This window comes from Methylobacterium sp. E-066 (assembly GCF_022829635.1).
Taxonomy (GTDB): Bacteria; Pseudomonadota; Alphaproteobacteria; order Rhizobiales; family Beijerinckiaceae; genus Methylobacterium.
In genome coordinates this window covers 56,432-111,917 of sequence record NZ_JAKSYO010000156.1, presented here as the reverse complement: position 1 = coordinate 111,917, position 55,486 = coordinate 56,432, and the positions used below count along the sequence as shown (strand labels likewise).

The window sequence follows — 55,486 nt, the reverse complement described above, 5'->3', positions numbered from 1 at the left end:
GGCCGCGACCCTGGGGGCTGCCCTCATCGCGCGCAACGAGACCTTGGCGGTCTCGGAATCGTCTTCCGGCGGTCTTGTGGCGGCGGCGCTCCTGTCGGTCCCCGGCGCCAGCGCATATTTCCTCGGGGGCGCCGTGGTCTACACGGCGGCGGCCAGGGCCACCCTCCTCGGCATCGACGAGACCGCGATGACCGGCCTGCGCTCGGCCTCCGAGGGCTATGCGCGGCTCCTCGCCCGGACCGTCCGGGCGCGGCACGGCGCAACCTGGGGCCTCGCCGAGACCGGGGCCGCCGGCCCGAGCGGCAATCGCTACGGCGATGCGGCGGGGCATACCTGCTTGGCCGTGAGCGGGCCCGTCGAACTGTTCCTCACCCTGGAGACCGGCAGCGCGGACCGCGTCGCGAACATGCGGGCCTTCGCCGGAGGTCTGCTCGACCTGTTGGGCGAAGCCTTGGCCGACGGGCGCTGATCGACAGCGAACGTCTGGTCCTTGGAACGGGAGTTTCGACACGACGTTCCGACCAGTCGAGCCGACGGCCCTCCAGGAGATCTGCGTGCCCCAGAGACACCCGCTGCGCCTGTGGGTCGTGCGCCATGGCGAGAGTTCCGGCAACGTCGCCCGCGACGCCGCCCATGCCGCGGGTGCCGCGCGCATCGACATCCCGGAACGGGACGTCGACGTGCCGCTCAGCGCGCTCGGCCACCGGCAGGCGGAGGCGCTCGGCCGCTGGTTCGCCAGCCTGCCCGACGACGAACGTCCGGACCTCATCCTGGCCTCGCCCTATCGGCGCGCGGTCGAGACCGCCGAGGCGATCCGCGGGGCGGGCGGCCTCGCCTCCGGCACGCCGCGGCTGCTGGTCGACGAGCGCTTGCGTGAGAAGGAGTTCGGCATCCTCGACCGGCTGACCCGGGTGGGGATCGAGCAAATCCATCCCGAACAGGCCGAGCTGCGCAGCGACCTCGGCAAGTTCTACCATCGTCCGCCGGGCGGCGAGAGCTGGTGCGACGTGATCCTGCGCCTGCGCAGCGCCCTCGACACGATCGGCCTGCACCATGACGGCCGCCGGATCCTCCTCGTCGCCCATCAGGTCGTGGTGCTGTGCCTGCGCTACCTGCTGGAAGAGATGACCGAGGCCGAGATCCTGGCCATCGATACCGAGGGCGACGTGCTCAATTGCGGCGTGACGGAATATGCGTTCTCGGCCTCGGCCGCCCCCGGCGGCGGGTTCGCGCTGGTCCGCTACAACTTCGTCGCACCCCTTGAGGCCGAGGGCGCCCCCGTTACCTCCGAACCAGACGCCGACGCGGCCGCGACCTGATCCGGCGCGCAGGCGGCGCGTGGCGAGCGGGGAATCCATGAGCACCGTCACGCCGATTACTGAACACGTCCTGCGGAGCATGGCTCCGCCCGAGCCGGATGGCGACAGCAAGGATGGCCGGGGCCGCGTCCTCATCGTGGCCGGGTGTACGAGCCTGCCGGGCGCCGTCCTGCTGGCGGCCCATGCCGCGCTCCGGGCCGGCGCCGGCAAGCTGCAGCTCGCGGTCTGCCGCGATCTGGCGATCCCGATCGGGATCGCCGTGCCGGAAGCGCTGGTCGTCGGCTTGTCGCAGACCGCTGATGGCGGCATCGCCCAAACCTGCGCCGACGACCTCGCGAAACGGGCGGAGCGCGTCGATGCGGTGCTGGTCGGCCCCGGCATGTCCGAGGATGCCGACGCCGAGGGCGTGACCGGCGCCCTGGTCCGCGGGGCCGGCAAGGCCGGCCTCGTCCTTGATGCCGGGGCCCTTGCCGCACTGCGCGCCGAGCCAGACCTGACGCGACACCTGTCCAAGCCGGCGATCATCACCCCGCATGCCGGCGAGATGGCACAGCTCTTGGGCGAGGAACGCGAAGCCATCGAGGCGGATCCCCTTGCGGCGGCGCGGCGGGCCACCGAGCGGTTCGGCACGGTTACGGTGATGAAGGGTGGATCGACCCATGTCGTCTCCCCGGACGGCCGCGCCTGGTGCTACGAGGTCGGCCATGTCGGGTTGGCGACTTCGGGCTCCGGCGACACGCTCGCGGGTCTCGTTGTCGGCCTGCTGGCCCGCGGCGCCGAGCCGGAAGCGGCCGCCCTGTGGAGCGTCTACACCCATGGAGAGGCCGGCCGCCGCCTCGCGCGCCGCTACGGCGGCATCGGCTTCCTGGCCCGCGAGATCCCGGGCGAGGTGCCGTTCATTCTGTCGGAAGTGCTGATGTAGCGGGTGTTGGATGCGGCGATCATCCTGTGCCGTCATTGCGAGCCCAGCGAAGCAACCCAGTGTAGCGCGCGCTCAATGCCTGTTTGACCGGTCATTCTCATCCTCAACCTCATCCTGAGGTGGCGTAGCGGAGCGGAGCCCTCGAAGGAGCTCTCCAGCTGGCCGCGCGATCCCTGGAGGGCTCCTTCGAGGCTGCTGCGCAGCACCTCAGGATGAGGGGAAGATTGGGATACACTCAAGTCAGAACCGTCACGCGACTGCAATCGCACAGTCAAACACGCTCTCAGAACATCGCGTGTCCCGAGGTTGCTTCGCTGCGCTCGCAATGACGAAGAAGAGAGGGCTGAGCCTTACTCCGCCGCCGTGGCCGAAAACCCATCTTCACCCACAGAGCCGAATTGCGCCGCGTGCAGGCGGCGGTAGATGCCGCCGGCGTCGAGCAGCGCCGCGTGCCGCCCCTGCTCGACGATGCCGTCCTCACCCAGGACGACGATGCGGTCGGCATCGCGGATGGTCGCGAGCCGATGGGCGATGACCAGGGTCGTGCGCCCCTGGGCGAGGTCAGCGAGCGCCTGCTGAATCTCGCGCTCGGTCTGCGTATCGAGGGCGGAGGTCGCCTCGTCGAGGATCAGGATCGGCGGGTTCTTGAGGAACACCCGGGCGATGGCGATGCGCTGCTTCTGGCCGCCCGACAGCCGTACGCCGCGCTCGCCCACCACCGTGTCGAGCCCAGCGGGCAGGCTGTCGATGAGCGCGCCGAGCCGGGCGCGGCGGGCGGCCTGGTCGATCTCGGCCTCGGTCGCGTCGAGGCGGCCATAGGCGATGTTCTCGCGGATCGTGCCGGCGAACAGGAACACGTCCTGCTGCACGATCCCGATCTGCCGCCGCAGGGACGCCAGGGTCAGGGCGCGCACGTCGAGGCCATCGACCGTCACCCGTCCGGCGGCGACTTCGTAGAAGCGCGGCAGCAGCGCACAGAGCGTGGTCTTGCCGACTCCCGACGGGCCGACGAACGCGACCGTCTCGCCGGCCGCGATCGTCAGGTCGAGGCCGGTGAAGATCGGGCGGCCGCTCTCGTAACCGAAGCTGACGTTCTCGAAGCGGATGTCCCCGCGCAGGGCCTGCACCTCGACCGCATCCGGGCGGTCGACGATATCGGGCTCGTTGGCGAGCAATTCCTGGTAGCGGCGGAAACCCGCGACACCTTTGGGATAGGTCTCGATCACCGCGCTGATCTTCTCCAGCGGGCGGTAGAACACTCCGACCAGCAGGAGGAAGCCGACGAAGCCGCCGGCGGTGAGGTCGCCGCGGACCACGAAGGCCGCGCCGCCGAGCAGCACCGCGATCTGGACCAGGCGCAGGCCGAGATAGTTGATCGACAGGCTGGCCGCCATCAGCCGGTAGGCTTCGAGCTTGGTGTCCCGGTAGCGGGCGTTGTCCCGGGCGAACAGGGCGCGCTCGTGCTGCTCGTTGGCGAACGCCTGCACGACCCGCATCCCGCCGACATTCTCCTCGATGCGGGCGTTGAAGGCGCCGACCCGGCCGTACTGCGTCTGCCAGTTGCGGGTCAGGCGCCCGCCGTAGCGCAGGCTCACGAAGGCGATGACCGGCAGGATCGCGCCGGTGATGAGCGCCAGGGTCGGGTGGACCCAGACCATCAGCGCGAAGGCGCCGATCAGCGTCATCACGGCGATGAACAGATCCTCAGGGCCATGGTGGGCGACCTCGCCGATCTCCTCGAGATCCTTGGTCACCCGGGCGACCAAATGGCCGGTCTTCTGCCCGTCGTAGAACCGGAACGACAGTTTTTGCAGGTGATCGAAGGCCCGGGCCCGCATCGTGGTCTCGATGTTGATGCCGAGCACGTGGCCCCAATAGGTCACCACCACCATCAGGCCGGCATTGGCCACGTAGACCAGGGCGAGGCCGCAGGCGGCCAGCACGATCAGGCCCCAATCCTGCTGCGGCAGGAGCCGGTCGACAAAAGTCTTCACCGCGATCGGGAAGCCGAGCTCCAGCAAGCCGGACAGCACGGCGCAACCGAAATCCATCAGGAACAGCGCCCGATGCGGCCGGTAATAGGCGAGGAAGGCCTTCAGCATGGGGGCGGATCAGCGATCTCTGGCGCATTCGAGGGGACAGAGCGCCCCGCAGGAGGGAACGCCCGGAAGGCGATGACGCAGGCAGCAGGCCCGCCGACGCCGGCAGCCCGACGCATCTGCGCGCAGGGCCTGCGCGAGGGGGTTTTTATCGCAGGCGAGCGCACCGCGCCATCCGAGCCGCGTCGCGGCGACCGCGCAGGCCGGCTCGTCCCCGCAGCCCAATTCCCCGGCGACGTAGTCGACGATCACCGCGGCGTTGCCCCAGAGGACCCGGGGGGCGATGCCACACCGGGCGTTACACATCTCGACGAAGGGTCGCAGATGATCCTCGACCAGCCCGGCGAGGCCGAGCGCGCAACCGGACCGGCAGTCCGGGGGATCCACCGGCACCAGCAGGCGGGCGGGGCGTCCGGCGGCATCGAGCTCGAGGCGCGTGGTGTCGAAAGCCAGCGGCAGGGTGCGCCCGAGGCAGACCAGGGCGGTCAAGGCCGGTGTCGCGAGCGCGGCCAGATAGAACTGGCTCCAGTACGAGACCAGGACGCGCCGATCGACCGGCCCGTATCCCGCCCCGAAGGCCGACAGCGTCGTGTCGAACACGGCCGGATCGCGCAGCGCCGCCACCGGCAGCGCCGAGGCATCGCCGGGGCCGACGGCGATGCCGTCCCGGTAGGCCGCCAACGAGTGAGGAACGCGCGCGGCGATTTCAGCGATCATCGCGGTCTCTCTTCATCCGCCCGCAGGGTCCGATCCACCGCGATCACGAGCCACGCCACCGCCGCCGCGTAGATCGGTAGCGTCGCCCCGAAATAGCCCGGCCATCCGACCCACTCGGCCAAAGCCGGGGCGGCGACCCGCAGCGGCATCGCCGCGAAGAAGGCCGCGCCGAACAGCAGGGCATAATCCGTGGCCGGCCGCGGCCCCTGCGCCCAGCGGTAGATCATATTGAAAACCGGCACGCCCAGGATCCCGCCGCACAGGAAGTTCAGGATCGTCGCGGCGACCGCAAGCTTCACCGCTCCGGCGGCGCAGGCTGCCGCCATCAGGCCGCCGGAGACGAGGACGCCGAACGCCCCCAGGGCGATCAGCCGCACCGTGCCGAAGCGTACGGCGAGGCCGCCCGCGACCAGCGCCATGACCAAGTTGATCGCCGGCAGGACGGTTCCGGTCAGGAAGCCGACCTGCGCGAGCGAGACACCGAGGTCGAGCAAGGCCAGGGTGTTGGGTCCCGACAGCAGGTAGGCGGCAGCGAAATAGGCGCCGAGCACGGGGATCCGCGCCGCGAGGGCGCGCAGGCGCGCGAACGAGCCCGACCATCGATCCGACGCCCCACCGATCCCATGGAGACGCGCCTCCGGGTAGAAGAGGATCGGCAGGAGGCACAGGGCGTCGAGCGCCGCGCAGGCCAGGACCGCCAAGCGCCATCCCAGGAGATCGTAGGACCCGACGAGGACGCCGACGCCCAGGATGCCGCCGAGGGACGCGCCGCAGAGCTTGGCCGAGGCGACAAAGGCGCGCCGCTCGGCCGGCACGGTCTCGACCACCAGTGCTTCCAGCGCGATGTCCATGGTGGCGACGCAGGCACAGGCCGCGACCGCCAGCAGGAGCAGCGCCGGCAACGGCCAGTGCTCACCGAAACTGAGGATTCCGAGCAGGAGCACCGTCATGCCCTGCGCCGCAACGATCCAGCCGACCCGGTGATCGAAGAACGGCATGCGGATCCGGTCGAGGGCCGCGGCCCACAGGAAGGTCAGCCCCACCGGCAGGTTGATGAGTTGCAGCAGCCCGACCTCGGCCAGCTCAAGGCCCAGAACCCGCAGGATCAGCGGCGCGCCACCGGACAGGAAGCCGAGCGTGGCGCCGAAGGTCATGTACAGGCAGAAGAACGGCGCCAGCGGCCGCATGCCGGACAGGGATCTGCCGAGGCGCACGCCGATATCGCCGACCGCGGACCGGCTCACCGCAAGCGGCATCGTCCGCCCCGTCGTGACGCGGGGCGATGACCCGGCACCTGGCGGCGCTGCGATCCCGAGCCGTCTGGATTGTGCCAGTTTTTAATCAAACTAATTCAATACTTTACCGCGGACTATTTATTTAGACCGGGCACGCAAGGTCGATCAAGGCGTCGGCGCTGGCAGATCTATAGCAACCGGCGTGCAGAACCGGGTTCGACGGACCCGTTCATTTGGGGCCGGGCCCGCTTGCGAACGGCGACCCGGGTGAAACGATCGTAAGTGAACAACTGCCGTTGAGGACGGAGACTTTTCGATAGGGCCCTCACACCATCGGGCGGCCCGGCGTGTTTTCTGGAACACCAACGACGAAAGGCCCGGCCAGCGTGACCCTGGCGGGGCTTTTTGCTCAATCGTCGAGTGAGGAAGCTGAGTTCTACGATCAGTCAGTCCCGCGGAGCCGAAACCTCGTCACCAACTCAAAGCGCCTCGCCTGAGTTTTCCGTTTCCGTGCCCGTCAGTGCGAGCATTCTGGTCGGAACGGCCTATCGTAGAAATCGCGATGGAACTCACCCGCCGTCGCATCCAGCACCGCGTCGCCCGCCGCGGGATCGAGAGCAGCCAGCGGCTGGGACGTCAGAGGTGAGTCGTCGATCCTTCGACACGCTCAGGATGAGGGGACCTTGGCCTAATTCGCCCAGTTCTGCCGTCTCGCCATCCGCTACGAGAGGCGGGCCGATTTAGTTTGAATGTTCACTTCCGGTCGAGCGGCGAAAGTCGCGTGAGCGATTAAGAGCACCTCACAAAACGCCCGATCGCCAAGAGATCTCCCTGTGGGCGCGACGGCGCAGCGGGCGTTTTGTGAGAGGCTCTTAATCTCGTCCGACACCCAACGACTTTGGCGGCGTGATCGCGTCCCTTGCCTCGGACGGGACGCGTCGGATTACCAGGAAAACCGTGCGGGCCTACCGCGTGTCCGAGCTCTGAGACGGTTCAGTCATGCGAATCCGGCTTCCGTCCGTACAGGGGAGCGAATGGTCGCCGCACGGTCGTACCAGTCGATCTGGAAGCCACTTGCTCAACGCGTCACAGTCCTCGTCTCCGCCCCGGTGTCGTTGAACGCGTCCTGAAACTCGGGCGAGGTCAGAAAGCGCAGCTCGGATCTGAGAGCGACGGCTCGCTCCTTGCCAAAGACCGCTTCGAAACGATCCTGGGCCCCGCGCCATAGCTTTGCTGTCTCTCCGAGCTTGATCTCTCCCTTCTCAGTCAACGTGATGCGTCGGACGCGACCATCCCGCGGATCGGGAACGAGTTCAAGATAACCGTCCCGCGTCAGCGGCTTCAGCGTGTGACTGAGGCCGGACAGGTCCATGACGGTCCGTTCGGCGAGCTCCCGCATCGTCGGCGAGCCCATCTTCCGAACCGTCGCGAGCAGCCCATGCTGCGTGGCGCGCAGACCGCTCGGCGCGAGAGCCTCGTCGTAGAGCTGGCCGATGCGGCGCATGGCCTGACGCAGGACGGCGTTGCTGCATGTGCTCGGATCGTTGGTCATGATCGCGTCCTATCGCGATTGCGCAGCGGGGTACACGCGCCGCTCCGAATGAGCGCTGCCCGGTCCTGACGGAGACTCCGCGAGCAACTTGACCCACCCGCGCAAGAAGGTGCATATGCAAGTTCCAATAACTTGCATATGCACCTATGTAAGTTCGATATGGGCGCCACGCCATCGCGGCATTGCCGCGGGGCCGGCCCCCATCGCCGTCGAGGTCACACGATGGACGCGCGCACACGAGCCCTGCTGCAGGATCCGGTCACGCCGACGTTGCTGCGCCTGGCCGCCCCGAACGTCCTGATGTCGGTGGTGCAGGCCTCGGTCGGATTGATCGAGACCTACTTCGTGGCCGAACTCGGCACAGACGCCCTCGCCGGCATGGCCCTGGTCTTCCCGATCCTGATGTTCGTGCAGATGGTCTCCGCTGGTGCGGTCGGCGGCGGGATGCTCTCGGCGATCTCGCGCGCGCTTGGCGGCGGTCGCCAGGACGAGGCGAACGGCCTGGTATGGCATGCGGTGGCCATCGCGGCGGCCCTCGGCATCCTCACCACGGCGCTGGCCTTGGCGTTCGGACCGGCCCTGTTCCGGGCAATGGGCGGCACGGGCGGATCCCTCGATGCGGCCACGACCTATTCCGCCGCCGTGTTCTCGGGCGCGTTGCTGGTCTGGCTGTTCAATGCGCTCGCCGCGGTGATCCGGGGGACCGGCAACATGAGCCTGCCGGCCACCGTGACGTGCGGGGGAGCGGTCGCGCTTGTCCCGCTGTCGCCGGCCCTGATCTTCGGCTGGGGGCCGATCCCGCAACTCGGCATCTTCGGCGGCGGCGTCGCGGTGCTCGTCTATTACGCGGTCGGCGTGGCGATCTTCGCCACCTACCTGTGGTCGGGGCGCGGCGTGCTCCGGCCGCCCCTGCGCCCACCGGCGCTGTCCGGTGCGGCGCTCGCCGCGATCCTTCGGGTCGGTGCGGTCTCGGCGCTGGTCACCGTCACCACCAATGTCACGATCGCGACGGCGACCGGTCTCGTCGGACAGCAGGGACCGGGAGCGGTCGCCGGCTACGGCACCGGCGTGCGCCTCGAATATCTCCTGGTCCCGATCGTGTTCGGCTTCGGCGCCCCGCTTTCAGCCATGGTCGGCACGGCGGCGGGTGCCGGCGACATCGATCGGGCGCGACGCGCGGCCTGGACCGGGGCGATCATCTCGGGATGCGTCACGGAGATGCTGGGCATCGCCGCAGCCCTGGCGCCGGATGCGTGGCTGCGCCTGTTCGGCGACGATGCCGCCATGCTGGCGACGGGGGCGGCGTATCTGCGCATCGTCGGTCCCTTCTACGGGTTCTTCGGGTTCGGCCTGGCGCTGTACTTCGCCGCGCAGGGGGCCGGCCAGGTCGGCTGGCCCCTGGCTTCCGGCATCCTCCGGGTCCTGGTGTCTCTCGGCGGCGGCGCCCTGGCGCTCCACCTCGGCTGGGGGACGAACGGCCTCTTCCTCGCCCTCGGTCTCGGACTGGCCGCGATGGGAATCGGGAACGCCGCGTCGCTGGCCTTCGGCGCCTGGCTGCCCCCGCGTCCGGCCTCCCGACCCGTCATGGTCCGAGCCGACGATTACCCCGCCACGGCGAAATCCTAGGAGCCGCATCATGCAGACCCTCACGATCAACGGCACGCGGCACGACCTGGATATCGAAGGCGATACGCCTCTGCTCTTCGTCTTGCGCGACACCCTTGGGCTCACCGGCACGAAGTACGGGTGCGGCATCGGTCAATGCGGGGCCTGCACCGTGATCCTCGACGGGCAGGCCACGCGGTCGTGCCAGATCCCGGTGGAAAGCGTCGGCGATGCCAAAATCACGACCATCGAGGCGATCGGGCAGGACGCGGTCGGCAAGCGGGTCGTGGAGGCCTGGGTCGGCGTGCAAGTGCCGCAATGCGGTTACTGCCAGTCCGGTCAGGTCATGGCCGCCACCGCCCTCCTGCAGCAGAACCCGAGACCCACCGACGGCGACATCGGACAGGCGATGACGAACCTGTGCCGGTGCGGAACCTACAACGCCATCGCCGCTGCCGTGCGGCAGGCTGCGGCTTGAGGAGCAACGCGCCATGAACGATCTAACCCCCCTGCGCCTCACCCACGCAACGTCGGCCGCGAGCCAGGAGCCGGTACGCAACCTCTCTCGCCGCGGCTTCCTCGGCGCGGCGAGCGGCGCCCTGCTCCTCGGCGTCGAACTTCCGGTGGATCCCGCCCTCGCACAGGCGGAAGGCGCCGCGGCCATCGCCCCGAAGCCCGGTACGCGGATCGCCGCGTTCCTCGAAATCCGCCCGGATGGCACGGTCAAGCTCCTGAGCCCCTTCGTCGAGGGCGGGCAGGGCATCAACACCGGCCTCGCCCAGACCATTGGCGAGGAGCTCGACCTCGAACCGAGCCGGTTCGTGGTGGAATGCGCGCCGCCCGGTCCGGACTACGCCGTCGTCAACGGCTTGCGCCTGACCGGCGGCAGCTTCTCGACCCGATCGAGCTACGCCGTCATGCGCCGCCTCGGCGCCACCGCCCGGGAGATGCTGCTGCGCGCCGCCGCCGCCCGACTCGACGTCAAGCAGGACACGCTCACCACCAGTGACGGGCGGGTGGTGCACAAGGCCTCGAATCGTAGTCTCGGCTACGGCGAACTGGCGGAGGCCGCCCTCGCCCTGCTGCCGCGCGAGGACGTGCCGCTCAAGGACCCCAAGGACTTCCGCTACATCGGCAAGCCGATGGCCCGCCTCGACATGCGCGACAAGTCGACGGGCAAGGCCACCTACGCGATCGACCTGAAGGTCGAGGGCATGCTCCACGCCGCCGTGCAGCACGCGCCGCATCTCGGGACCGAGCCCGAGGCGCTGACCAACGAGGCGGTCGTGAGGGCGATGCCGGGCGTACACTCGATCCACCGCCTGCCCGGCGCCGTGGCGGTGGTCGCCGACAGCTGGTGGCGGGCTCGCAAGGCGGTGGAGGCCTTGAAGGTCGCCTGGACAGAACCCGCCGCCGACGGCCTCGCCACCGTCTCGGGCACGTTCTCGTCGGCTGCCATGCTGGCGGCCCTCAAGGCCACGCGCGAGCCCGGATTATCGGCCGAGGCGGAGGGGGACGTCGCCGGAGCGTTCGCCAAGGCAAGCCGTGTGGTCGAGGCGGAATATGACGCGCCCTACCTAGCCCATGCCCAGTTGGAACCGCCATCCTCCATCGCCCGCTTCAATGGGGATGGCACGCTGGACGTCTGGCTGCCGAACCAGATGCCGGAGCTGTTCCAATCCGTGGCCGCCAAGGTCGCCGGGATCCAGCCCGATGCGGTGCGCATCCACTCGCCGATGCTCGGCGGGTTCTTCGGACGCCACTTCTACTACGGCTCGTCCAATCCGTTCCCGCAAGCGATCCTGCTCGCCAAGGCGACGGGCCGGCCGGTGCGGGTGCTGTGGTCGCGCGAGGAGGAGTTCGGCATGGATGCGGTGCGGCCCCTCGGCTTCGCCCGCTTCCGCGCCGCACTCGGGGCCGACGGGATGCCCCTCGCGATCCAGACCGTCGCCGTCGGAGAAGGGCCGATCGGCCGCTGGTTCAGCTCGATCTTCAAGGCGCCGGTCGACTCCTCCGTGGTCGAGGGCCTCGACAAGAAGCCTTACGCGATCCCGAACCGGCGCCTCGACTACGTGAAGGTCGCGCATCCCGTTACCATCTCCTTCTGGCGCTCGGTCGGGCACTCGATGAACGACTTCTTCTACGAGAGCTTCCTCGACGAGGTCGCACAGGCCGGCGGCAAGGATCCGTTCGCCCTGCGCATGGCGCTGCTGAAGGACAGCCCGCGCCACGCGACGCTGCTCAAGGTCGTCGCCGAACTCGCGGGCGGCTGGAAGCGCGGCCCGTTCCAGGCCGCGGACGGGACCCGGCGGGCCCGCGGCGTCTCCATGGCCTCGCCCTTCGGCTCGGAGACCGCCGCCATCGCCGAGGTGTCGCTCAAGGATGGCGAGGCGCGGGTCCACGACCTCTGGATCGCCATCGATCCGGGAAGCATCGTCAACCCGGCCATCGTCAAACGCCAAGTCGAGGGCGCCGCCGCTCTCGGGCTTTCGGCGACCCTGCTGGAGCAGGTGGTCTACGAGGGTGGAACGCGGCAGGCCCGCAACTACGACACCTACCCGATCCTCGACCGGGACCGGATGCCGCGCGTGCACGTCACCATCGTGGAAAGCGGCGCCCCCATGGGCGGGATCGGCGAGCCAGGCCTTCCCGGTGTGCCGCCCGCCGTGGTCAACGCCGTCGCAGCTCTCACGGGCCGTCGCGTACGGAGCCTGCCGCTCGCCAAGGAAAAGCTATCGGGCGTGTAACGCACGGATTAGTGCCGTTTGCACACGGTCATCGAGACTGGGGATCGGTCGACCAAGGACCGCGCCATCACTGAACGGCGATGAGCCGAAATCGGCGAACAGGGGTCGAGGACTGCTGGCACGATACCTATGATGGCGTACCGAGCGACGGATCGGCGCGGCGTGGGGGCGGCGATCCGAGCTGCGGCGTGATACCCGGCGGCTCCTAGAGAAACGAGAGCGCGTTCGTCCGCGCGGCCGCTCGCTTCAAGCGCAACATCAACGTGGCGTTCGACACCTTGGGCCTCCGGGTGGCGAGAGCTCTCGAGCCATGACCGCCACGAGGGCCATCACCGAAGACGCGCTCGATGGAATCGGTGCGCAGAGCCATCGCCGCGGCCCGCGGCCGTAACGGGGTCGCGCTATCGGTAGGCTAGGGACGCGGACACATCACGACTGGCGACCCTGAGTCCTGCCGCGTTTCAGGTGGATGCAGCCACCAGCACCTCCATCAAGCGTCCGTCGAGTTCGCCTGCCACCGCGTCGACGTCCTTGTCGCCGAACTGACCGAAACTGGCCCTCGGCCGATCGTATTCGAAGGCGACGCGTCCGTCCTGATCTTCGCTCAGAAGCACCCTGATCGGGGCGTAGAGCGCGGATGAGAGGACATGTCGCGTCATCATCGAGGCCGTGAGCGGGTTGCCAATGTCATACTGGATCGCCCGGCGTTGCAGCAGTCCGGCGATCTGCAGCAGCTGGCCATGATTTCGCGTGCCGAAGATCGAGAGGGGGCCCTGCCTCCCCAAAAGATCGCGGGCCGCGTCCACCTTCCCGGAAGCCAGAAGCTGAACGTAGGCATTGTCCAGCTTGGGCAGCGCGGCCTCCAAAGCCGTCCTCACCGCTTCGAACGGCTTCGCGGACCGGATCGGGACGTGCTCGGTCGTGACGGGAACGGACGATATCTCAGGGTTCGTCATCGGGTCTCCTACTCCTCTCGGAGAAGATCCGGCACCGCGAGCGGTGTTGCCGGCAAGCATGAGTGCTCCACTGCCGAACACTACGGTTCGACGAGACAGACCGTTGGCCGCCCGAGGGATCCGTGAACCTCTCGGAAGCGGTTCGGAACACGACCGCCCACTTGACGCTTCAGGGCGCACCGGCAGGTCACTGGCGCCGACAGGAGGTCGCCTCTGCATCTCGGTGTTCAATGAACGCCCGAACTCGAAAACCGGTGAGACGATGGCCGTATCAGGCATATCGAGGTTATCGACGTTCAGTTCTGTGCCGCGGCGATGACGATGCTCGCCCAGTCCTGAGGGCGCTCAAGCGCACTGAAGTGACCGGTATTCGCAAGGGTGATGACCTTCGGCTCGGGCACGTTGCGTTCGACGCCGGCACGATCCTCTTTGGATGACCAATCATTTTCGCCCCAGACGAGCGTCACCGGAGCCTTGATCTTGCCGTATCGCTGGCGGGCCGCGACGAAGCTCGGAAGCGCCTTGAGAAGGCGCCGCATGCCCTTCCCGTAATCGCGACGCATGCCCACACGCGAGATCTCGTCGAGCAGGTCGTCAGGCAGTTTCTTCGGGTCGTGGAAGCCGCCTCTGATGATGCCGCCGGTGATCGAGCGGTTCTCCGTTGACGCGAAGATCGGACCGATGACGGGCGCGCGCACGCTCTTGATGATGATGGACGCGAGAAGGTTGGCGCGCTCCAGACCGGGCAGGTAGTCGTAGGTGTTGAAGGCCACGACGCGATCCACCCCGTCGCCGAGTTCCGCCGCCAGCGAGAGGGAGAGCGTGGCGCCGATCGACTCGCCGGCCAGGATCGGACGGCGGAGGCCCAGGACCTGCAGGAACGCCTTAAGCTGCGCCCGGAGTGTCGGCTCGTCCTTTGGGTGCTCCGGCAGAAGGTCCGACCAACCAAAACCCGGCAGGTCGAGAGCGTAGACGGTGAAATGCCGCGACAGCAGCGGGATCACGAACTGGAAGATATCAAGCTGCGTGCGCACGGTGTGCGTCAAGACGAGATCCGGCCCTTCGCCGGCCCGGACATAGCGTATCCGGGTCCCGTCCCGCAGAGTGGCGAAGGAAACCTCACCCGCGTCGAGCCAGCGGCGCGTGTAATTCAGAGCCGCATCCCCGACGGCATCGTTCGTTTGCTTCGTCATGATAACGCTTCCTGAGGTCGAGCGGATCTGCACGATCCATTATTGGGCTGGAGCTGACCGCCGCGGCGCAGGGTGATCGAGTTCTCTGGCGGCGACAGGAGGCGGGAGCCCGGCGGGCGCGCAGAGTTGGGCCATCCCCGCTTCGAGCTTTGAGATGCGTCTGGCGTGGATCTCCGCTTCGGTCGTGCCCAATGCGTCCTCAATCGCTCGGAGCCTGTCCCAGAGGCTTCGCCACGTCGGCGGCGCGAGCAGTGTCCGAACCGTGGAGCCGATCATCGTCATCCCCAGCTTGCCGATTGCTGTCTCCGAGGCGTTCGGACCGCGCAGCGCTCTGAAAATCCCGAGGGTTGCCTACTCCACGTCCATGGCGCGCAGGTGGAAGCTCGGGGCCTCCCGACTGTCCTTGAGCGTCTTGGAGAGGAGCGATAGCTGACCCTCGGCGACCCAGATCCTGTTGCCCACGACCGTCACGCCGGTCGCGCCGGCGAATTGACCGATGGGTTGGACTTTGGCTCCGTCACCCGAGACCGTGACGCGGCTCAGGGCGCCGCTGCCCTCGACCATCACGAAGCCGTCGCGGAAGGGGCGCAGCCCGTCCGGAAACTTCAGGGGCCGTGTCGTCTCGAGCCGCGTCACCCGACCGGCGACGCCATTCGTCATGCCGATGCGGAACATCTCCCCGCCCAGGAAGGTGTTCACGTACAGGTTTCCGTCGATCCCGAAGGCGATGCCGTCGAGCCCGTTCTTGAGCGTATCGTCCTCGACGAGGACCTCGAACGCCGCCGCACCCGGCTTGAGCCTCAGGATCCGGGGAGCCAGCGTGTCGGTGACGTAGAGCGCGCCGTCCCCGTCCAGGGCGAAGTCGTTCGCCAAAGCCTTCCCGCCCGGCAGCCGGACGCTCAGCCTGAGGGCGCCCGTCGCGAGGTCGAACGCCTTGACCCACCCGCCCTCCGTGGCGGTCGGCCCGGGTGCGCCGATGGCCGTGGCGTCGTTCGAGGCGACCCAGAGGGTGCCGCGCCGCTCGTCGGCCAGGAGGCCTAAGGTCGATCGCGTCCCGTATTCGCCGGGTTTCAGGAAGGGCGTCGCGGCCGCCCCGCCGCCCTCGATCCTGAGGACGCCCCCGTCGGCGATGCTGCTGACGAAGAGCGTGCCGTCGGCAAGGGACGTCACGCTCTCCGGGAAACGGCTGGTATCCGGCAGCCGTATCGCCGTCGACCCGTCCGCGGCGGCCGCGGGCAAGGCTGCCCAGGCAATCGCCAGCGACAGCGCCGAAAGCCGGAGCGCGTGCCGAACCGTCTCGATGCCTCTCATGGCAGGACCTTCTCGTTCACCGGGTGCCGGGTTCGTTCGCGTCCGGGGCGCCGCGCCGAAGCCCGGAAGGCTGGGCGCCGCCCGAGGCAGGCGGGCCGTCAGGCGGCCTCGACCGCCAGCGCGATGCCCTGGCCCCCGCCGATGCAGAGGGTGACCAAGCCGCGTCGGATGCCGTCGCGACGCATGGAATGGAGCAGGCGCGTCGTCAGCACCGCGCCGGTCGCGCCGATGGGGTGGCCGTGCGCGATGGCGCCACCCTCGACGTTGACGATGTCCTCGGGCAGGCCGAGCTCCCGCGCCACGGCCAGGGGCACGACCGCGAAGGCCTCGTTGATCTCGACGCGCTCGACGTCGCCGAGCGACCAGCCGGCGCGCTCCAGCGCCTGGCGGATGGCCGGTACGGGGCCTAGGCCGAACAGGCCCGGCTCGCAGGCCCCGACCCCGTAGGCGACGAGGCGCCCGAACGCATCCAAGCCGTTGCTGTCGGCGAAGCCCCGCTCCGCCACCACCATCGCCGCCGCCCCGGAATTCAGGCCCGGCGCGTTGCCGGCCGTGATCGTCCCGTCCTCGCGGAAGGCCGGCTTGAGCTTCGACAGCGTGTCGACGGTGGTCTCCGGCCGCGGGGCCTCGTCCCGCCCGAAGGCCTCGACACCCTTGCGGCCCTTGATCTCCACAGGGGTAATCTCGGCGTCGAACGCACCCGCGGCCTGCGCCTGCGCGAACCGCGCCTGGGAGCGGGCCGCCCAGGCATCCTGGGCCTCACGACCGATCTGGAACCGCGTCGCCAGGTCCTCGGTGTGCCATCCCGAATGCTCGCCGGAGAAGGCGTCGTTGAGGCCGTCGCTCAACATGCTGTCGAGGATCTGGGCATGGCCCATGCGGTGGCCCCAGCGCCCGCCCTCCATCAGGTACGGCGCCCGATCCATGTTCTCCATGCCGCCCGCGACCGCGACGTCATGGTGACCGAGCCGTATCTCGTCGGCCGCTGTCGCGATGGCCTGGGCGCCGGAGCCGCAAACGCGGTTGACCGTCAGGGCCGGTACCGAGACCGGAACGCCCCCGTGCACCGCGGCCTGGCGAGCCGGGTTCATGCGGTTGCCGGCCTGGACGACGTTGCCCATCGTCACGCTTCCGAGCCTGCCGGCGTCAAGTCCGGAACGGCGAAGCGTCTCGCGGATCGCGGTCGCGCCGAGCTCGGGGGCGGCGGTCCCCTTCAGGCTGCCGCCGTAGCCGCCAATGGCGGTCCGAACGGGATTGCAAAGGACGATGTCACGCATGGTCTGGCCTCCTCCAGGGGTGCCGGCGGCGCGGTATCAGGCGATCTGGAACCAGTCGGAGACGTCCCACGTCCGGTTCGGCTTCTCCGGTGAGCCTTCCTGGGACATCTCGACGAGGAGGCAGGTCATCGTCGCCGTGGCGCAGGCCTGGCCGTCGGCATCGGAGAGCTGCGCCTCGGCCACCGCCCGCTGCTCCCCGACGTCGATGGCCCGTGCCACCGCGGTCAGGGTTCCCGACGCCGCCGTCAGCGGACGCAGGTAGCTGATCCGGGTGTCGAGCGTCGTGTAGGTTTGTCCAGCCGGCAGGGCGGACTGAACCGCTGAACCGAGCGCCAGGTCGAGCAGGGCGGCCACGGCGCTGCCGTGAACCGGTCCGAAGGGATTGTAGAGGTCGTCGACCGGCTTCCTGCGCACCGTCGCGTCGCCGTCCCGGACCGCGACGTACGCGATGCCGAGCAGTGCCATCGCGGGCGGTGGCAGGATCTCGCCGGCGGCCATGGCGCGGAGCAGGTCGAGGCCGGATCCGACTGGACCGGGCCCGTCGAGGCGCCTGTTTTGGCCTGAGGATGTCCGGTCATCGGCCAGGTCGGTGCTGTTCATCGGTTGCGAACTCCCATGGCCTGCCGGGGCTGGCGGAACCGGGATCGACCGGCCCACCAGGTTCAATTAATATGATGATCAACATCTATTCGAGCATGGATGACGCGTCAACCGCCATGAAGTTCCAAGAGCGCCGGATCAACCTCCAGGCGTGGCGATCTCTCGACCGGGGACGATCCGTTTCAGGACGATGCTGGCGTTCACGCCCCCGAACCCGAAGCCGTTCGACAGCGCGTAGTCCACGGATGCGCGTCGAGCCTCCGGTCCGATGAGGTCCAGGCCGGCGGCCGCCGCGTCGGGATCGGTGAGATTGAGCGTCGGCGGGAGGACGCCCGCGCGGAGCGCCTGCACCGTGATGACCGCCTCCAGGCCGCCGGCCGCACCGAGCAGGTGACCGGTCGCGGACTTGGTCGAGGAGATCGCCGGGCCGGCCTCGCCGAAGACGGATCTGAGTGCCGCCAGTTCGCCCGCATCACCGACCGAGGTCGCAGTCGCGTGCGCGTTCACGTAACCGATGGCGGCCGGTTCGAGCCCCGCCATGGCTAAGGCCGTGGTGATCGCCTGGCGGGCGCCGCTGCCATCCGCCGGTCCGGCGGTCAGGTGGTAGGCGTCGGCGCTGGTGCCGTACCCGACCAGCTCGGCCAGCGGGACGGCACCCCGTTCCAGCGCATGCGACAGCGTCTCAAGCACGAGGATGCCGGCACCCTCGCCCATGACGAAGCCGTCGCGACTTCGGTCGAACGGGCGCGAGGCGGCTGCCGGGGTGTCATTGTAGGCTGTCGAGAGGCTGCGCGCCGCGGCGAAGCCACCGAGGGCGACGCGGGTGACGCACGCCTCCGCACCGCCGCAGACGACGACATCGGCCTCGCCGGCGCGGATGAGGCGCATGGCATCGCCGATAGCCTGGACGCTCGCCGCGCAGGCGGTGACGGGAGCCCCGAGCGGTCCCTTGAAGCCATACCGGATGGAGACATGGCCGGCGGCCAGGTTGACCAGGAAGGCCGGCACCGTGAACGGCGACAGGCGCTGCGCGCCGCGGGCGCGCACGGTCTCCACGGCGTCGGTGATGGTCTGGAAGCCCCCGATGCCGGAGGCCACGATGGTCGCGGTGCGTACGCGCTCCCGCTCGCTGGAGGGCTTCCAGCCCGACTGTCGAAGCGCCTGGTCCGCGGCCACCAGCGTGAACTGGATGAAGCGGTCCATCTTGCGGCGGTCCTTGACCGGGATGAGGGCGTCCGGATCGAACCCCTCCGGGTCCTCACCGATGGATGGCACGAGCCCGGCGACCTTCGCGTCGATGTCGGGGACCAAGTCGTCCGGCAGGCGCCGCAGGCCTGACCGGGACGCGATCAGCCGACGCCACATCCCCTCGACGCTGCAGCCCAGCGGCGAGACGACACCCAGTCCCGTAACCACGATCCGTTCGCGCATCGGTATCCTCTCGCAAAGTTTGGCCGCGCGGCGTGCGGCGCACGGCACATGCGGGTCCCGATTGGGCGATCCGGGGCGCTGGGTTAGGTCGCCGGGGACGCGCTCATGGGGGCGCGGGCCGGAACCGCCGGCCCGGCCCCGTCGACGTCACGCGGAGACGGAAGCCTGCGCCGCCTGGATCAGTTCGCTCGCCAAAGCCTCATCGTCGACGGCCCGCGCCAACACGACAGCGCCGACAATTGTCGACAACGTCGCCAGGGACCGCTGCCTGCGGCGCTCCTTGGCGACCCTGGGCGTCAGGCCGGCGAGGATGGAGGCCATGCGCTCCACACCGTGCGTGAATCGCGACCGGACGGGGCCGCCCCGCGGCTCCCGCGCCACGTCGTTCGCCAGGGCCGCGAGAGGACAGCCTATACCGGGCGACTTCACGTGCGCGAGGGACAGGTAGTTGGCGAGGAGAATATCGAGGCTTCCGCGGCGATCCTCGGACAGCGCGGTGTCGAACGCCTCGGCCGCCAAGGCCTCCTTGTTGGCGAACTGGCCGTAGAAGCCGCCATGGGTGAGGCCGGCGGACGCCATGATATCGGCGACCCCAACGCCATGGAGACCACGCTCCCGGAACAGCGACGCAGCGACTTCGACGACACGTTGGCGGTTGAGCTTGGCCTGCTCCTGCGAGACTCTGGGCATTGCCTGATCCTTCGACGGTCCTGATGCCTATATAAAGGCAGGCCGTCATCTAAAGAAGCCTTGGACCACGGGTCGTCTCCTGTGGCGGGTTGCGCTCTGGAACCGAGCGCGCCGAGGGATGTCTCGAAGGTCGACCGACCGGCCTGCGTAGGGGGGGCATGAACGCAGGCCGGTCGACGCCTCGCACGTTCCATCGCTGAACGTGCGATCCTGGGATGCCCCGCCTTCGGGGCATGGACCTTGGGATCCCGGGTCAGGGCTTGGCCGGGACCGGCACCGCGTCCGAACCGGATGCGACGCCCGCCGCGATCGGTTCTCGTCCGACCCGGAACCAGAGGGCGTAGAGAGCGGGCAGGAACAGCAGGGTGAGCAGGGTCCCGACCCCGACGCCGCCGATCAGCACGTAGGCCAGCGCCCCCCAGAACACGGAGTGCGTCAAGGGGATGAAGGCCAGCATCGCCGCCGCCGCCGTGAGGATCACCGGACGGGCCCGCCGCACCGTGGACTCGACGATGGCCTCGTAATCCGACAGGCCGGCGGCGCGGTCGTGGTGAATCTGATCCACCAGGATCAGGGTGTTGCGCATCAAGATGCCCGACAGCGCGATCAGGCCCAGGATCGCGTTGAAGCCGAAGGGCTGGTGGAACAGCAGCAGGGTCGGCGCGGCCCCGACAAGGCCGAGCGGCGCGGTGGCGAACACCATGAACATCGTCGTGAACGACCGGACCTGGAGCATGATGACCGTCAGCGTCACGATCAGCATCAGCGGAAAGACGGCCACGAGCGCGTTCATCGCCTTGGCGCTCTCCTCCACCGCCCCGGCCGTGTCGATCCGGTAGCCGGGCGGCAGCTTCGCCTTGATCGCATCGAGCTGCGGGAAGATCTGCGCGTGGATGTCCGGCGGCTGTTTGCCGTCGAGCACGTCGCCCTGCACGCGGATGTAGGTCTCGCGGTTGTAGCGCTTGAGCACCGCATCCTCGTTGCGGCTCTCCAGGTGCGCGACCTGCGAGACCGGCACCTGGCGCCCGTCATGCGTGGTCAGGGTCAGGTCGCCGATCTCGCCGAGCGAGCGTCGCTCGGGGCCGGGGCTGCGCAGGAGCACGTCCACCGAGCGCAGGTTCTCGCGCACCTGGGTCGCGGGCGTCCCGTTGAGGTAGCTCTGCAGCTGCTGGCCGGCCTCCTTCGGGGTCAGGCCGATCAGGCGTAGGCGTTCCTGGTCGAGGACGAAGTGCAGGCTCGGGGTCTTGTCGCCCCAGTCGAGATGGACGAGGCGCATGTTGGGGTTGGCCATCATGACGTCGCGGACCTCGGCGGCGATGCCGCGGATCACGTCGGGGTCCGGCCCGACCACCCGGAAGGCCACGGGGAAGCGGATCGGCGGCCCGAACACGATCTGGAGGACTCGCACCCGCGCCTCGGGGAAGAGCCCGTCGCTCACGAGCTTGCGAAGCTTGATCCGGAGCGCGTCGCGGGATGCGGCGTCGGTGGTCTGCACGACGATCTGCGCGAAGGCGGCATCGGGCAATTCCGGGTCGAAGGAGAGCACGAAGCGCGGCATGCCCTGCCCGATGTAGCTCGTGATCTCGCGCGCCTCCGGGAGCCCACGGACGGCCGCCTCGACCGCCTTGACGCTGGCTTCGGTCGTGGCGAAGGCCGAACCGGTGGGCAGGGTCACCTCGACGATGAGTTCGGGCCGCTCCGAATTCGGGAAGAACTGCTTCTCGACCTTGCCCATGCCGACGACGGCGAGGGCGAACAGCCCGACCGTGATCCCGGCCGCCAGCCACTTGTGATCGACGGAGGCCCGCACCACGCGGCGCAGGCGCTGGTAGTTCCTCGTGGCGTAGATCGCCTCGTGGCCGCCTTCCACTTTCTTGATGTTGGGCAGGAGCTTGACGCCGAGATAGGGCGTGAAGGTCACGGCCACGATCCAGGAGATGATCAGCGAGAAGCCGACCACCCAGAAGATGTTGCCCGCGTACTCGCCCGCCGTCGAGGCGGCGAAGCCCACGGGCAGGAATCCCGCGATTGTGACCAGCGTGCCGGTGAGCATCGGCGCGGCGGTGGCGCTCCAGGCATGGGTGGCCGCCTCGATCCGATCGACGCCTTCCTCCATGCGCACCACCATCATCTCGATGGCGATGATGGCGTCGTCCACGAGCAGGCCGAGGGAAATGATCAGGGCGCCGAGGGTGATGCGGTCGAAGTCGCGGCCGGTGACCATCATAACCACGAACACGGCCGCGAGCGTGATCGGGACCGCGAGCGCCACCACGATGCCGACGCGGAAGCCCAGCGCCACGAGGCTGACGACGATGACCACCGAGAGGGCGGTGAAGAACCTCACCATGAACTCGTGGATGGCGTCGTCGATGACCTTGGCCTGGTCGGTGATCTTCGTGAACGCGATGCCCGTCGGCAGCTCGTGGTGGATCGCCACCTCCTCGGCGTTCAGCGCCTCGCCGAGCGCGAGGCCGTTGAAGCCGGGTTTCATCACGAGACCCAGCATCAGGGCCGGCTCGCCGTCATTGCGGATCGCGAAGACCTTCGGGTCCTCGTAGCCGCGCTTGACCTCCGCGATGTCGCCGAGCTTGAGGCTTCGGTCGCCGGCTGCCACCGGCAGGTTGCGGATCGTGTCCAGGCCGTCGATGGCGCCGTCCAGGCGCAGGTACACCCGCGGGCCGGCGGTCTCGACGAAGCCCGCCGGCGTCACGTCGTTCTGGTTGGCCAGCGCCGCGAGCAACTGCTGCCCGGTGATGCCGAGCGTGGCCAGACGCTGGTAGGAGATCTCGACGAAGATCTTCTGGGCCTGCTCGCCCAGGATGTTGATCTTCTCGACGCCCGGCACCCGCAGCAGCCGCTGGCGCAGATCCTCGGCCCGCAGCACGAGATGCCGGTGCGGCAGGCCCTGGGCCTGGAGTGCGTAGAGGGCGAAGTAGACGTCCGAAAACTCGTCGTTGAACAGCGGCCCCATGACGCCGCGCGGCAGGGTGGAGGCTTGGTCGGATAGCTTCTTGCGAGCCTGGTAGAACTCCTCCTGCAGCCTTGCCGGCGGCATGCTGTCCTTGAAGTAGACCTTCATCAGCATGAGGCCGGGCCGCACCGTCGTCTCGACGCGGTCGTAGTAGACGAGCTCCTGCAGGCGCTTCTCCAGCGGGTCGGCCACCTGCCGCTGGATCTCCGAGGTCGTGGCACCGGGCCAGGCGGCCGAGACCGCCATCGTCTTGACGGTGAAGGCCGGATCCTCGGCGCGGCCGAGCTTCTGGAAGGCGAAGAAGCCGGCGGCGGTCACCGCGATGATCAGGAAGAGCGTGACCGCCCGCTCGCGGACCGCCAGGGCGGAGAGGTTGAAGCCGGTCATCGCGCGACTCCCGTCAGGCTCGGGGGGGCTTGGCGCACCGTCTGGCCGGCCTTGAGGAGATGGGCGCCGAGCGACACGATGCGGTCGCCCGGATTGAGGCCGGACACGACCTCGGCCCCTTCCTCGGACAGGCGGGCGACGGCGACCGGCTGGGCCGCGACGGTCTTGGTCTCGGTGTCGAACTTCCAGACTTCCGAGCCGTGCCCGATGTCGAACAGGGCCCCGAGCGGCACGTCGACCGACGCGGCGCGCCCGGCATCCGTCGGCTTGAGCCGGAGCGTCACGGTCGCCCCGAGCGGCGCATCCTCGCCGCCGCCCGACAGGATATAGCGCGCCCGGTACGTCCGGGTGGCCGGGTCGGCGGTGGCCGACAGTTCGCGTAGCCGGGCCGGATAGGTCGTCTCGCCCTCGGCGTAGAGCGTCGCCGAGGCCGTGCCCCGGGCCAAGCGCCGGCTCGCTTCGGGCAGGAAGACCTCCGCCTCGCGCGCCCCGTCACGGGCCAGCTTGACGACGGTCTGGCCGGCGGCGACGACCTGCCCGGGCTCGGTCGGGACCTCCATCACGACGCCGTCGGCATCGGCCTGGAGTTCGGAATAACCGGCCTGGTTGGAGACCTGGCTTGCCTGGGCCTCCGCGTTGGCGAACTGGGCGATGGCGGCGTCCGCGGCGGCCTTGTTCTGGTCGTAGGTCTGCTTCGAGGTCCAGCCGTCCCCGACGAGCTTGCGGCTGCGCTCCTCGTCGGCCTTCGCCTTGATCATCTGCGCCCTGGCCGCCTCGACTGAGGCGCGGGCCGCGTTGAGCGCCAGGGTAAAATCGGTCCGGTCTAGGCGCATCAGCGGCTGCCCGAACCGGACGTGGTCCCCCGGGTCGACGAGCCGCTCGAAGATCTTGCCGCCGACGCGGAAGCCGAGATTGCTCTCCGTGCGGGCGCGGATGACCCCGGTGTAGCGCGCGATCGCCCCGGTCCCCGGGCCGACCTCGATGGTCTGGACCAGCGGCGGCTCCGGAGGCACCGCGGTTTCGGCCGGCGAGCATCCCGCGAGGGCCAATGCGGAAAGCCCGAGCATCCATCTCGCGTCCATTGCCCGCCTCCCCTGCATCCCATCACGACGCTAATATGATGATCATCATTTATTGCGCGTGGGCTTGGTCGTCAATGGCCGAACGAAGCCATGATCGGGCGTCGGACGTGGAACCCCCGCCAGACGCCCGCATGGTCAGCAGCTTCAGCGACGCGATTCAGGTGCGCTGGTTGCGGTCCTACGGGAATTCGAAGTTGAGCGTCGCGTTCTCGGGCCCGTAAGGCCGGAGACGGTGGCGATGCGGTGTCGGTCGCGGTCGCATTCCCAACGTCTGGGCGGACGAGCCGCGTCGGACGATCGCCAAATCCCTCGCCGGTCCGTGCATCGACCACGCCCGCCGTAATCTCCTGCGGATCGGCGTGGGAGCGTCACCCGTTTTGCAAGCGGGCTTCATTTACAGAGATGACGACTGAATTGTATGATGAAGTGGGATCACGATCGGCGCTCTTCGCGCACCCAGCTCTATATAAATGTCTGCAGTTACAACAAAGAGTTGGCGGCATATATTCCGGAGGCGCGCTTCATCACAGGCCCACTGCTGCGATACCCACCACATCCTCTTCGAGGTCGCGGGCGGGGCCGGGCCCATGAATCCGTTCGCAGCCGCCGTGCGCGCCACACGCATGCCGATGACCATCACCGACCCGCGGCGCGACGATAATCAGACCATCCTCGCCAATCCCGCTTCGCCCGGCTGACGGGCGACACCCTCGAGAAGATCATCGGGCACAACAGATCCACGCCTTCGGAATGCTTCCTGAGGATGACGGCGACCGTCCGCTGGTAGCTCGGCTCGACCGTTACGCAAGACGATGTCTCCGCGCTGTATGAGCTTAGCGGATACGCCGAAGGCAAGGCCACATCTTGGGCGTAGAACCTCGTTCGCGACCTAGACGCGTGGAGGACCAAAAGCCTTGAACGGTCAGCCGTTTCTCGCACGGTCACGTTCTTGCGCTCTGAGGCTTTCGACGGAGCCGACAAACTTCCGTCTCCTACCGACAGACGTCCCGCGCTCGCACAACTCTCAAAGAACCTCGACCCGGGCTCCCACCGGGACGCGGTCGTAGAGATCCATCACATCCTCGTTCATCATCCGGATGCAGCCCGACGAGACCGACTGGCCGATCGTCCCCGGCTCGTTGGTGCCGTGGATGCGGTAGAGCGAGGAACCGAGATAAAGGGCGCGCGCGCCCAGCGGATTGTCCGGACCGCCCGCCATGTGCCGCGGCAGGTCGGGGCGGCGGGCGAGCATCTCGGCCGGCGGTGTCCAGTCCGGCCACTCGGCCTTGCGGGTGACGGTCTTGAGGCCGCTCCAGGCGAAACCCGGCCGGCCCACCCCGATCCCGTAGCGCAGAGCCCGCTGGCCGGGCTGCACGAGATAGAGGTGCTTGACCGCGGTATCGATCACGATGGTCCCGGGCCGCTGCGGACCGGCGAACGCCACCTCTTGGCGCCTGTATTCCGGACCGACCTCCCGGGCGATGCGGGTCGGATCCGCCTGCGGCACGCCGTAGGCCTGCTGCGGCGGAGCGGCCTGGAACGGCTCCGGCTCGGCGGGCAGCAGTTCGCCGGAATACGCCGCGACCCGCTGCTGAGCCGCGGCGCGCTGCGGCCAGCCGCGGCCGCCCCCGCCAGCATGACCGGTCACGAGATACTCGATCAGGCCGCCACCATAGCCGCCGCTTTCAGCGTAACGCGCCTGCTGCGCTGCCACAGGGGCGCACAGCGAACCCGAGACCACGATCGCACAGAGACCAAGACGGACCGAACCACGCATCGTCGGACGCTCCCGCGGGGGCAAGCCCCCCGATGCGCGAACGATCCACCCGCGGGCGGCCGTTTCGGTGAATCAACATGGTGAATCACGCCGGTCGCGCAGGGTCCACCCCGAGGATGCATAATTAGCGTGAATCGCTAGTAAAATGCCGCCGGCCACAACCACCGATAGGTCAAATGTCCCGCACGCATAGGAATCGACGGCGGACGAGCTTGGCAGTCACAGTCCGCTAACCGATTGTGGTAGAGAGTTCGCACCACAGATCCTGAAGGCTCACGCCCCGACGATGACCCAGAAGCGCTATCGCATCGAAGACAGCCTCGGGCTTCCCGCGGTTTTGCCTGCAGCACCAAATCCGGAGGTCTCGAACGAGCGTCTGGACCAGATCCTGGGCGCGATCCTGGACCTGCGCCGCATCACCCAGATGAGCGCGGACGAGACGATCGAGACGTGCCGGCGCGAACTGCACGACGCCCTGGCGATGCGCTCCGAGCTCGACCTGATGAAGGAGGCGATCACCCGGACCAAGTCTGAGCTGGCGACGCTCCACCGCTCGGAGAACAGCGGCAAGGGCATGCGCCGGGCGGCGGACGAGCTCGACGCCGTGGTCGAATCGACCGAGCGCGCCACGACGCAGCTGCTCAACGCGGTCGAGGAGATCGAGACGAATGCCGGCATGCTGTACACGGCGAATCTGCCGCCGGGCATGAAGCAGCACGTCGATATCATCCAGGAGCGGGTGATCTCGGCCTACGAGGCCTGCAACTTCCAGGACCTGACCGGCCAGCGGATCAACAAGATCGTCGGCGTGATGAAGTTCATCGAGGAGCACCTCGATCGGCTGATCGAAGCCTGGACGCAGTTGGACAGCTTCCGCGATCTCATCACCGTCATGCCGGTCCCGACCGCGCTGGACGACGAGAGCAGCCTGCTCAACGGGCCGAAGCTCGACGACGATCCGGGACACGTCGACCAGAACGACATCGACTCGCTGTTCGACTGATTCGGCCCGGCAGGGTCGGCGCGGCAATTTTGTCGGCCGACCCGGTCCCCCTCGGGGTCAGGAACGCTTAGATCTGCGGGTATGAACCGCAGAGCCCTCTCAGACCTGCCCCCCGACACGTTCGACGATGGCCGCGACGCCGAGCGTGACGAGAGCGCCGGCGAGCCCGAGGCCGCGCTGCCCGCCGAGGATTCGCCGGAGATCGATTTCGATTTCGATCCGGGGGCGGTCCAGGCCGGCACGGAGGTGATCCGCCGCTTCTGGTCGACGCTGCCGAACTCGCCCGGCGTCTACCGGATGTTCGATCATCGCGGCGATGTCCTCTATGTCGGCAAGGCCAAGAACCTGAAGGCGCGCGTCGGTTCCTATGCCCGCGGCCAGGCGCATTCGAACCGCATCGCCCGGATGATCTCCCAGACGGCGGCGATGGAGTTCGTCACCACCGCCACCGAGACCGAGGCGCTGCTCCTCGAAGCCAACCTGATTAAGCAGTTGAAGCCCCGCTTCAACGTGCTGATGCGGGACGACAAGTCGTTCCCGTACATCCTGGTCACCGCCGACGGCCCGGCGCCGCAGATCGTGAAGCACCGCGGCGCACGGCGGCGGAAAGGCAATTATTACGGTCCCTTCGCCAGCGTCTGGGCGGTCAACCGCACGGTGAACGCCCTGCAGCGCGCCTTCCTGCTGCGCACCTGCACCGACAGCTATTACGAGAACCGCAGCCGGCCGTGCCTGCTGTTCCAGATCAAGCGCTGCTCCGGCCCCTGCACGGGCGAGATCGGGACCGACGATTACGCCACGATGGCGGATGCCGCCCGCGCGTTCCTCGCGGGCAAGTCCAACGCCGTGAAGGACCGGATGCGCGCCGAGATGCAGGAGGCGTCCGAGGCGATGGAGTTCGAGCGCGCCGCCCGCTACCGCGACCGGATCGCGGCGCTCTCGGCGATCCAGGGGGTCCAGGGCGTCAACACGCAGGGCGTCGAGGAGGCCGACGTGTTCGCCCTCGACGAGCAGGCCGGGCAGTTCTGCATCGAGGTGTTCTTCTTCCGGAACTTCCAGAACTGGGGCAACCGCGCCTACTTCCCGAAGGCCGACCGGTCGATGACCCCGGAGGAAGTGCTCGGCTCGTTCATCAGCCAGTTCTACGACGACAAGCCCGCGCCCCGCACGGTGTTGACCAGCCACCCGATCGAGGATGCCGAGTTGGTCGCTGCCGCCCTGTCGAGCCGGGTCGATTACCGGGTCGAGATTCACAAGCCGAGCCGCAGCGAGCGGAAGAACCTCGTCGAGTATGCCCAGCGCAACGCCAAGGAGGCGCTGGCCCGGCGGCTCGCCGACACCGCCTCGCAGGGCAAGCTGCTGGCGGCCCTGGGCCAGGCCTTCGGCATGGACCGGACGCCGCGGCGGATCGAGGTCTACGACAATTCCCACATCATGGGCACGAACGCGGTGGGCGGGATGATCGTCGCCGGCCCAACCGGGTTCATGAAGACGCATTACCGCACGTTCAACATCAAGTCGGAGGAACTCACACCCGGAGATGATTACGGCATGATGCGCGAGGTCCTGCAGCGCCGCTTCAAGCGCCTCGTCAAGGAGGCGCCGCGCACCGAGCGCGAGGCCGCCGTCGCGGCCGCAGAAGGCGCGGACGCGCAGCCGGTCCCGGCGCCCGCCGAGGACGGCGAGGCGTTTCCCGCCTGGCCGGATCTGGTGCTCATCGACGGCGGCAAGGGCCAGCTCGATGCCGCCCGCACGGCGCTGGACGAGATCGGGGTCTCGGATGTCCCGCTGATCGGCATCGCCAAGGGTCGCGACCGCGATGCGGGACGTGAGACGTTTTTCGTGCCGGGCCGGCCGCCGTTCAAGCTTCCACCGCGCGACCCGACCCTCTACTTCGTGCAGCGGCTGCGCGACGAAGCCCACCGCTTCGCCATCGGCAGCCACAGGGCCAAGCGCAAGCGTGAGATGATCAAGAATCCCTTGGACGAGATCGCCGGCATCGGCCCCAGCCGCAAGCGCGCGCTACTGCACCATTTCGGGACCGTGAAGGCGATCGAGCGGGCCGCCTTCGAGGACCTGGCCAAGACCCCCGGGGTGAATGCCGCGACCGCCCGCGCGGTCTACGATTTCTTCCATGCCGGCGCCTGAGGATCCCGTCGTCTCGGCCGCGCCCGCGGTCGAGACGTTGACGCCCGGGCCAAGCTCTGATTTCACCCCGGCCATGAACGCCGTCCTTCCCCGAAGACGGTCGCCGGCCTGGACGCTCGCGAATTGCCTGACCTACGGGCGCCTCGTGGCGGTGCCGGTGATGGTCGCGCTGCTGTTCTGGCCCGACTCGCACACCGCGCGTTGGACGGCGCTGGGCGTTTTCGTGGCGGCTGCGATCACCGACTACCTCGACGGGTACGTCGCGCGGACCTACCACCAGAGTTCGGCGCTGGGCCGGATGCTCGACCCGATCGCCGACAAGCTGCTGGTCTCGGCTTGCCTGCTGATGCTCGCGGCCGACCACACCATCGTCGGCTCGTCGGTCTGGGCGGCGATCGTGATCCTATGCCGGGAGGTGCTGGTCTCCGGCCTGCGCGAGTACCTCGCCGAGCTGAAGGTCGGCGTGCCGGTCAGCAAGATCGCCAAGTGGAAGACGACCGTGCAGCTCGTGGCGCTCGGCTTCCTGGTGGCCGGCCCCGCGGGCGAGCGGGTTCTGCCCGGCACGGAGGCGATCGGCCTCGCGCTGCTGTGGCTCGCCGCCGCCCTCACGATCTGGACCGGCTGGGACTATATGCGAGCCGGGATCAAACACGTGATCGACGACCCGCGCTGACGGCGCGGTCCGCGATCCCTTTCCGGCACGGTGACGCGATGAAGCTCGTCTATTTCGCCTGGGTCCGCGAGCGGATCGGCCGCGCCGAGGAAGAGCTGGCCCCGCCGCCGGAGGTCGCCACCGTCACCGATCTGGTCACTTGGCTGCGCGGGCGCGGCGAGGAATACGCCTACGCCTTCGAGGATCCGGGCGTCGTCCGCGCGGCCATCGACCGGGCCCATGCCAAACCAGATGCGATGATCGCAGGCGCCGGCGAGATCGCGTTCTTCCCGCCGATGACCGGCGGCTGACAGCCTGTTTGACCAATCTGTCCCATCCTTGCCCTCATCCTGAGGCGACGGAGCGAAGCGGAGGCCTCGAAGGAGGTCTCCAGCCGGCCGCGCGATCCCCGAATGGCTCCTTCGAGGCTCGCTGCGCTCGCACCTCAAGGATGAGGGGAGAGAATGGGATATCTTGTGCTCGGACCCGTCTTCCGACCGAGATCGCGATGTCAAACAGGCTCTGAGCCCGCGGAAATCCCGGCACGTAGTCCGCCGCTCTTGAAAGAAAGGCAGTCCCGGGGTCTTTCACGGTGTCGCTCCGGCCGCGTTTCAAGCCGAACGGCACGTGGGCCGAGCCGCGTTCCTCTACGGGTTCGGCCCGCTTTTCAGCATAGTGTCCAACCACCAGAAATTGCGGAACGCTCAAGCTGGGGCCGCCGTTACTCGGGACCGAAATCGGATCCGGAGTTTCCTATGCGCCAGACGTTCCTCGCGGCCGCCGCCCTGCTCAGCCTCGGCGCCGCCGCCCAAGCCCAGACCACCGTGATCGAGCGCGACCGGCCCGCCGTGGTGGTTGATCGTCCGGCCACCGAGTCGAAGTCCGTCACCGTCCACGATCACGGCGACGGCTGCGTCACCAAGACGGTGCGCAAGGAAGACGAGATGGGCGACTCGAAGACCGTCAAGAAAGAAACGTGCGACTGAGCACGGCGTCGCATCCGGCGATTGGCATCGAAAGGACGGCGCTCGTCGCCTGATTCGATGACACCGAAAGAACGTAGCAAAACAGCGACTTAAGGCTGTACCCGATCGGATCGCAATCGGGTACAGCGATCGGCAGCGGGCAACACCGTCCGCCCCAGCCGGGAAGGATACGCCGATGTCGAGCGACGCCCAGATCGTCGAGACCCTCTCGAAGGTCACCACCGCCACGATCACGACGATCCTGCTGAAGAAGGGGCTGCGCAACGTCTGGCTGCGCGGCACCCGGCCCTTGCGGCCCGGTCAGCCCCGGATCGTCGGCCGCGCCTTCACGTTGCGCTTCGTCCCGGCCCGCGAGGATCTCGCTACCCCCGAATCGTGGTCGTCCCCGACCTCCACCCGGGCGGCAATCGAGGCGATGCCGGCCGGCTGCATCGCGGTCGTGGACGCGATGGGCGTCACCGATGCCGGGATCTTCGGCGATATCCTGTGTGCGCGCATGGCCAAGAAGGGCGTGGCAGCCCTGGTCACGGACGGCGTCGTCCGCGACGTCGCGGGAGTCCTGGGCACCGGCCTGCCGGTCTGGTGCCAGGGCGCGGCCGCCCCGCCCTCCGTGGCCGGCCTGACCTTCGTCGCCTGGCAGCAGCCGATCGCCTGCGGCGGCGTCGCGGTGTTCCCCGACGACGTGATCGTGGTGGACGAGGACGGTGCCGTGCTGATCCCCGCGGCCCTGATCGACGCCGTGATGGAGCTTGCCCCGGAGCAGGAGCGCTTCGAGGGCTGGATCATGGAGGAGGTCGGCAAGGGTGCGGCGCTCCCGGGCCTCTACCCGCCGAACGCCGAGAACAAGGCGCGCTACGAGGCCAGCAAGGGCTGATCCCACGAGTCTTTCGCCTACGGGTGCCGAGCGGTAGGATCGCTCGTCACACCTCCACCATGACGAGGCCCCTGAGCCGGCCTTCGCAGGCGTCGTGCAGGGCGCGGGGCGCGTTCTCCAGCCCGGTGACCGTCGAACAGGCGAGGTGGAGCCCCGCTTCGCGCTGCCAGGCGATCCATTCCGGGAACGCCTCCGCATAGTCCCGGTCGGCGCTGTAGCCGCGCAGGGTGACATCTCTGAGGATCAGCTGGAACGAGTCGAGCTCCACCGGGGCGGCGATGCTGGCGCCCGCGACGTTCAACTCGGCGGTGAGCGCACCGAGCAGGACGAACCGCGCACCCGCGCGCGCGGCGGCGGCGGCAGCGGCCAGCTGCTCGCCGCCGACCATGTCGACGAACACGTCGACGCCGTCCGGCGCCGCCGCCTTCAGCTGATCCGCGATCGGGCCCCGATTGCGCAGGATCACCGCGTCATAGCCAAGATCAGCTTTCATCCAGTCGGCCTTGTCCTGGGTGCTGGTGCTGCCGATCACCCGCGAGGCGCCGAGCCGGCGGGCGATCTGCCCCGCCATCGACCCGATCGCCCCCGCACCGCTCGAGACGAAGACCGTGTCGCCCGGCCGAATCCCGATGCCGCGTGTCAGGGCGGCATAGGCGGTCCAGCCATGGCCGAGATAGGCCGCCGGCTCGATCGGCCCCCGGCCCAGCGCGACGCAGCTGGCGGCATCGACGACGGCATAGTCGCGCCAGCCCAGGGGATGCGAGACGAACGCGCCGACCTCGAACCCGCTGCCGGCCGGGCAGGCCACGACCTCGCCGATTGCACCATCCGCCAGCGCATCGCCGGGCTTGAGCACCGGGAAGGGAATGCCCTCGACCGCCTGCGCATCCGGATTGGCCATCAGCCGCGTCGAGATGGAGATGCGGAACCAGCGATTGCGCACGACCAGATCGTTCGGGCCGGCTTCGGGTAAGGCCGTCTCCACGATGGTAAGATCGCGCGGCTGGATCATTCCATCGGGATAGGCGAGGAGTCGAACTTCGCGGCAACGCTCGACTGCACGGTTCATGGCGTGTTCCAGGATGAAGTTTGCGGGCCGCGTGCAAAGCCGCAGCAGCCGGGGCAACGCCGGCCTAACAAAATGACTGGCGGTCAGTCAACTGTGATCCGTGGACTCCGCTCAACGTTGTGCTCGCCGCTACCGTGGCCCCGCCCGGCCTCTTCCCATCTCAGCGATATCCGGTCAGGCAAGGGCCGAACGCCCGCCCGTCATGAGATCGCTTCGTGCCGACCAAGCCCAGAACCACGCCCAGGACCAAGCCCCCCGGGGAACGGCGCGAGGATCTGATGAACGCCGCCGAGCGCCTGTTCCTCGATCAGGGCGTAGCCGCGACCACGATCGAACAGATTACGACTGGGGCAGGCGTGGCGAAGGGCAGCTTCTACCTGCACTTCGCCTCGAAAGAGGATGTGGTCGAGGGCCTGCGCCGGCGCTTCGTCGCGCGATTGCTGGACGCCATCGCGGCCGCGGTCGAAGAACAGCCGGACGGGGACTGGGGCGGGAAGCTCGCGGCCTGGGCGGCGGCTTGCGGCCACGGGTACGCCGCATCCGCGCGCCTGCACGACATCGTCTTCACCGACGTGCCGCCGCCCAACCAGGACGGTCTGGCCGACAACGTCCTGATCGACCATCTGGCGCAACTGCTCGCCGATGGCGGCGCCGCGAAAGCCTGGGCGATCGACGACGCGCGTTTCACGGCCGTCTTCCTGTTCAACGCCCTTCATGGCGTCATCCTCGACGCCGCCAGGAACGGGCGGGCGGACGCGATCGAGCGCAAGATCGTGGCACATTGTTTTCGGCTGGTGGGCCTGGAGACCGCGTGATCGGCGCGTTCTGATCTGCCGGCGATCGAGCACTTCCTCGCGATCAAAGGCGTGCGAATCCCTTGGCGGTGGAGTCCAGAGAACGCGCGGCCGGCCGGCGGGCTTCGCCAAGGCTTTCGTTGCGCCCAAGTCTTTCAGGATGTGCTCGAAGTTGAAAAATCTCCATTTGAGTCTTCGGAAGAAAATATCGTAGCAATGATTGCCGTTCTACGTGAGGTACGATTTCATCTGATCAGAAATAGATTCCTTTCTATTTTGGAAAGGACGGATTCAACAGCAAGAAACGGGTTGCCCGCTCCCGAAGCGGAACCCTAGGCTCGGATCGACCTGTTGGAGATCCGCCATGTCGCCCACCGGAAACCGCTCCATGTCCGCGCCCGAATGGGCGATGCTGCTCGCCCTGTCCGTCCTGTGGGGCGGCTCGTTCTTCTTCACCGGCATCGCGCTCTCCGGGCTGCCGCCCCTCACCCTGGTCGTCCTGCGGGTCGGGCTCGCCGCGCTGATCCTGAACCTCGTCCTGCCGCTGACCGGGCTGCGCCTGCCCCGCGGGCTCAGGATCTGGACGGCCTGCCTCGGCATGAGCCTGCTGAACAATGTCCTGCCGTTCTGCCTCATCGTCTGGGGGCAGACCCATATCGCGTCCGGCCTCGCCGCCATCCTCAATGCCACGACGCCGCTCTTCACCGTCATCGTCGCCCACCTGCTCACCACCGACGAGCGGATGACCGGCAACCGGCTCGCGGGGGTGCTGGTGGGCTTGGGCGGCGTCGCCGTGATGGTCGGGCCCACGGCGTTGGCCGGGCTCAGCGCTGGCCTCCTCGCGCAACTCGCGGTGCTCGGCGCGGCCCTGTCCTATGCCTTCGCGGGCGTGTTCGGGCGGCGCTTCCTGCGCCTCGGCGTTCCGCCGCTCGCGGTGGCGGCCGGACAGGTCACGATGTCCACTCTGGTGTTGCTGCCCGTGGCGCTCGCAGTCGACCGGCCCTGGACCCTGCCGATCCCCGGCGCGCCCGTCTGGGGTGCGGTCTTCGGCATCGCGACGCTGTCCACGGCCTTGGCCTACGTGCTGTATTTCCGCATCCTGGCGCGGGCGGGGGCGACGAACCTCTCGCTGGTCACCTTCCTGATCCCGGTCTCGGCCATCCTGCTCGGGGCGCTGGTGCTGGGCGAGCATCTCGAGCCGCGGCACTATCTCGGCATGGCGCTGATCGGCTGCGGCCTGGCGGCCATCGACGGCCGGCTCCTCCGCCGCGTGTCGCGGGCGACTCGTGAGCTTAATTCGCGCCTCAGCGCCAGCCCGCGTCGATGAAGTAATTGTGCCCGGTGCACATCCGGGCGTCGTCGGAGGCGAGGAACAGGACCAGGGCGGCGACGTCGGAGGGCTGGATCCGGCCGTCCAGGCACTGGGAGGCGACGATCTCGGCCTCGCCCTCCGGGGTGTACCAGCGTTCCTGGCGGGGCGTCTGGACGTTGCCGGGCACGATGGCGGAGACCCGGATGCCGTCGCGGCCGAGGTCCCGGGCGAGCGCCCGGGTCATCCCCTCGATCGCCGCCTTGGCGGTCTGGTAGAGCGGCATGTCCTTCAGGCCGAGATGCCAGCTGATCGAGCCGAAGTTCAGGATCACGCCGCCGCCGGCCCGGCGCATCCCCGGCACGGCGGCCTGCGCGGCGAAGAACAGGTGACGCAGATTCACCGCCATCCGGTCGTCCCAGTAGGCGGGCGTGACCTCGTCCAGCTTGTGGCGGTCGTCGTTGCCGGCGTTGTTGACCAGCACGTCGAGGCCGCCGAGCGCCGTTTCCGCCTCCGCCACCAGGGCGCGGACCGCTTCGACATCGGTGAGGTCGCAGCGCCGGTAGAGCGGCGGGTGCGCCGCGCCCGGGGAAAGCCGCGCGACCAGCGATTGCGCGGCCTCATCGGCAATGTCGCAGAACGCGACGCGGGCGCCCTGGGCGACGAAGGCTTCGACCAGACCTTCGCCGATCCCGGAGGCGCCGCCCGTCACCAAGATGCGCTTGTTGCGCAGTGACGGGTAGATGGCGCGCGTCGAGGAGGAGGACATCGGCAATTCTCCGAAGGCTGAGGCGTCGCAGAATCACGAACCCTGCGAAGGCTCTTCGAAGAGTCGACGTTTAGCGGGTCGCGACAATCTTGTCCCGATCGCCGGCCCGGATGCCGAGGGTCGGCAACCATTGTCCAAACGTTAACGCTTTCGGAATCAGATCGGCGCGTCTTCTAGAAAGGAACACGCGATGCCGCTTCGCCTCGAACTCAAGCCGTTCGAACGGCTGATCATCAACGGCGCCCTGATTCGCAACGGCGACCGGCGCTCGACCTTCCTGATCGAGACGCAGTGCAAGTTTTTGCGCGAGAGCGAGATCATCACGGAGAGCGAGGCCGACACGGCCTGCAAGCAGATCCACCTGACCCTGACGGTGATCTACCTCGCCGACGACCCGGCGTCGGGCATCGACCTGTTCTTCCGGCAGGCCGCGGAGCTGATTCGGCTCGCGCCGGCGGCGGCTCCGCAGATCGCCGCCATCGCCGAGGCCGTGGAGGCCGGGACCTTCTATCCGGCGATCAAGCTCGGCCGGAAGCTCGTGGAATGGGAGAGCGCGGCTTTGGCCCAGGCGGCCAAGCCCCCGGAGCCCGGCGCGGCCGCCTGACCGCGCCGAAGCCCGATCTCAGCCCGGATTGCCCTGGAGGCCGGCCGCGATCTCGTTGTTGATCGCCACGAGGCTGGCGATCTTCTCCGGGGTCGGGTCGATCATCGTGTCGAGGCAGTTGCGCAGCACGAACACGCCCAGATTGCAGATGCCCTGCTTGATATCGGCCGGCAGCGGGTTCTCGTCGGCGGTCGCCTCGGAGGCCAGGATGGTCCAGACGCGCTGGTTGAACGACAGGGCCTCGTTGAGCGGCCTGGTGTCGCCGGTCGCGAGCCCGTGGCTGGCGCCGACCAGCTGCTGGGCCGCCTTGATCAGCACCGCCGATTCGGCCTCGCGCGGCGTCATGGGAGCCGACCGGGATGTCCGGGCATAGGCATTGGCGGCGTAGTTCATAGGCAGTCCAGCCCCGTCATCTGACCTGCCGGGCGGGCAGGCTTGCGTGTAGCTGTCGCAGATCAAGTGTTAAGGCCACGTGAGCATGCGGTCCGCCATGATCCCGCCGGGTTGGACAGGGACCAGAGATTGTGGCCCCAGAAAACCGGCCTCCGGATCGCGTCAGAGATGTTGAATTTCTTCCTCGGAACAGTGGCTGGTGGTCTGATCGCCGCCGTTCTGACCATCGCGGCGGCCCGGCAACCGGAAGTCCAGTCGCGCCTCGGCCTGAGGCCCGCGCCGGTGGTGGCGGCCCTGGCCGCCGTCCCGAAGCCGCGCGAGCCGGATTGCGCCAAGCCGGCCGAGGGTCCGACGGTGGGCACGCGGGACATGCTGTTCAACCGCCAGCGGTTCTGGTCGGTCGCGCCCTGACCGGACGGGCGGAGTCACAGATCGGAGCGTTTTTCCCTCCCCCTTGTGGCTACGACCGACACAGGTTTCAGGCGCGGGCACTGCAACGCGCCTCCTCTCCCGCATGGGCTACGACGTTCACACATCGCTGCCGATGTGGGCCAAGGTTAATCCCAAGCGCCCTCCCTCCCCCCTCTGCGGGGGAGGGTGGGCCGGCCGTCAGGCCGGGTCGGGAGAGGGGAGCCCGGGTTCAGCAAAGGGCGCGACCGGCATGACGGGCGAAAACCCTATCCTGCACCGTCGCTCCCCTCTCCCGACCCCCTTCGGGGGCCACCCTCCCCCGCAGAGGGGGGAGGGAGGGTGCATGTCCACTGCGATGCGACTTCTGTTGCACCGGGAACCACCCAGACAGCGTTTTGTGAATCCGTTAGAGCGCGCCGCCGAAGTGGATACCGGTTCGGCGCAAGCGAGCGCGTTCAATTAAGGACTGAGAGCCGTTCCCGATTGCAACGCGATCGGGAACGGCTCTGGCGACCGCGCCCCTACAACAGCGTCCCCCGCAGGATCAGCAGCGCCACGGAGAAATAGATCACCAGCCCGGTGACATCGACCAGGGTCGCCACGAACGGGGCCGAGGCGGTGGCGGGGTCGAAACCGATCCGCTGGAGGATGAACGGCAGCATCGAGCCGGCGAGCGAGCCGAACATCACGATGCCGACGAGAGCCGCGCCGACCGTGGCGGCGACCAGCGGCCAGTGCTCGCCGTAATCGTAGAGGCCGAGCTTCTGCCACGCCACGATCCGGATCACCGCGATCACGCCGAGGATGCTGCCGAGCACGATGCCGGTGGGCAGTTCACGCAAGGCCACCCGCCACCAATCGCCGAGGCGGATCTGGTGCAGGGCCAGCGCCCGGATCAGCAGCGAGGTCGCTTGGCTGCCGGAATTGCCGCCCGAGCTCATGATCAGCGGGATGAACAGGGTCAGGACGATCGCCTTCTCCAATTCGCCCTCGAAGCCCTGCATGGCCGAGGCGGTGAGCATCTCCGAGAGGAACAGCGCGCACAGCCAGCCGGCGCGCTTCCGGATCATGGTGAAGAAGCCGATATCCATGTAGGGCTCGGGCAGCGCCTCCATGCCGCCGAAGCGCTGCACGTCCTGGGTCTGCTTCTCGATCATGGCGTCGATCATGTCGTCGACCGTGACGATGCCGATCACGTGCCCGACCGCGTCGACCACCGGCAGCGCCAGCAGGTCGTATTTCGAGATCAGCCGGGCGGCCTCCTCGCGGCTCGCGGTTGGCGAGACGGCCAGCGGCCGCCGGCCGGGGGCGACGCTGAGCACGTTGTCGTTCGGGTCGCCCGAGATCAGCCGGCGCAGGGGCACCGCCTTGGTGAGCGCCCGGGTGCGCGGGTCGAGCACGAAGATCGCGTAGATGGTCTCGCGGGTCTTCTCGACGTGGCGGATGTGCTCCAGGGTCTGGCCCACCGTCCAAGTGCCCGGCACGGTGACGAACTCGGTGGTCATCAGCGAGCCGACCGTCTCCTCGCCGTAAGCCGACAGGCGGTCGACGGCGCCACGGGTCTCGGCGTCGAGGCGGGCGCGTAGGTCGGAGCGGCCGGGCTCCTCGATCTCCCGGAACACGTCCGTCACCCGGTCGGCCGACATGCCCGAGAGGTAGCCGGCCACCCGGTCGCGCGGCAGCATCTCGATGATGTCGGCGGCGCAGTCGAGTTCGGGCTGGTCCAGGACCTCGATCGCCCGCTCCATCGGCAGGCCGAGGATGATCGCCGCGGCGACCTCGGGGGCCTCCTCGTTCAAGGCCTCGACGATGTCGGGGGCGCGCTCGTCCGACAGGCGCGCGGCCAGCACGGACGGGTCGACGCGCGCGTCGATGGGGGCGATCTCGTTCATGGCCTCGCCTCGCGGGTTACGAGGCGGCGCGCCGCCGGTCTTGCTGGCTCTCAGGGCCGCGACCGGTCAGCCACGCCGCGCACCCCGCGGCCGGGCCCCTCAGCGGCTCAGGCGGGATGACGGCGCGTCGCCGGGCACGGCAGGCACGATCGGTCTGGCACGTCGCTTCGCTGGTCGATGCTGAAAGGGAGCGCGGCGCCCCCCGGATGGCGGCCCCGCACGGCTGCCTCGTGCCCCTGCGGGAAAAATCCGTCAAGCCGAAACCGGCCTCCGTCCCGGGCCCGTTTCACGCGCGCGGCGCGCTGTGGCCGGGACGCCGCGGCCGGGGACGACCGAAGCGGGTCAGGCGCCTATGAGAAATATAAGTGTTGTGCTCACTTGTATTGCGTCCAAGATATTGCCTATATGGACCTCAGCAACAACGAGGAGAAACGCCATGGCTTGGTCTGCCCCGATCGTGTCCGAGATCTGTGTCGGCATGGAAGTCACGAGCTACGAGTCGGCCGAGATCGACACGTTCAACTGAGTTGACTTGATCCCCGGATCGCTGAAGATCTGGGGATGATGGTCTTAACCACCAATCATCTGTTCCTTGGAGGAAATCATGGCCTGGTCCGCTCCCGTCGTGTCCGAGATCTGCGTCGGCATGGAAGTCACGAGCTACGAGTCGGCTGAGATCGACACCTTCAACTAAGACGTTCCTCGGACGTTTTTGGGCGCCGCTTCAGCCGAAGCGGCGCTTTTTGTTTGTGGGGTGTCCCGCTGGGCGATCTTGATCGCCGGCGGCACTTCGGATTTCTTAGCCCCGACCTCATCCCTCGGCGCTCGCGTGCAGCGGACGCCGCCCGGGATCCTTCGAGAAGTCGTGGCGCTCTCCCAGACGGGGGCGCCGGTCCTTTAGGGTCGGGCCATGCACGTCCTGCTCACCGGTTCCTCCGGCTGGCTCGGCCGGTTCCTCGCCCCGCGCCTGCGGGCCCTCGGCCATCGCGTGACCGGCCTCGACCTGGCCCCCGGGCCCGAGACCGATCTGGTCGGCTCGGTGGCGGATCGGAGCCTTGTCAGCCGGGCGTTCGACCGGGGCATCGAGGCGGTGATCCATGCCGGCGCCCTGCACAAGCCCGACATCGCGCGCTACCCGGCGCAGGCCTTCATCGACTGCAACGTCACGGGCACGCTGAACCTCCTGGAAGCGGCGGTGGCGGCCGGCAACGACCGGTTCGTGTTCACCTCCACGACCTCGCTGATGATCAGCCAGGCGATCCGCGAGGAAGCCGGCGAATCAGCGATCTGGCTGGACGAGACCAGCGGGCCGCTGGCGCCGCGCAACATCTATGGGGTGACCAAGCTCGCCGCCGAGGGCCTGTGCCGCCTCACCGCCGCCGAGCGCGGGCTGGCCTGCGTGGTCCTGCGCACCGGCCGGTTCTTTCCCGAGGAGGACGACACCCATCGGGACCTCTCCGGCGAAAACCTGAAGGCCAACGAGTTCCTGAATCGGCGCCTGACCGTCGAGGACGCCGCCGAGGCGCACATCGCGGCGCTGATGCGGGCGCCCGCGCTCGGGTTCGGCCTGTTCATCCTGTCCGCGCCGACGCCGTTCGATCGCGCCGAGGCCCGGGCCCTGAAAGAGGACGCGGCCGCCGTCATCGCGCGCCACTTCCCCGACGCCGCCGCGCTCTACGCCCGAAAGGGCTGGACGCTGCCCGCCAGCATCGGCCGGGTCTATGAGTCGCGTCTGGCCGAGACCGCCCTCGGCTTCCGCTGCCGGACCGGCTTCGCCGAAATCCTGGACGCCCTGCGGGACGGGCGGCCCCTGCCCTTCGCGCACGACCCGTCCTACGTGTCGCCGAAGGAGAGCGGATACGACGGCCCGGCCTTCGGTCCCTGACGCGCCCTCTGCTCAGGCCTAGAGGAGTCACACATCGGGGTCGGCGGGATACGCTGGGGTCACCGCGGCTCTCCCTCCCCCCTTTGCGGGGGAGGGAGAGCGCACCTGCCCTTCCGGACCAGGATCTGCCGGTACCGGCATGGCACCAGAGTGAGATGTGCGAACGTCGTAGCCGTGATCATGCCTTGGGTGCAGAAGGCGCGGGTCCCCTCTCCCGTGCGGGAGAGGGACAGGGTGAGGGATGCGACCTCTCCGGAAAGTCCTGTCCCCTCACCCCAACCCTCTCCCGCACGGGAGAGGGGGTGCGTCGCGGCCTGCAACAGCGCTTGTGCTTCAAACCTGTGTAGTCCGTAGCCGCAAGGGCGAGGAGCGAGCGCTGCGCCTTTCGCCGTGCGCTGTGTGAACATCGGAGCCTCTCAGGCCACGAACATCCCGGCGATCGCCGCGCTGGTGAGGTTCGACAGCGTCCCCGCCAGGATCGCCCGCAGCCCGTAGCGGGCGACCTCGGCCCGGCGCTCGGGGACGAGGCTGGAAAAACTCGCGAGCTGGATCGCGATCGAGGCGAAGTTGGCGAAGCCGCACAGGGCGAAGCAGACGATCGCCTGGGAGCGTGGGTCGAGGGCACCGCCCTTCAGGCTCGGCGACAGGTTGGCGTAGGCCAGGAACTCGTTGAAGGCGAGTTTCTGGCCGATCGCGCCGCCGACCAGGGTGGCGCTCTCCCAGGGGACGCCCAGGAGCCAGGCCAGCGGGGCGAGCGCCCAGCCGAGCACGCCCTCGATCGACGCCGCCGGAAAGCCGGCGAGGCCCCCGAGATAGCCCACGATCCCGTTCGCCAGGGCGATGAGGCCGACGAAGGCGATCAGCATCGCGCCCACCGAAACCGCCACCGCGAGGCCCTTCTGGGTGCCGTCGGCGGCCGCCTCGATGATGTTGGCCGCCCGGGTCTCGCCGAACTCCACGCGGGTGGTGGCGATCCGGGTGGGCTCGGTGGAGGGCATCAGGATCTTGGCGTAGAGCAGCCCCCCGGGGATCGCCATCACGGAGGCCGCGAGCAGGTAGGTCATCGGCACCCCGAGCGCCGCGTAGCCCGCCAGGATCGACCCGGCGGTGGAGGAGGCGCCGCTCGCCATCACGGCGAACAGCTCCGCTCCGGTGAGCAGCGGCAGGAACGGGCGCAACGCCACCGCGATCTCGCTCTGGCCGATGGCGATGGTGATCACCGCCGAGAACGATTCGATCGGCGAGGTGCCGAGGATCCGCCGCAGCACCGCGCCGAGGCCCCGGGCGAGCGCCTGCATCACGCCGAGATGGTAGAGAACTCCGATCAGTGCCGAGACGTACAGGATCTGCGGCAGCACCCGCAGGGCCAGGATGAAGCCGGAGCCGCCGAACAACTCGAACATCTTTGGCTCGACCAGCCCGCCGAACAGGAAGGCCGTGCCGCGGTCGCCGTATGAGAGCCCCGTCGCCACCACGGCGGCGGCGGCCTTCAGCGCGGCCTGCCCGGCGGGCAGGAACAGGACCAGGGCACCGAGGCCCACCTGCAAGGCCAGGGCGGTCAGCACGACCCGGGGGCGGATCGCCCGGCGGTCGGTGGAGAACAGGGCGGCGATCGCCAGCAGCAACAGCACGGAGAGGCCGGCATGGATCAGTCGGTCGGGCATCGGTTCCTTGGGTCTCGAGCTTGGCCGTCGGATGGAAAGTTCGGGCCAAGTCCCCGTCAACCCGGGCGATCGGTCCCGAGGTAGGGGGCGAACAGGTCGCTGACTTGCGCGAAACCCCAGTCGAGATCGGCCTGGGTCAGCTCGGTGCCGCCCTGGAGCCGGTGGCTCATCCAGTGGCTCGACACGATCCAGGCATTGTCGATGAGCCGCCCCAGCGCGTCCGGCGCGATCCGCAGCCGCCCGGCCCGCACGGCCGCCTCGAACACGCCACGAGCGAGCGCCTGCGTCCGCACCCGCAGGGCATGGACCCGCGGGCGCAGGGCCGGGGCGATCTCCACCATGGCGATGCCGTCGCGGTAGACGCAGCGATAGCGCCAGATCAGGTCGAACCAGCCGCGCTGATAGGTGAGCAGCGCCTCCGGGGCGGCGGGATCGGCCGGCATGCGCCCGGCCACCGCCTCCGCCTCGACCTCGAAGGCGGCAAACAGCGCCTCCACCAAGCCGCTCTTGCGCGGAAAATGGTACTGGAGGTTGCCCTCCCGGATTCCGGAGGCGGCGGCGATCTCCGCCGTGGTCACCCGGCCGAGGCCGCGGGCGTTGAACAGCGCGAGGCTCTGCGCGAGGATTTTTTCCCGCGTCCCGGTGGGTCGCTCCGGGCCTTCGCCCCCCCGCCCTCTTCGGCCGTCGCCCTTCAGCATGATCTCCAAATCCGATCTAGGGTATTCACCCTAGACAATCCGCGCGGCGGGGGCTATCCCCGTGCGGTCGTCGGGCATGCCCGGCGCAACGGGAGGCGAGGCTTGGCCCAGAAACTCCAACTCGCGGGCGCGGTGGTGCTCATCACCGGCGCGGCGAGCGGCATCGGCGCCGCCCTGGCGCTGGGCTTGGCGGCCAAGGGCTGCAGCCTCCTGCTGGCGGACCGCGACGCGGCAGGCCTGGACGCTATCGCCGGCAAGGCCCGCGCGGCCGGCGCCGCGGCGGAGACTCAGGTTCTCGACCTTGCGGATGCGGCGGCGATCCAAAAGCTCCCGGATTGGGTCGCGGGCCGCTTCGGCCGCCTCGACGTGCTGATCAACAATGCCGGCGTGGCGCTGGGCGGGCGGTTCGACGAGACGCATCTCGAAGACTTCGAGTGGCTGATGGACATCAACCTGCGCGCCGTCGTGCGGATGTGTCATGCCTTCCTGCCGATGCTGCGCGCCCGGCCGGCGGCCCAGATCGTCAACCTGTCGAGCCTGTTCGGGCTGATCGCCCCGCCCGGCCAAGTCGCCTACGCCACCAGCAAGTTCGCGGTGCGCGGCTTCACCGAGGCCCTGCGGCACGAATATGCCGGCACCGGGCTCGGGGTCACGGTCGTCCATCCGGGCGGCGTCGCCACCGCCATCGCCCGCAGCGCTCGGGGCACGCGGCCACCCACCGACCCGGAAGCGGCCGAGCGCGCCCGGGTCGAGGACGAGAAGGCCCGGGAGGCGTTCGGGAAGCTGCTGACGCTCTCGCCCGAGGACGCTGCGGCCGCGATCATCCGCGGCATCGAGCGCCGGCAGCCCCGTATCCTGATCGGCAAGGACGCGAACAGCGCGGCCCTGATCCAGAGGCTGATGCCGGCGGGCTACTGGAAGACGATCGTGCGCCTGTCCGGCGGGAAGGTCTGAGATGGCGAGCCTGCGTGCGTATCTCGGCACCTGGATGGTCCGGAACAAAGTCCGCGGCCCCCTGTCGAAGGCCCGGGACGCGGCCGCGTTCCGCCGGATCTTCGAGGCGCCGGCCTTCCCCGACCCCAAGGGCGTCACCTACGAGCCGGGCACTCTCGGCGGGGTGCGGGGGGAATGGGTCCGGCCGAAATCCGGCCCCGGGCTAAGGATGCTGTACATCCATGGCGGCGGCTTCATCGCCTGCTCGCCGCGGACCCATCGGCCCGTCACCGGGGCGCTGGCCCATCGCGGCTTCACGCTGTTCGTCCCCGATTATCGCCTCGCCCCCGAGCACCCATTCCCGGCGGCGGTCGAGGATGTGATGGCGGTCTGGCAGGCGTTCAGCGCCGAGGGGCCGGCCTGCATCGCCGGCGAGTCGGCCGGCGCCAACATGGCCCTGGTGCTGATCGGCGAGGCGCGGGCGCGCGGCCTGCCCCTGCCCTGGGCCGCGGCCCTGTTCTCGCCGGCCACCGACTTCGTCTCCGAGGACGGCTCGCGGCACACCAATGCGTGGCGCGATGCCATGTTCGACCCCGGGGCGCTCGCGGTGATCCGCACCATGTATCTCGGCAAGGCCGACCCGGCCGATCCGCGGATCTCCCCGATCAACGCCGACCCGACCGGCTACCCACCCCTGCTGTTCCATGTCGGCGAGCGGGAGGTTTTGCGCGACGATTCCATCCGCATGGCCGAGAAGGCCCGGGCGGCCGGGGTCGTGACCGAGCTGAAGGTCTTCCCGGTCGTGTCGCATGCCTGGCAGTTCGCCGCCCATATGCTGCCGGAGGCGCGGGCCTCCCTCGACGAGGCCGCCGACTTTCTGAAGGTCCATGCCCCGCAGAACGCGGGCGGATCGGGGAGGTCTTCGCGATGAGTGCGCACGCAACCGCCGCTGAGACCCTGGAGGTCCTGATCGTCGGCGCCGGCTTCTCCGGCCTCGCGATGGCGATCCGCTGCAAGCAGGCCGGGATCGGTCCCCTGCGGGTGATCGAGAAGGGGGACGATATCGGCGGAACCTGGCGGGAGAACACCTATCCGGGCGCGGCCTGCGACGTGCCCTCGCACCTCTACTCGCTATCCTTCGCCCCCAAGGCCGACTGGACGCGGATGTACGCCCCGCAGCCGGAAATCCAGGCCTATCTCCGCGAGACCGCCGAGCGCCACGGCCTGATGCCCCTGATCCAGCTCGGCACCGCGTTCTCCGGGGCGACCTGGGACGAGGCGCACGCCCTCTGGCACGTGGAGACCGATCGCGGGCCTTTGACGACCCGTTCGATCGTCTCCGCCATGGGCGGTTTGCACCATCCGGCCTATCCCGCGCTGTCCGGCCGGGACGACTTCGCGGGTCCGGCCTTCCACACGGCGGCGTGGGACCATTCGGTCGACCTGACGGGCAAGCGCGTCGGGGTGATCGGCACCGGGGCGAGCGCGATTCAGGTCGTGCCGGAACTCGCCAAGGTCGCGGCCCACCTCACCCTGTTCCAGCGCACCCCGCCCTGGATCATGCCCAAGCACGACCACGCCATCGCGGAGGCCACGAAGGCGCGCTACCGGCGCCTGCCGTTCCTCCGGCAGATCGAGCGGGCGCGGCTGTTCTGGCTGCACGAGCTGCGCGCGCTGTTCGGCTTCACCAAGGTCTCCAAGTTGACCAAGCAGGCCGAGGGCTTGGCCCGCCACCACCTTGCCAAGGCCGTGAAGGACAAGGACCTGCGCGCGAAGCTGACGCCGAACTACCGCCTCGGCTGCAAGCGCGTGCTCATTTCCGACACGTATTATCCGGCCCTCCAGCGCCCGAACGTCACGCTTGAGACCGCCGACATCGCGCGGATCACCGAGTCCGGTGTGACCACGGCGGACGGCATCGCCCACGAGCTCGACGTGATCGTCTACGCCACCGGCTTCGACGTGACGGGCAGCTTCGCCCGGATGAAGCTCGTCGGGCGCGACGGCCTGCGCCTGGCCGATGCCTGGGCCGGCAACGGGATGGGCGCCTACCAGGGGATCACGGTCGCGGGATTCCCCAACTACTTCATGCTGCTCGGGCCCAATACCGGGCTGGGGCACAACTCGATCATCGCGATGATCGAGGTTCAAGTGCAGCACGTGCTCGACTGCTTGGCGACCCTGCGCCGGGGCGCCCGGGACATCGAGGTCCGCCAGGAGGCGCAGGCCCGGTTCCTCGACCGGATCCGGACCCGGCTCGCCGACAGCATCTGGCAGGCGGGCGGCTGCCGCAGCTGGTACCTCGATGCCCAGGGGCGCAACACGACCCTGTGGCCCGACTCGGTGATGGCCTACCGCCGCAGCGCCCGGCGGGCGCGAATGGCGGATTACCGGCTGAGGTGAGACCCGCGAACGTTCAGCGGACGAACGCCTGCGTCAACAACCTGCGCACCGGGCGATCGTACAATCGATCCAGCGCATAGGCGATCCCGATGCACACGAGCACGGCGAGCATGGCGACGAACGCCCGGCGATCCTCCAGGTGCAGGATCTTCATGAAGCCGACCATGAACTGCAGGATCGGAACATGGATGGCGTAGAGCGGGTATGACAGCGCACCGGCGACTCTGAACAGCGCCCGTTCCTTGCGATAATCCGAACAGGCCGCGAGATAGATGATCGCCGGCAACACGACGAGGATCGCGAAGATATCGAATTCCGGGCCGATATCCGGCACGAACAGGACGGCGATGAGCAGAACCGCCGCGATTTCGGGCAGAAAGCCGCCGCGATCAGGTTCCGGCCGGTACCGCCACAGGACGACACCGATGAAGAACCCGAATCCAACCCGGGCGAGACCGCCCGGATAGGTGGGCCAGGTGGCGCCGATATCGGCCGACCCATTCTCGATGGCGAGAACGGTGATGCTGATCGCGGACACAAGCACCAGAAGCAACAGGATCGACGACCGCGCTCTGTAGAAGAACGCGGCCCAGACGATGTTCATGAGCATTTCGAGGGACAAGGACCAAAGGGGCGTATTGGTCGTGAAGATCGTGTCCGTCGGCGCCGAACTCGTCCATGGCTTCGGCAGCAAGGCAGCGTTGAACAAGGTTCCAATGGTGATATCCGCCAATCCGTATTGCGAATAGTTCTGAACATAAAATCTCATCAAGAAATAAAGACTGCCGACAAACACTCCCAGCACGCTGAGCGGAAGCATCCGGATGAGCCTCAGCCGCATAAAATCACCCAGCGGCATCGCGCTGAGCCGACCGGCATAGGCGTGGGACAAGACGAAGCCGCTCAGGACAAAGAAGAAATCGACCGCCAGATAGCCATGCGGCGCGAGCGGCAAATCGATGATCGACAGATGGAAAAGCATAACCCCGACTGCAGCAACTCCTCTCAACCCATCCAAGATCTCATATCGCACCCGGGGCACCATACTATCGAGCCTAAAATATAACAACATATAGTCATATAGACTGATATAAACTGGAAAATGTCAAGTTTAACACGGCACAAACTCTATTCAATTTCTGGTTCTTTTATCGGCATCGCCACAGCGATTCGCAGCCGGCTCCGCTCACCGATTCCGTCGAAACATAGGCTGTTCCCGATGATCTCGGAGCCAGCCCTTTCAAGGTGTTTGGCACAGCGTTCGGGCGAGACGCGTCGCGCTCTCCTCCCTCTTGGGGCTACGACGTTCACACATCTCCCTTTGGTGCCATGCCGGTATCGGCAGGTCCTGGTCCGGAAGGGCAGGAGCGCGCTCCCTCCCCCCTCTGCGGGGGAGGGTGGCCCCTGCGTCAGCAGGGGTCGGGAGAGGGGAGCGACGTTTCCGGAAAGGTCGCGACGGGCGCGAGATCCTGCACCGTCGCGCTGCCCCTCTCCCGCCGCGCCTCCGCGCGGCACCCTCCCCCGCAGAGGGGGGAGGGTTGAAATGCCCCTACCGCATCGTCGGGATGGAGAACTCCGCCCCGCTCTTGATGCCGCTCGGCCAGCGCTGCGTCACCGTCTTAGTCTTGGTGTAGAAGCGGATCGAGTCCGGCCCGTGCTGGTTCAGGTCGCCGAAGCCAGAGCGCTTCCAGCCGCCGAAGGTGTGGTAGGCGATCGGGACCGGGATCGGCACGTTGACGCCGACCATGCCGACATTGACCCGGGCGGTGAAGTCGCGGGCCGCGTCGCCGTCCTGGGTGAAGATCGCCACCCCGTTGCCGTATTGGTGGGTCGAGGGCAGCGCCAAAGCCTCCTCGTAGTTCTGGGCCCGCACCACCGAGAGGACGGGGCCAAAAATCTCTTCCTTGTAGATGGTCATGTCGGGGGTCACGCGGTCGAACAGCGAGCCGCCCATGTAGAAGCCGTTCTCGTAGCCCTGGAGCTTGAAGCCGCGGCCGTCGACGGCGAGATGCGCACCCTCGGCAACGCCTTGGTCGATGTAGCCCGCGACCTTCCGGACCGCCTCGGCGGTGACCATCGGGCCGTAATCGGCCGAGCCGTCATGCGACGGGCCGATCTTCAGCGACTCGACCCGCGGGATCAGCCGCTCCATCAGCCGGTCGGCGGTGGCCTCGCCCACCGGCACCGCCACCGAGATCGCCATGCAGCGCTCGCCGGCCGAGCCGTAGCCGGCGCCGATCAGCGCATCGACCGCCTGGCCCATATCGGCGTCGGGCATGATGATCATGTGGTTCTTGGCGCCGCCGAAGCACTGGGCGCGCTTCCCCGTCTGGGCGGAGCGCACGTAGATGTACTCGGCGATCTGCGAGGAGCCGACGAAGCCCACCGCCTTGATGTCCTCGTCGTCGAGGATCGCGTCGACCGCTTCCTTGTCGCCGTTGACGACGTTCAGGATGCCCGGCGGCAGGCCGGCCTCCAGGAAGATCTCGGCGATGCGCAGGGGCACGCTCGGGTCGCGCTCGGACGGCTTCAGGATGAAGGCGTTGCCGCAGGCGATGGCCGGGGCGCATTTCCACAGCGGGATCATGGCCGGGAAGTTGAACGGCGTGATGCCGGCGACGACGCCCAGCGGCTGGCGCAGGGAATAGACGTCGATGCCGGGGCCGGCGCCCTCGGTGTACTCGCCCTTGAGCAGGTGCGGGATGCCGCAGGCGAACTCAACCACCTCGACGCCGCGCTGGATGTCGCCCTTGGCGTCCGGCACGGTCTTGCCGTGCTCGGAGGCCAGCAACTCGGCCAGGCTGTCCATCTCGCCGCGGATGAGTTCGAGGAAGCGCATCATCACCCGGGCGCGCTTCTGCGGATTGGTGGCGGCCCAGGCCGGCTGGGCCGCCGCGGCATTCTCGACCGCGGCGCGCATCTCGGCCTTGCTGGCGAGCGCGACCTGAGCCTGGACCTCGCCGGTCGAGGGGTGGAACACGTCGGCGAATCGCCCGCTCTCGCCGCCGACAATGCGGCCGCCGATAAAGTGCCCGATCGTGCGCATGAGCGCCTCCCTGTTGTCGTTTCTCGATTTGGTTTGGTGCAGCCTAACAGGATCGCTTGAACGATAAAGCCGGATGCGCTTACAGCGGCCGTGCATCGATGCACAGCGGGTTTGCGGTCATGAGCCGGACGGGGCGCAACTGGGACGATCTGCGCTTCTTCCTGGCGGTGGCCCGCACCGGAACCCTGAGCGCCGCTGCGGGACGCACCGGCACCGAGCACACCACGGTCGGGCGGCGGATCCGCGCCTTGGAAGACGGGCTCGGCGCCCGGCTGTTCCACCGCAGCAACCTCGGCTACGCGCTCACCGAGGACGGCGCCCACCTGCTGAGCGTGGCCGAGGCCATGGAAAGCGCCTTCCTGTCGGCCAAGACCGCCACCGAGGCGGGGGCTCAGTCCGTGTCCGGCACGGTGCGGATCGGCGCCCCGGACGGGTTCGGCAGCGTGTTCCTGGCCTCGCGGATGCACCGGCTGACCGAGCGCCATCCCGGACTGGAGGTCGAGATCATGGCGACCGCCCGGATCTTCAGCCTGTCGAAGCGCGAGGCCGACATCGTCATCGGCCTGTCGACCCCGCAGCAGGCGCGGGTGGTGGCGCGCCGGCTCACGGATTACCGGCTGTTCGTCTACGGGGCCGAAGCCTATCTCGCCGCGGCGCCGCCGATCGCCGCCGTCTCGGACCTCACCGCGCATCCGTTCGTCGGCTATATCGAGGACATGCTGTTCGCGCGCGAGCTGAACTATCTCGGCGCCCTGGAGCCCGCCGTCACCGCGCGGCTGCGCTCGACCAACCTGCTGGCCCAGGTCCACGCGACACTGAACGGCGCCGGCCTGTGCATCCTGCCGGCCTTCATCGCGGCGGCCCATCCCGGGCTGGCGCCGGTTCTGCCCGGGGCGGTGTCGCTGACGCGCTCGTTCCACATGCACATCCATGAGGACCACCGGAAGGCGGCCCATATCCGGGCGGTGGCGGGCTTCATCGCCGGGGAGGTCGAGGCGGCCGGCGCGCTGTTCGCCGGGCCCGCGGTGTAAGCGGCGGCGGTTTCGCGGCGGGGCCCCAAGTCTTAAGATCGCGCGTTCCGGCAGGCCCGAACTGGCCCTGAACCAAGGATCAAGACAATGGTCGCCTCGATCGCCCTGCCCCGGCTGATGCGTATCGGCGCCGGCGCCTCGCGGCTGCTGCCGGAGGTGCTGGGCCAGCTCGGCCTGTCGCGCCCCTTCGTGGTCACCGACCCCTATCTGGTCAGCAGCGGCCGCACCGACACGCTGCTCGAACGCCTGACCAGCGCCGGCGCCCGGGCAACGATCTTTTCCGAGACCGTGCCGGACCCGACCGTGGCCTCCGTGGAGGCGGCGCTGGCCGCGCTCCAGGCCGGCGATTTCGACTGCGTGGTCGGCTTCGGCGGCGGCAGCCCGATGGACACCGCCAAGGCGGTCGCCGTTCTGGCCCGCCACGGCGGCCACATGCGCGACTACAAGGCGCCCCGCCAGCAGGACGAGCCCGGCCTGCCGATCGTGGCGATCCCGACCACCGCCGGCACCGGCTCGGAGGCGACCCGCTTCACCATCGTCACCGACGAGGCCTCGGACGAGAAGATGCTCTGCATCGGGCTGGCCTACCTCCCGGTGGCGGCCTTGGTCGATTACGAATTGACCCTGACCAAGCCGAAGCGCCTCACCGCCGATACCGGCATCGATGCGCTCACCCACGCCATCGAGGCCTATGTCTCGCGCAAATCCAACCTGTTCTCGGACGGGCTCGCCCTCCAGGCGATGCACCTGATCGCCCCGAACCTGCGCCGGGTCTGGACCGATCCCAGCGACCGGGCGGCGCGCGAGGCGATGATGCTGGGTGCGACCCAGGCCGGCATCGCGTTCTCGAATTCATCGGTGGCGCTGGTCCATGGCATGAGCCGGCCGATCGGCGCGCATTTTCACGTGGCCCACGGGCTCTCGAACGCGATGCTGCTGCCCGCGGTCACCGCCTTCTCGGCCCCGGCAGCCATCGGCCGCTACGCCGCCTGCGCCCGAGCCATGGGCATCCCCGGCGTGGATGGCGACGACCGGGCCGCCGTCACGGCCCTGGTGGCGGAGCTCGAAGCTCTCAACGACGACCTCGATGTGCCCGGCCCTCGGGAATACGGGATCGACCCGGCCCGCTGGGAGGCGCTGATCCCGACCATGGCCGCCCAGGCGCTGGCCTCCGGCTCCCCCGCCAACAACCCGATCGAGCCGAGTGCGGAGGAGATTCAGGCGTTGTATCGGCGGGTCTGGGCGGCGTGAGATCCCGGGCGACCGGGTGATAACCGGTGGCACACCGTCTTTGCGAGCGGAGCGAAGCAATCCAGCAGCGCGACGACCATTCATGTCGCGCTACCCTAGGTCGCTTCGCTGCGCTCGCGATGACGGAGTGACCTCGACCGGACCTACTTCGCCGTCAGCGGGCAGCCGCTCTCCGCCGGCGTGGCATAGGCTTCCTTGCCTGGGATGGTCGCGAGCTGCCGGTAGAGGTCCCACGGGCCCTTCGACTCGGCCGGCTTCTTGACCTCGAACAGGTACATGTCGTGGACCATGCGGCCGTTCGGCTGGACGATGCCGCCATGGGCGAAGACGTCGTCCACCGGCAGCGCCTTGAGCTTGGCGTTGACCGCCTCGGTCTCGTCGGTGCCCGCCGCCTTCACGGCCTTCAGGTAGGACAGGACCGCCGAGTAGGTGCCGGCCTGGATCATGTTCGGCATCCGGCCGGTGCGCTTCTTATAGCGCTCGCCGAAGGCCCGGGTCTCGTCGTTGGCGTCCCAGTACCAGCCCTCGGTCAGCGTCAGGCCCTGCGCGACCTTGAGGCCGAGCCCCTCCACCTCCGAGAGGGTGAACAGCAGGGCCGCGAGCTTCTGGCCGCCCTCGACGATGCCGTACTCGGCCGCCTGCTTAATCGCGTTGGAGGTATCCAGCCCGGCATTGGCGAGCCCGATGACCTTGGCCTTCGAGCCCTGCGCCTGGAGCAGGAACGAGGAGAAGTCCTGGTTCGAGAGCGGGTGGCGGACGCTGCCCAGCACCTTGCCGTTGTTGGCGAGGACGACCCGGCTGGTGTCGGCCTCGAGCGCCGAGCCGAAGGCGTAGTCGGCGGTGAGGAAGAACCAGGTGTCGCCGCCGGCCCGGGTCAGCGCGCCGCCGGTGCCGACCGCCAGCGCCCGCGTGTCGTAGGCCCAATGATAGCCGTAGGGCGTGCAGGCCTTGCCGGTGAGGTCGCTGGAGGCCGCCCCGGTGGTGATCGTGATCTTCTTCTTCTCGCGGGACAGGCCCTGGACGGCCAGAGCCACCGACGAGGTGGTCAATTCCATGATCGCGTCGACGCCGTCGCGGTCGTACCATTGCCGGGCGATGCCCGAGGCGATGTCGGGCTTGTTCTGATGGTCGGCCGCGAGGATCTCGATCGGCACGCCGTCGACCTTGCCGCCGAAATCCTCCACCGCCATCCGGGCGGCCTCCACGGAGCCCTGGCCGCCGAACTGGGCGTAGAGGCCGGATTGGTCGTTGAGCACGCCGATGCGCACGGCGTTGCCGGAGAAGGCACCGGCCGCGGGCCCCTGGGCTGCTGCCGGGCCGGAGCCCAGAACCGCGCCCGCCAGGGCGGTGGCCAGCACTGTGCCGCCAAATGTCCTGATCATGTCACTCCCCGGCATGTTTTGCCCGGATGATCCGAGCACCCGATTCTGACGCGGGTTCGAGATCAGACTATTGCACCGGCGCAAACCGCGCCACGGCCGCGATTGAACAGGGATTGAGAGATCGCGCGGGTTGTGACGCCCCCGCGACCGCCCCGTTTCCGGACCGTATCCAGCGGCCGAGGTTATAATACCTTAACCATAATTACACGAATGGCCGCGCAGGGTCCGGTGATGAACGGCAATTCGGCCGTTCCCGGTGCGTGGCGATGCGATGAATTCAGCCCGTCTCGTCGTCCTCGGCATCGCCCTCGCAGCGGGCAGTGGAGCGGCGTTCCTGATGAGCGGCGGCGACCCGCCTCCGCCGCCGCCGGCCCCGAAGGCCGAGCTGCCGCCGCCTCCGATGACCGAGGTGCTGGTGGCCGCCGCCGACATGCCGATGGGCCAGGTCCTGCGCGCCGCGGACCTGCGCTGGCAGCCCTGGCCGGACGGCGCCATGACGGCCGGCTACATCAGCCGCAAGGACAACGCGAAGGCGCTGGACGAGACGGTCGGTGCCTCCGTGCGCTCGGGCTTCCTCGCGGGCGAACCGATCCGGGCGCAGAAGCTGGTCCGGCCCGAGAGCGGTTTCATGGCCGCGATCCTGCCCGCCGGGATGCGCGCGGTCGCCATCGTCACCGACAGCCGCGGCACCAACTCCGCCGGCGGCTTCATCCTGCCCAACGACCGCATCGACGTGATCCGCACCTTCCGTGACGATGCCAACTCGCGCGCCAACAGCAGCGAGGTCCAGCTCTCCCAGACGATCCTGACCGATATCCGCGTCCTGGCGATCGGTCAGCTGATCCAGGAGAAGAACGGCACCAACGTCGTCACCGGCGAGACCGCCACCCTCGCCGTCACCCCCGCGCAGGCGGAGACCCTGACGCTCGCGCAGAAGGTCGGCTCCCTGTCGCTGTCGCTGCGCAGCCTTGCGGATGCGGGCCGGCCGGTCGAGGCCCAGCCGATCGATGCCGCGATGGCGCAGACGCCCGAACCCGGATTGACCGTCGTGCGCTTCGGCGTGGCGCGGCAGCAGACGCCGTGATCCCCATGATCGACCTGCCGATTCTCCTCCGTCTGGCGCGCGTCCTCGCGCTGCTCGCCCTGGTGGCCGCGGGACCCGCCTGCGCGCAGGAGCGCCCGATCCTCGGCCCCGCTCCGGTGCTGACGGTGGGCTCCGCAGAGGCCGCCTCGTCCCGCCGGGTCGAACTGACCGCGGGCCGCTCGGTGATCGTCGACCTGCCGCGGGACGCCAAGGAGGTGTTCGTCGCCAACCCGGCGGTGGCCAACGCGGTGGTCCGCTCGACCCGAAAGGTGTTCGTGATCGGCATGGCCGACGGCGCCACCTCGATCTTCATCATGGATGCCGAGGGCCGCCAGATCGCCGCCCTCGACGTGACCGTGGCCCGGGACCTCAACCTCGGGACGCTGCGCGAATTGCTCGGCCAGAGCATCCCGGGCGGCCGCTTCGACGTGCGTTCGTCGGGCGCCTCGGTGCTGCTCTCGGGCTCGGTGAATTCCTCGTCGGACGCCCAGCAGGCGATCGACATCGCCAACGCCTTCGTTGGCCTGGGCGGCGGTGCGACCGCCACGAGCGCGCCGAGCGGCGGCGTCTCAGCCGGCGCGCGGGGCGCGGTGATCAACAACCTCACGATCCGCAACAAGGACCAAGTGATGCTCCGCGTCACCGTGGTCGAAGTGTCCCGCAACGTCCTGAAGCAGTTCGGGATCAACATGACCGGCAATTGGTCGGCGCTGAACCCGGTGGGCACGGTTACGGACGCGGCGACCGGCCTCGTGACCTCGCCGGCTCTCAACAACACCCTGCCCTTCCCGATCACCGGCGGCAGCACACCCTCGGGCAACCAGCTCCAGGCCTCCATCAAGGGAGCCGGCTTCTCGCTGCAGGCGACGCTGAAGGCCTTCGAACAGGCGGGCGTCTCGCGCATCCTGGCCGAGCCGACGCTGACCGCGATCTCCGGGGAGGCCGCGAAATTTCTGGCCGGCGGCGAATTCCCGGTGCCGTCCTCGGCCTCCTGCGTGGTCGGCAGTGTCTGCACGCCCGGCATCACCTTCAAGCCCTACGGCGTCTCGCTCTCCTTCACGCCCGTTGTTCTGGCCGACAACCGGATCTCGATCCGCGTGGCCACGGACGTGACCGAGATCGATCCGCAGCAGAGCTTCAACTACACGGTCGGCAACAACACGGTGGCCGTGCCCGGCACCCGGGTCCGCCGCTCCGAGACCACCGTCGAGCTGCCCTCCGGCGGCGTGATGATGACCGCCGGCCTGATCCAGCAGGTGAACAAGCAGGCGATCTCCGGCCTGCCCGGCCTGATCAACCTGCCGATCCTCGGCGCGCTGTTCCGGTCCCGG

General features: G+C 68.6%; 49 protein-coding genes (2 of these 49 cut by a window edge). 26 read left to right on the top strand and 23 right to left on the bottom strand.

What is annotated here, in order from left to right:
• The 3 genes from MKL20_RS21660 to MKL20_RS21650 all read left to right on the top strand — a co-directional run.
• On the top strand, window positions 1-469 hold the 3' portion of the coding sequence (locus tag MKL20_RS21660; protein WP_244038397.1) for a CinA family protein. The gene continues 20 nt to the left of window position 1, outside the view; 469 of the gene's 489 nt are visible here — the last part of the coding sequence; its start codon lies beyond the left edge, outside the window; it ends in the stop codon at window positions 467-469.
• Window positions 470-554: 85 nt separating this feature from the next.
• On the top strand, window positions 555-1,319 hold the full coding sequence (locus tag MKL20_RS21655) for a histidine phosphatase family protein (protein WP_244038396.1): 765 nt from the start codon (window positions 555-557) through the stop codon (window positions 1,317-1,319).
• A gap of 37 nt (window positions 1,320-1,356) precedes the next feature.
• Window positions 1,357-2,241, top strand: coding sequence for an NAD(P)H-hydrate dehydratase (locus tag MKL20_RS21650; RefSeq protein WP_244038395.1), 885 nt, complete (start codon window positions 1,357-1,359; stop codon window positions 2,239-2,241).
• A gap of 350 nt (window positions 2,242-2,591) precedes the next feature.
• Here the strand turns inward: MKL20_RS21650 and MKL20_RS21645 are convergent, their stop codons facing one another.
• From MKL20_RS21645 to MKL20_RS21630, 4 genes are all read right to left on the bottom strand, one after another.
• Window positions 2,592-4,343 carry an ABC transporter ATP-binding protein gene (locus tag MKL20_RS21645; protein ID WP_244038394.1) on the bottom strand — a complete coding sequence of 584 codons (1,752 nt, stop codon included), beginning with the start codon at window positions 4,341-4,343 and terminating at the stop codon, window positions 2,592-2,594.
• A gap of 9 nt (window positions 4,344-4,352) precedes the next feature.
• Window positions 4,353-5,057: a siderophore-iron reductase FhuF gene (fhuF, locus tag MKL20_RS21640; protein ID WP_244038393.1), complete on the bottom strand. Its 705-nt coding sequence runs from the start codon at window positions 5,055-5,057 to the stop codon at window positions 4,353-4,355.
• Window positions 5,054-6,313 (bottom strand): MFS transporter, encoded by a 1,260-nt coding sequence (locus MKL20_RS21635; RefSeq protein WP_244038392.1) that lies wholly within the window; start codon window positions 6,311-6,313, stop codon window positions 5,054-5,056. The genes fhuF and MKL20_RS21635 overlap by 4 nt, the downstream gene beginning before the upstream one ends.
• 1,057 nt (window positions 6,314-7,370) lie before the next feature.
• Window positions 7,371-7,844 carry a MarR family winged helix-turn-helix transcriptional regulator gene (locus MKL20_RS21630; RefSeq protein ID WP_244038391.1) on the bottom strand — a complete coding sequence of 158 codons (474 nt, stop codon included), beginning with the start codon at window positions 7,842-7,844 and terminating at the stop codon, window positions 7,371-7,373.
• Between the two features lie 222 nt (window positions 7,845-8,066).
• On the opposite strand from MKL20_RS21630, the gene MKL20_RS21625 reads away from it, so the two are divergent.
• The 3 genes from MKL20_RS21625 to MKL20_RS21615 are packed head-to-tail and all read left to right on the top strand — an operon-like array spanning window position 8,067 to window position 12,196.
• On the top strand, window positions 8,067-9,470 hold the full coding sequence (locus MKL20_RS21625) for an MATE family efflux transporter (RefSeq protein ID WP_244038390.1): 1,404 nt from the start codon (window positions 8,067-8,069) through the stop codon (window positions 9,468-9,470).
• Window positions 9,471-9,480: 10 nt separating this feature from the next.
• Window positions 9,481-9,927 carry a (2Fe-2S)-binding protein gene (locus MKL20_RS21620; RefSeq protein WP_243964803.1) on the top strand — a complete coding sequence of 149 codons (447 nt, stop codon included), beginning with the start codon at window positions 9,481-9,483 and terminating at the stop codon, window positions 9,925-9,927.
• 13 nt (window positions 9,928-9,940) lie between these two features.
• The gene (locus MKL20_RS21615; RefSeq protein WP_244038389.1) at window positions 9,941-12,196 is read left to right on the top strand and encodes a xanthine dehydrogenase family protein molybdopterin-binding subunit; all 2,256 of its coding nucleotides are present in this window, start codon (window positions 9,941-9,943) and stop codon (window positions 12,194-12,196) included.
• A gap of 461 nt (window positions 12,197-12,657) precedes the next feature.
• Here the strand turns inward: MKL20_RS21615 and MKL20_RS21610 are convergent, their stop codons facing one another.
• The 10 genes from MKL20_RS21610 to MKL20_RS21565 form a co-directional block, all read right to left on the bottom strand.
• Window positions 12,658-13,152, bottom strand: a complete 495-nt coding sequence (locus tag MKL20_RS21610) for a DUF302 domain-containing protein (RefSeq protein ID WP_244038388.1) — start codon at window positions 13,150-13,152, stop codon at window positions 12,658-12,660.
• Between the two features lie 296 nt (window positions 13,153-13,448).
• Window positions 13,449-14,345 (bottom strand): alpha/beta fold hydrolase, encoded by an 897-nt coding sequence (locus tag MKL20_RS21605; RefSeq protein ID WP_244038387.1) that lies wholly within the window; start codon window positions 14,343-14,345, stop codon window positions 13,449-13,451.
• 351 nt (window positions 14,346-14,696) lie between these two features.
• Window positions 14,697-15,656 (bottom strand): hypothetical protein, encoded by a 960-nt coding sequence (locus MKL20_RS21600; protein WP_244038386.1) that lies wholly within the window; start codon window positions 15,654-15,656, stop codon window positions 14,697-14,699.
• A 98-nt stretch (window positions 15,657-15,754) separates the two neighbouring features.
• Window positions 15,755-16,933: a thiolase family protein gene (locus MKL20_RS21595; RefSeq protein WP_244038385.1), complete on the bottom strand. Its 1,179-nt coding sequence runs from the start codon at window positions 16,931-16,933 to the stop codon at window positions 15,755-15,757.
• Window positions 16,934-16,969: 36 nt separating this feature from the next.
• Entirely contained in the window at window positions 16,970-17,533 is a 564-nt protein-coding gene (locus MKL20_RS21590; protein WP_244038384.1) for a PaaI family thioesterase, read from the bottom strand.
• Window positions 17,534-17,671: 138 nt separating this feature from the next.
• Window positions 17,672-18,964: a beta-ketoacyl-ACP synthase II gene (fabF, locus tag MKL20_RS21585; RefSeq protein ID WP_244038383.1), complete on the bottom strand. Its 1,293-nt coding sequence runs from the start codon at window positions 18,962-18,964 to the stop codon at window positions 17,672-17,674.
• Between the two features lie 147 nt (window positions 18,965-19,111).
• Window positions 19,112-19,654: a TetR/AcrR family transcriptional regulator gene (locus MKL20_RS21580; protein WP_244038382.1), complete on the bottom strand. Its 543-nt coding sequence runs from the start codon at window positions 19,652-19,654 to the stop codon at window positions 19,112-19,114.
• A 253-nt stretch (window positions 19,655-19,907) separates the two neighbouring features.
• Window positions 19,908-23,015 carry an efflux RND transporter permease subunit gene (locus MKL20_RS21575; RefSeq protein ID WP_244038381.1) on the bottom strand — a complete coding sequence of 1,036 codons (3,108 nt, stop codon included), beginning with the start codon at window positions 23,013-23,015 and terminating at the stop codon, window positions 19,908-19,910.
• Window positions 23,012-24,097 (bottom strand): efflux RND transporter periplasmic adaptor subunit, encoded by a 1,086-nt coding sequence (locus tag MKL20_RS21570; protein ID WP_244038380.1) that lies wholly within the window; start codon window positions 24,095-24,097, stop codon window positions 23,012-23,014. The genes MKL20_RS21575 and MKL20_RS21570 overlap by 4 nt, the downstream gene beginning before the upstream one ends.
• Before the next feature lie 1,024 nt (window positions 24,098-25,121).
• A complete protein-coding gene (locus MKL20_RS21565; protein WP_244038379.1) occupies window positions 25,122-25,874 on the bottom strand; it encodes a L,D-transpeptidase in 753 nt (250 codons plus the stop codon).
• Window positions 25,875-26,160: 286 nt separating this feature from the next.
• On the opposite strand from MKL20_RS21565, the gene MKL20_RS21560 reads away from it, so the two are divergent.
• The 6 genes from MKL20_RS21560 (at window position 26,161) to MKL20_RS21535 (ending at window position 31,537) form a co-directional block, all read left to right on the top strand.
• A complete protein-coding gene (locus tag MKL20_RS21560; RefSeq protein ID WP_243964721.1) occupies window positions 26,161-26,877 on the top strand; it encodes a protein phosphatase CheZ in 717 nt (238 codons plus the stop codon).
• 81 nt (window positions 26,878-26,958) lie between these two features.
• On the top strand, window positions 26,959-29,025 hold the full coding sequence (gene uvrC, locus MKL20_RS21555) for an excinuclease ABC subunit UvrC (RefSeq protein WP_244038378.1): 2,067 nt from the start codon (window positions 26,959-26,961) through the stop codon (window positions 29,023-29,025).
• Window positions 29,026-29,098: 73 nt separating this feature from the next.
• The gene (gene pgsA, locus MKL20_RS21550; protein WP_163006196.1) at window positions 29,099-29,698 is read left to right on the top strand and encodes a CDP-diacylglycerol--glycerol-3-phosphate 3-phosphatidyltransferase; all 600 of its coding nucleotides are present in this window, start codon (window positions 29,099-29,101) and stop codon (window positions 29,696-29,698) included.
• 38 nt (window positions 29,699-29,736) lie between these two features.
• Complete coding sequence (gene moaD, locus MKL20_RS21545; protein ID WP_243964711.1) at window positions 29,737-29,988, top strand: molybdopterin converting factor subunit 1; 252 nt, start codon at window positions 29,737-29,739, stop codon at window positions 29,986-29,988.
• Window positions 29,989-30,432: 444 nt separating this feature from the next.
• On the top strand, window positions 30,433-30,663 hold the full coding sequence (locus tag MKL20_RS21540; RefSeq protein WP_243964703.1) for a hypothetical protein: 231 nt from the start codon (window positions 30,433-30,435) through the stop codon (window positions 30,661-30,663).
• A gap of 175 nt (window positions 30,664-30,838) precedes the next feature.
• On the top strand, window positions 30,839-31,537 hold the full coding sequence (locus MKL20_RS21535; RefSeq protein ID WP_243964701.1) for a ribonuclease activity regulator RraA: 699 nt from the start codon (window positions 30,839-30,841) through the stop codon (window positions 31,535-31,537).
• A 46-nt stretch (window positions 31,538-31,583) separates the two neighbouring features.
• Here the strand turns inward: MKL20_RS21535 and MKL20_RS21530 are convergent, their stop codons facing one another.
• Window positions 31,584-32,606 (bottom strand): MDR family NADP-dependent oxidoreductase, encoded by a 1,023-nt coding sequence (locus MKL20_RS21530; RefSeq protein WP_244038377.1) that lies wholly within the window; start codon window positions 32,604-32,606, stop codon window positions 31,584-31,586.
• Window positions 32,607-32,884: 278 nt separating this feature from the next.
• Here MKL20_RS21530 and MKL20_RS21525 point away from each other — a divergent pair, with 278 nt between their 5' ends.
• Window positions 32,885-33,421, top strand: coding sequence for a TetR/AcrR family transcriptional regulator (locus MKL20_RS21525; protein ID WP_244038376.1), 537 nt, complete (start codon window positions 32,885-32,887; stop codon window positions 33,419-33,421).
• A 343-nt stretch (window positions 33,422-33,764) separates the two neighbouring features.
• Window positions 33,765-34,727, top strand: a complete 963-nt coding sequence (locus MKL20_RS21520; RefSeq protein WP_244038375.1) for a DMT family transporter — start codon at window positions 33,765-33,767, stop codon at window positions 34,725-34,727.
• Here the strand turns inward: MKL20_RS21520 and MKL20_RS21515 are convergent.
• Window positions 34,705-35,478: an SDR family NAD(P)-dependent oxidoreductase gene (locus MKL20_RS21515; RefSeq protein WP_244038374.1), complete on the bottom strand. Its 774-nt coding sequence runs from the start codon at window positions 35,476-35,478 to the stop codon at window positions 34,705-34,707. The two genes, MKL20_RS21520 and MKL20_RS21515, sit on opposite strands and share 23 nt — an antisense overlap.
• A 190-nt stretch (window positions 35,479-35,668) precedes the next feature.
• On the opposite strand from MKL20_RS21515, the gene MKL20_RS21510 reads away from it, so the two are divergent.
• Entirely contained in the window at window positions 35,669-36,082 is a 414-nt protein-coding gene (locus tag MKL20_RS21510; protein ID WP_243947442.1) for a flagellar biosynthesis repressor FlbT, read from the top strand.
• Between the two features lie 18 nt (window positions 36,083-36,100).
• Here MKL20_RS21510 and flaF read toward each other — a convergent pair whose 3' ends face one another.
• Window positions 36,101-36,475: a flagellar biosynthesis regulator FlaF gene (gene flaF, locus MKL20_RS21505; RefSeq protein ID WP_244038373.1), complete on the bottom strand. Its 375-nt coding sequence runs from the start codon at window positions 36,473-36,475 to the stop codon at window positions 36,101-36,103.
• Between the two features lie 168 nt (window positions 36,476-36,643).
• Between flaF and MKL20_RS21500 the strand changes: the two genes are divergently transcribed.
• On the top strand, window positions 36,644-36,886 hold the full coding sequence (locus tag MKL20_RS21500; RefSeq protein ID WP_243964670.1) for a hypothetical protein: 243 nt from the start codon (window positions 36,644-36,646) through the stop codon (window positions 36,884-36,886).
• Between the two features lie 521 nt (window positions 36,887-37,407).
• Here the strand turns inward: MKL20_RS21500 and mgtE are convergent.
• The gene (gene mgtE, locus MKL20_RS21495) at window positions 37,408-38,778 is read right to left on the bottom strand and encodes a magnesium transporter (protein ID WP_092044331.1); all 1,371 of its coding nucleotides are present in this window, start codon (window positions 38,776-38,778) and stop codon (window positions 37,408-37,410) included.
• 436 nt (window positions 38,779-39,214) lie between these two features.
• Between mgtE and pqqA (MKL20_RS21490) the strand changes: the two genes are divergently transcribed.
• From pqqA (MKL20_RS21490) to MKL20_RS21480, 3 genes are all read left to right on the top strand, one after another.
• A complete protein-coding gene (gene pqqA, locus MKL20_RS21490) occupies window positions 39,215-39,304 on the top strand; it encodes a pyrroloquinoline quinone precursor peptide PqqA (protein WP_007559223.1) in 90 nt (29 codons plus the stop codon).
• A 78-nt stretch (window positions 39,305-39,382) separates the two neighbouring features.
• Window positions 39,383-39,472: a pyrroloquinoline quinone precursor peptide PqqA gene (gene pqqA / locus MKL20_RS21485; RefSeq protein WP_007559225.1), complete on the top strand. Its 90-nt coding sequence runs from the start codon at window positions 39,383-39,385 to the stop codon at window positions 39,470-39,472.
• A 216-nt stretch (window positions 39,473-39,688) separates the two neighbouring features.
• Window positions 39,689-40,663 (top strand): NAD-dependent epimerase/dehydratase family protein, encoded by a 975-nt coding sequence (locus tag MKL20_RS21480; RefSeq protein ID WP_244038372.1) that lies wholly within the window; start codon window positions 39,689-39,691, stop codon window positions 40,661-40,663.
• A gap of 416 nt (window positions 40,664-41,079) precedes the next feature.
• On the opposite strand, the gene MKL20_RS21475 is transcribed toward MKL20_RS21480, so the two are convergent.
• Window positions 41,080-42,327, bottom strand: a complete 1,248-nt coding sequence (locus tag MKL20_RS21475; protein ID WP_244038371.1) for a NupC/NupG family nucleoside CNT transporter — start codon at window positions 42,325-42,327, stop codon at window positions 41,080-41,082.
• Between the two features lie 56 nt (window positions 42,328-42,383).
• Window positions 42,384-43,025 carry a TetR/AcrR family transcriptional regulator gene (locus MKL20_RS21470; protein ID WP_244038370.1) on the bottom strand — a complete coding sequence of 214 codons (642 nt, stop codon included), beginning with the start codon at window positions 43,023-43,025 and terminating at the stop codon, window positions 42,384-42,386.
• A 102-nt stretch (window positions 43,026-43,127) separates the two neighbouring features.
• On the opposite strand from MKL20_RS21470, the gene MKL20_RS21465 reads away from it, so the two are divergent.
• The 3 genes from MKL20_RS21465 to MKL20_RS21455 are packed head-to-tail and all read left to right on the top strand — an operon-like array spanning window position 43,128 to window position 46,361.
• Window positions 43,128-43,979 (top strand): SDR family NAD(P)-dependent oxidoreductase, encoded by an 852-nt coding sequence (locus tag MKL20_RS21465; RefSeq protein ID WP_244038369.1) that lies wholly within the window; start codon window positions 43,128-43,130, stop codon window positions 43,977-43,979.
• Window position 43,980: 1 nt separating this feature from the next.
• Window positions 43,981-44,889, top strand: a complete 909-nt coding sequence (locus tag MKL20_RS21460; protein WP_244038368.1) for an alpha/beta hydrolase — start codon at window positions 43,981-43,983, stop codon at window positions 44,887-44,889.
• Complete coding sequence (locus MKL20_RS21455) at window positions 44,886-46,361, top strand: flavin-containing monooxygenase (protein ID WP_244038367.1); 1,476 nt, start codon at window positions 44,886-44,888, stop codon at window positions 46,359-46,361. The genes MKL20_RS21460 and MKL20_RS21455 overlap by 4 nt, the downstream gene beginning before the upstream one ends.
• 13 nt (window positions 46,362-46,374) lie before the next feature.
• On the opposite strand, the gene MKL20_RS21450 is transcribed toward MKL20_RS21455, so the two are convergent.
• Window positions 46,375-47,406, bottom strand: coding sequence for an acyltransferase (locus tag MKL20_RS21450; RefSeq protein ID WP_279594913.1), 1,032 nt, complete (start codon window positions 47,404-47,406; stop codon window positions 46,375-46,377).
• 504 nt (window positions 47,407-47,910) lie between these two features.
• On the bottom strand, window positions 47,911-49,407 hold the full coding sequence (locus MKL20_RS21445; protein WP_244038365.1) for a CoA-acylating methylmalonate-semialdehyde dehydrogenase: 1,497 nt from the start codon (window positions 49,405-49,407) through the stop codon (window positions 47,911-47,913).
• 119 nt (window positions 49,408-49,526) lie between these two features.
• On the opposite strand from MKL20_RS21445, the gene MKL20_RS21440 reads away from it, so the two are divergent.
• Together MKL20_RS21440 and MKL20_RS21435 are read left to right on the top strand one after the other, a co-directional pair.
• On the top strand, window positions 49,527-50,438 hold the full coding sequence (locus MKL20_RS21440) for a LysR family transcriptional regulator (RefSeq protein WP_244038364.1): 912 nt from the start codon (window positions 49,527-49,529) through the stop codon (window positions 50,436-50,438).
• A gap of 87 nt (window positions 50,439-50,525) precedes the next feature.
• Entirely contained in the window at window positions 50,526-51,689 is a 1,164-nt protein-coding gene (locus MKL20_RS21435; protein WP_243962087.1) for an iron-containing alcohol dehydrogenase, read from the top strand.
• 143 nt (window positions 51,690-51,832) lie between these two features.
• Here the strand turns inward: MKL20_RS21435 and MKL20_RS21430 are convergent, their stop codons facing one another.
• Window positions 51,833-53,047, bottom strand: coding sequence for an ABC transporter substrate-binding protein (locus MKL20_RS21430; protein ID WP_409568180.1), 1,215 nt, complete (start codon window positions 53,045-53,047; stop codon window positions 51,833-51,835).
• A 295-nt stretch (window positions 53,048-53,342) separates the two neighbouring features.
• Between MKL20_RS21430 and cpaB the strand changes: the two genes are divergently transcribed.
• Both cpaB and MKL20_RS21420 read left to right on the top strand, forming a co-directional pair.
• The gene (cpaB, locus tag MKL20_RS21425) at window positions 53,343-54,155 is read left to right on the top strand and encodes a Flp pilus assembly protein CpaB (RefSeq protein WP_243962089.1); all 813 of its coding nucleotides are present in this window, start codon (window positions 53,343-53,345) and stop codon (window positions 54,153-54,155) included.
• Between the two features lie 5 nt (window positions 54,156-54,160).
• A protein-coding gene (locus MKL20_RS21420; protein ID WP_244038363.1) for a type II and III secretion system protein family protein crosses the window boundary here: on the top strand, window positions 54,161-55,486 show its 5' portion. It continues 219 nt past the right edge of the window; only the first 1,326 of its 1,545 coding nucleotides appear in the window; it begins with the start codon at window positions 54,161-54,163; its stop codon lies off the right edge, out of view.

Excerpts from the sequence above, each read along its gene's own strand:
- MKL20_RS21650 (WP_244038395.1), top strand. The coding sequence starts at position 1,357 with ATGAGCACCGTCACGCCGATTACTGAACACGTCCTGCGGAGCATGGCT.
- MKL20_RS21645 (WP_244038394.1), bottom strand. The coding sequence starts at position 4,343 with ATGCTGAAGGCCTTCCTCGCCTATTACCGGCCGCATCGGGCGCTGTTC.
- fhuF (WP_244038393.1), bottom strand. The coding sequence starts at position 5,057 with ATGATCGCTGAAATCGCCGCGCGCGTTCCTCACTCGTTGGCGGCCTAC.
- MKL20_RS21635 (WP_244038392.1), bottom strand. The coding sequence starts at position 6,313 with ATGCCGCTTGCGGTGAGCCGGTCCGCGGTCGGCGATATCGGCGTGCGC.
- MKL20_RS21630 (WP_244038391.1), bottom strand. The coding sequence starts at position 7,844 with ATGACCAACGATCCGAGCACATGCAGCAACGCCGTCCTGCGTCAGGCC.
- MKL20_RS21625 (WP_244038390.1), top strand. The coding sequence starts at position 8,067 with ATGGACGCGCGCACACGAGCCCTGCTGCAGGATCCGGTCACGCCGACG.
- MKL20_RS21620 (WP_243964803.1), top strand. The coding sequence starts at position 9,481 with ATGCAGACCCTCACGATCAACGGCACGCGGCACGACCTGGATATCGAA.
- MKL20_RS21615 (WP_244038389.1), top strand. The coding sequence starts at position 9,941 with ATGAACGATCTAACCCCCCTGCGCCTCACCCACGCAACGTCGGCCGCG.
- MKL20_RS21610 (WP_244038388.1), bottom strand. The coding sequence starts at position 13,152 with ATGACGAACCCTGAGATATCGTCCGTTCCCGTCACGACCGAGCACGTC.
- MKL20_RS21605 (WP_244038387.1), bottom strand. The coding sequence starts at position 14,345 with ATGACGAAGCAAACGAACGATGCCGTCGGGGATGCGGCTCTGAATTAC.
- MKL20_RS21600 (WP_244038386.1), bottom strand. The coding sequence starts at position 15,656 with ATGAGAGGCATCGAGACGGTTCGGCACGCGCTCCGGCTTTCGGCGCTG.
- MKL20_RS21595 (WP_244038385.1), bottom strand. The coding sequence starts at position 16,933 with ATGCGTGACATCGTCCTTTGCAATCCCGTTCGGACCGCCATTGGCGGC.
- MKL20_RS21590 (WP_244038384.1), bottom strand. The coding sequence starts at position 17,533 with ATGAACAGCACCGACCTGGCCGATGACCGGACATCCTCAGGCCAAAAC.
- fabF (WP_244038383.1), bottom strand. The coding sequence starts at position 18,964 with ATGCGCGAACGGATCGTGGTTACGGGACTGGGTGTCGTCTCGCCGCTG.
- MKL20_RS21580 (WP_244038382.1), bottom strand. The coding sequence starts at position 19,654 with ATGCCCAGAGTCTCGCAGGAGCAGGCCAAGCTCAACCGCCAACGTGTC.
- MKL20_RS21575 (WP_244038381.1), bottom strand. The coding sequence starts at position 23,015 with ATGACCGGCTTCAACCTCTCCGCCCTGGCGGTCCGCGAGCGGGCGGTC.
- MKL20_RS21570 (WP_244038380.1), bottom strand. The coding sequence starts at position 24,097 with ATGGACGCGAGATGGATGCTCGGGCTTTCCGCATTGGCCCTCGCGGGA.
- MKL20_RS21565 (WP_244038379.1), bottom strand. The coding sequence starts at position 25,874 with ATGCGTGGTTCGGTCCGTCTTGGTCTCTGTGCGATCGTGGTCTCGGGT.
- MKL20_RS21560 (WP_243964721.1), top strand. The coding sequence starts at position 26,161 with ATGACCCAGAAGCGCTATCGCATCGAAGACAGCCTCGGGCTTCCCGCG.
- uvrC (WP_244038378.1), top strand. The coding sequence starts at position 26,959 with ATGAACCGCAGAGCCCTCTCAGACCTGCCCCCCGACACGTTCGACGAT.
- pgsA (WP_163006196.1), top strand. The coding sequence starts at position 29,099 with ATGAACGCCGTCCTTCCCCGAAGACGGTCGCCGGCCTGGACGCTCGCG.
- moaD (WP_243964711.1), top strand. The coding sequence starts at position 29,737 with ATGAAGCTCGTCTATTTCGCCTGGGTCCGCGAGCGGATCGGCCGCGCC.
- MKL20_RS21540 (WP_243964703.1), top strand. The coding sequence starts at position 30,433 with ATGCGCCAGACGTTCCTCGCGGCCGCCGCCCTGCTCAGCCTCGGCGCC.
- MKL20_RS21535 (WP_243964701.1), top strand. The coding sequence starts at position 30,839 with ATGTCGAGCGACGCCCAGATCGTCGAGACCCTCTCGAAGGTCACCACC.
- MKL20_RS21530 (WP_244038377.1), bottom strand. The coding sequence starts at position 32,606 with ATGAACCGTGCAGTCGAGCGTTGCCGCGAAGTTCGACTCCTCGCCTAT.
- MKL20_RS21525 (WP_244038376.1), top strand. The coding sequence starts at position 32,885 with ATGAACGCCGCCGAGCGCCTGTTCCTCGATCAGGGCGTAGCCGCGACC.
- MKL20_RS21520 (WP_244038375.1), top strand. The coding sequence starts at position 33,765 with ATGTCGCCCACCGGAAACCGCTCCATGTCCGCGCCCGAATGGGCGATG.
- MKL20_RS21515 (WP_244038374.1), bottom strand. The coding sequence starts at position 35,478 with ATGTCCTCCTCCTCGACGCGCGCCATCTACCCGTCACTGCGCAACAAG.
- MKL20_RS21510 (WP_243947442.1), top strand. The coding sequence starts at position 35,669 with ATGCCGCTTCGCCTCGAACTCAAGCCGTTCGAACGGCTGATCATCAAC.
- flaF (WP_244038373.1), bottom strand. The coding sequence starts at position 36,475 with ATGAACTACGCCGCCAATGCCTATGCCCGGACATCCCGGTCGGCTCCC.
- MKL20_RS21500 (WP_243964670.1), top strand. The coding sequence starts at position 36,644 with ATGTTGAATTTCTTCCTCGGAACAGTGGCTGGTGGTCTGATCGCCGCC.
- mgtE (WP_092044331.1), bottom strand. The coding sequence starts at position 38,778 with ATGAACGAGATCGCCCCCATCGACGCGCGCGTCGACCCGTCCGTGCTG.
- pqqA (WP_007559223.1), top strand. The coding sequence starts at position 39,215 with ATGGCTTGGTCTGCCCCGATCGTGTCCGAGATCTGTGTCGGCATGGAA.
- pqqA (WP_007559225.1), top strand. The coding sequence starts at position 39,383 with ATGGCCTGGTCCGCTCCCGTCGTGTCCGAGATCTGCGTCGGCATGGAA.
- MKL20_RS21480 (WP_244038372.1), top strand. The coding sequence starts at position 39,689 with ATGCACGTCCTGCTCACCGGTTCCTCCGGCTGGCTCGGCCGGTTCCTC.
- MKL20_RS21475 (WP_244038371.1), bottom strand. The coding sequence starts at position 42,327 with ATGCCCGACCGACTGATCCATGCCGGCCTCTCCGTGCTGTTGCTGCTG.
- MKL20_RS21470 (WP_244038370.1), bottom strand. The coding sequence starts at position 43,025 with ATGCTGAAGGGCGACGGCCGAAGAGGGCGGGGGGGCGAAGGCCCGGAG.
- MKL20_RS21460 (WP_244038368.1), top strand. The coding sequence starts at position 43,981 with ATGGCGAGCCTGCGTGCGTATCTCGGCACCTGGATGGTCCGGAACAAA.
- MKL20_RS21455 (WP_244038367.1), top strand. The coding sequence starts at position 44,886 with ATGAGTGCGCACGCAACCGCCGCTGAGACCCTGGAGGTCCTGATCGTC.
- MKL20_RS21450 (WP_279594913.1), bottom strand. The coding sequence starts at position 47,406 with ATGGTGCCCCGGGTGCGATATGAGATCTTGGATGGGTTGAGAGGAGTT.
- MKL20_RS21445 (WP_244038365.1), bottom strand. The coding sequence starts at position 49,407 with ATGCGCACGATCGGGCACTTTATCGGCGGCCGCATTGTCGGCGGCGAG.
- MKL20_RS21440 (WP_244038364.1), top strand. The coding sequence starts at position 49,527 with ATGAGCCGGACGGGGCGCAACTGGGACGATCTGCGCTTCTTCCTGGCG.
- MKL20_RS21435 (WP_243962087.1), top strand. The coding sequence starts at position 50,526 with ATGGTCGCCTCGATCGCCCTGCCCCGGCTGATGCGTATCGGCGCCGGC.
- cpaB (WP_243962089.1), top strand. The coding sequence starts at position 53,343 with ATGAATTCAGCCCGTCTCGTCGTCCTCGGCATCGCCCTCGCAGCGGGC.